Source organism: Xylanimonas protaetiae, from assembly GCF_004135385.1.
Taxonomy (GTDB): Bacteria; Actinomycetota; Actinomycetes; order Actinomycetales; family Cellulomonadaceae; genus Xylanimonas; species Xylanimonas protaetiae.
In genome coordinates this window covers 2,859,501-2,917,031 of the sequence record NZ_CP035493.1, presented here as the reverse complement: position 1 = coordinate 2,917,031, position 57,531 = coordinate 2,859,501, and the positions used below count along the sequence as shown (strand labels likewise).

At 72.8% G+C, this 57,531-nt stretch carries 51 protein-coding genes, 1 tRNA gene and 1 pseudogene (2 of these 53 running past the window's edge); 12 read left to right on the top strand and 41 right to left on the bottom strand.

The window, feature by feature from the left end:
- The 3 genes in view from zwf to pgl are tightly spaced (each overlapping or abutting the next) and all read left to right on the top strand, a layout consistent with a single transcriptional unit that may run on beyond the window.
- Positions 1–241, top strand: the 3' end of a protein-coding gene (zwf, locus tag ET471_RS13495; RefSeq protein ID WP_129189130.1) for a glucose-6-phosphate dehydrogenase. 1,301 nt of this gene lie to the left of the window's left edge; the window shows 241 of its 1,542 coding nt (coding positions 1,302–1,542); the start codon falls outside the window, past its left edge; it ends in the stop codon at positions 239–241.
- Positions 241–1,182 (top strand): glucose-6-phosphate dehydrogenase assembly protein OpcA, encoded by a 942-nt coding sequence (opcA, locus tag ET471_RS13490; RefSeq protein WP_129189128.1) that lies wholly within the window; start codon positions 241–243, stop codon positions 1,180–1,182. The genes zwf and opcA overlap by 1 nt, the downstream gene beginning before the upstream one ends.
- On the top strand, positions 1,179–1,928 hold the full coding sequence (pgl, locus tag ET471_RS13485; RefSeq protein ID WP_129189126.1) for a 6-phosphogluconolactonase: 750 nt from the start codon (positions 1,179–1,181) through the stop codon (positions 1,926–1,928). Before opcA ends, pgl begins: the two co-directional genes overlap by 4 nt.
- A gap of 64 nt (positions 1,929–1,992) precedes the next feature.
- Here the strand turns inward: pgl and ET471_RS13480 are convergent, their stop codons facing one another.
- The 11 genes and pseudogenes from ET471_RS13480 to uvrA form a co-directional block, all read right to left on the bottom strand.
- Complete coding sequence (locus ET471_RS13480; RefSeq protein WP_129189124.1) at positions 1,993–2,349, bottom strand: RNA polymerase-binding protein RbpA; 357 nt, start codon at positions 2,347–2,349, stop codon at positions 1,993–1,995.
- Between the two features lie 70 nt (positions 2,350–2,419).
- The gene (gene secG / locus ET471_RS13475; protein WP_129189122.1) at positions 2,420–2,662 is read right to left on the bottom strand and encodes a preprotein translocase subunit SecG; all 243 of its coding nucleotides are present in this window, start codon (positions 2,660–2,662) and stop codon (positions 2,420–2,422) included.
- 98 nt (positions 2,663–2,760) lie between these two features.
- Complete coding sequence (tpiA, locus tag ET471_RS13470; protein ID WP_129189120.1) at positions 2,761–3,546, bottom strand: triose-phosphate isomerase; 786 nt, start codon at positions 3,544–3,546, stop codon at positions 2,761–2,763.
- Between the two features lie 10 nt (positions 3,547–3,556).
- Positions 3,557–4,783, bottom strand: coding sequence for a phosphoglycerate kinase (locus ET471_RS13465; protein WP_129189118.1), 1,227 nt, complete (start codon positions 4,781–4,783; stop codon positions 3,557–3,559).
- A gap of 145 nt (positions 4,784–4,928) precedes the next feature.
- Positions 4,929–5,933, bottom strand: a complete 1,005-nt coding sequence (gap, locus tag ET471_RS13460) for a type I glyceraldehyde-3-phosphate dehydrogenase (RefSeq protein ID WP_129189116.1) — start codon at positions 5,931–5,933, stop codon at positions 4,929–4,931.
- Between the two features lie 262 nt (positions 5,934–6,195).
- Positions 6,196–7,176 (bottom strand): DNA-binding protein WhiA, encoded by a 981-nt coding sequence (gene whiA, locus ET471_RS13455; RefSeq protein ID WP_129189114.1) that lies wholly within the window; start codon positions 7,174–7,176, stop codon positions 6,196–6,198.
- Between the two features lie 83 nt (positions 7,177–7,259).
- Entirely contained in the window at positions 7,260–8,279 is a 1,020-nt protein-coding gene (locus ET471_RS13450; protein ID WP_165350494.1) for a gluconeogenesis factor YvcK family protein, read from the bottom strand.
- 5 nt (positions 8,280–8,284) lie between these two features.
- Positions 8,285–9,222, bottom strand: a pseudogene (rapZ, locus tag ET471_RS13445) (RNase adapter RapZ).
- Complete coding sequence (uvrC, locus tag ET471_RS13440) at positions 9,219–11,279, bottom strand: excinuclease ABC subunit UvrC (RefSeq protein WP_129189112.1); 2,061 nt, start codon at positions 11,277–11,279, stop codon at positions 9,219–9,221. The pseudogene rapZ and the gene uvrC overlap by 4 nt, the downstream one beginning before the upstream one ends.
- Positions 11,280–11,348: 69 nt before the next feature.
- Positions 11,349–11,834, bottom strand: coding sequence for an OsmC family protein (locus ET471_RS13435; RefSeq protein WP_129189110.1), 486 nt, complete (start codon positions 11,832–11,834; stop codon positions 11,349–11,351).
- Positions 11,835–11,895: 61 nt separating this feature from the next.
- Positions 11,896–14,826, bottom strand: coding sequence for an excinuclease ABC subunit UvrA (gene uvrA / locus ET471_RS13430; protein WP_129189108.1), 2,931 nt, complete (start codon positions 14,824–14,826; stop codon positions 11,896–11,898).
- Between the two features lie 80 nt (positions 14,827–14,906).
- On the opposite strand from uvrA, the gene ET471_RS13425 reads away from it, so the two are divergent.
- Positions 14,907–15,251: a MazG-like family protein gene (locus ET471_RS13425; protein WP_129189106.1), complete on the top strand. Its 345-nt coding sequence runs from the start codon at positions 14,907–14,909 to the stop codon at positions 15,249–15,251.
- Positions 15,252–15,261: 10 nt separating this feature from the next.
- Here the strand turns inward: ET471_RS13425 and ET471_RS13420 are convergent, their stop codons facing one another.
- On the bottom strand, positions 15,262–15,828 hold the full coding sequence (locus ET471_RS13420; protein WP_129189104.1) for a TetR/AcrR family transcriptional regulator: 567 nt from the start codon (positions 15,826–15,828) through the stop codon (positions 15,262–15,264).
- Positions 15,829–15,941: 113 nt separating this feature from the next.
- Between ET471_RS13420 and ET471_RS13415 the strand changes: the two genes are divergently transcribed.
- From ET471_RS13415 to ET471_RS13405, 3 genes are all read left to right on the top strand, one after another.
- Positions 15,942–16,781, top strand: coding sequence for an alpha/beta hydrolase (locus ET471_RS13415; protein ID WP_129189102.1), 840 nt, complete (start codon positions 15,942–15,944; stop codon positions 16,779–16,781).
- Between the two features lie 81 nt (positions 16,782–16,862).
- A complete protein-coding gene (locus ET471_RS13410) occupies positions 16,863–17,153 on the top strand; it encodes a YciI family protein (RefSeq protein ID WP_129189100.1) in 291 nt (96 codons plus the stop codon).
- On the top strand, positions 17,150–17,713 hold the full coding sequence (locus ET471_RS13405; RefSeq protein WP_242496292.1) for a P-loop NTPase family protein: 564 nt from the start codon (positions 17,150–17,152) through the stop codon (positions 17,711–17,713). Before ET471_RS13410 ends, ET471_RS13405 begins: the two co-directional genes overlap by 4 nt.
- Before the next feature lie 28 nt (positions 17,714–17,741).
- Here the strand turns inward: ET471_RS13405 and ET471_RS13400 are convergent, their stop codons facing one another.
- The 6 genes from ET471_RS13400 to ET471_RS13375 all read right to left on the bottom strand — a co-directional run bounded on the left by ET471_RS13400 (position 17,742) and on the right by ET471_RS13375 (position 24,218).
- Positions 17,742–18,722 carry a TerC family protein gene (locus ET471_RS13400; protein WP_129189098.1) on the bottom strand — a complete coding sequence of 327 codons (981 nt, stop codon included), beginning with the start codon at positions 18,720–18,722 and terminating at the stop codon, positions 17,742–17,744.
- A gap of 6 nt (positions 18,723–18,728) precedes the next feature.
- Positions 18,729–19,730 (bottom strand): TerC family protein, encoded by a 1,002-nt coding sequence (locus tag ET471_RS13395; protein WP_129189096.1) that lies wholly within the window; start codon positions 19,728–19,730, stop codon positions 18,729–18,731.
- A gap of 165 nt (positions 19,731–19,895) precedes the next feature.
- Positions 19,896–22,001 (bottom strand): excinuclease ABC subunit UvrB, encoded by a 2,106-nt coding sequence (gene uvrB / locus ET471_RS13390; RefSeq protein WP_129189094.1) that lies wholly within the window; start codon positions 21,999–22,001, stop codon positions 19,896–19,898.
- 452 nt (positions 22,002–22,453) lie between these two features.
- The gene (gene pcp, locus ET471_RS13385; protein WP_129189092.1) at positions 22,454–23,092 is read right to left on the bottom strand and encodes a pyroglutamyl-peptidase I; all 639 of its coding nucleotides are present in this window, start codon (positions 23,090–23,092) and stop codon (positions 22,454–22,456) included.
- Positions 23,093–23,110: 18 nt separating this feature from the next.
- Positions 23,111–23,737, bottom strand: coding sequence for a dephospho-CoA kinase (gene coaE / locus ET471_RS13380; protein ID WP_129189090.1), 627 nt, complete (start codon positions 23,735–23,737; stop codon positions 23,111–23,113).
- A 64-nt stretch (positions 23,738–23,801) separates the two neighbouring features.
- The gene (locus ET471_RS13375) at positions 23,802–24,218 is read right to left on the bottom strand and encodes a MarR family winged helix-turn-helix transcriptional regulator (protein WP_129189088.1); all 417 of its coding nucleotides are present in this window, start codon (positions 24,216–24,218) and stop codon (positions 23,802–23,804) included.
- Between the two features lie 57 nt (positions 24,219–24,275).
- On the opposite strand from ET471_RS13375, the gene ET471_RS13370 reads away from it, so the two are divergent.
- Together ET471_RS13370 and ET471_RS13365 are read left to right on the top strand one after the other, a co-directional pair.
- A complete protein-coding gene (locus tag ET471_RS13370) occupies positions 24,276–26,189 on the top strand; it encodes an ABC transporter ATP-binding protein (RefSeq protein ID WP_129189086.1) in 1,914 nt (637 codons plus the stop codon).
- A gap of 91 nt (positions 26,190–26,280) precedes the next feature.
- Positions 26,281–28,152, top strand: a complete 1,872-nt coding sequence (locus ET471_RS13365; RefSeq protein WP_129189084.1) for an ABC transporter ATP-binding protein — start codon at positions 26,281–26,283, stop codon at positions 28,150–28,152.
- Positions 28,153–28,347: 195 nt separating this feature from the next.
- Here the strand turns inward: ET471_RS13365 and ET471_RS13360 are convergent, their stop codons facing one another.
- The 4 genes from ET471_RS13360 to ET471_RS13345 all read right to left on the bottom strand — a co-directional run bounded on the left by ET471_RS13360 (position 28,348) and on the right by ET471_RS13345 (position 32,544).
- Positions 28,348–29,238, bottom strand: coding sequence for a TIGR01777 family oxidoreductase (locus tag ET471_RS13360; protein ID WP_129189082.1), 891 nt, complete (start codon positions 29,236–29,238; stop codon positions 28,348–28,350).
- A 9-nt stretch (positions 29,239–29,247) separates the two neighbouring features.
- The gene (locus ET471_RS13355) at positions 29,248–29,799 is read right to left on the bottom strand and encodes an NUDIX domain-containing protein (protein WP_129189080.1); all 552 of its coding nucleotides are present in this window, start codon (positions 29,797–29,799) and stop codon (positions 29,248–29,250) included.
- A gap of 112 nt (positions 29,800–29,911) precedes the next feature.
- Entirely contained in the window at positions 29,912–31,381 is a 1,470-nt protein-coding gene (rpsA, locus tag ET471_RS13350) for a 30S ribosomal protein S1 (protein WP_129189078.1), read from the bottom strand.
- Positions 31,382–31,518: 137 nt separating this feature from the next.
- Positions 31,519–32,544 carry a 6-phosphofructokinase gene (locus ET471_RS13345; protein WP_129189076.1) on the bottom strand — a complete coding sequence of 342 codons (1,026 nt, stop codon included), beginning with the start codon at positions 32,542–32,544 and terminating at the stop codon, positions 31,519–31,521.
- A 122-nt stretch (positions 32,545–32,666) separates the two neighbouring features.
- Between ET471_RS13345 and ET471_RS13340 the strand changes: the two genes are divergently transcribed.
- Positions 32,667–33,461 carry a class I SAM-dependent methyltransferase gene (locus ET471_RS13340; protein WP_129189074.1) on the top strand — a complete coding sequence of 265 codons (795 nt, stop codon included), beginning with the start codon at positions 32,667–32,669 and terminating at the stop codon, positions 33,459–33,461.
- A gap of 44 nt (positions 33,462–33,505) precedes the next feature.
- Here ET471_RS13340 and ET471_RS13335 read toward each other — a convergent pair whose 3' ends face one another.
- From ET471_RS13335 to polA, 4 genes are all read right to left on the bottom strand, one after another.
- Positions 33,506–34,600, bottom strand: coding sequence for a DMT family transporter (locus ET471_RS13335; protein ID WP_242496291.1), 1,095 nt, complete (start codon positions 34,598–34,600; stop codon positions 33,506–33,508).
- A gap of 84 nt (positions 34,601–34,684) precedes the next feature.
- Entirely contained in the window at positions 34,685–35,035 is a 351-nt protein-coding gene (locus ET471_RS13330) for a DUF2200 domain-containing protein (RefSeq protein WP_129189072.1), read from the bottom strand.
- Between the two features lies 1 nt (position 35,036).
- Entirely contained in the window at positions 35,037–35,942 is a 906-nt protein-coding gene (locus ET471_RS13325) for a DUF368 domain-containing protein (RefSeq protein ID WP_129189070.1), read from the bottom strand.
- A gap of 74 nt (positions 35,943–36,016) precedes the next feature.
- Positions 36,017–38,737 (bottom strand): DNA polymerase I, encoded by a 2,721-nt coding sequence (gene polA, locus ET471_RS13320; RefSeq protein WP_129189068.1) that lies wholly within the window; start codon positions 38,735–38,737, stop codon positions 36,017–36,019.
- A gap of 19 nt (positions 38,738–38,756) precedes the next feature.
- On the opposite strand from polA, the gene ET471_RS13315 reads away from it, so the two are divergent.
- On the top strand, positions 38,757–39,158 hold the full coding sequence (locus ET471_RS13315) for a PaaI family thioesterase (RefSeq protein ID WP_129189066.1): 402 nt from the start codon (positions 38,757–38,759) through the stop codon (positions 39,156–39,158).
- A 6-nt stretch (positions 39,159–39,164) separates the two neighbouring features.
- Here the strand turns inward: ET471_RS13315 and ET471_RS13310 are convergent, their stop codons facing one another.
- Entirely contained in the window at positions 39,165–39,797 is a 633-nt protein-coding gene (locus ET471_RS13310; protein ID WP_129189064.1) for a GNAT family N-acetyltransferase, read from the bottom strand.
- Positions 39,798–39,801: 4 nt separating this feature from the next.
- On the bottom strand, positions 39,802–40,461 hold the full coding sequence (locus tag ET471_RS13305) for an ANTAR domain-containing response regulator (protein ID WP_129189062.1): 660 nt from the start codon (positions 40,459–40,461) through the stop codon (positions 39,802–39,804).
- Between the two features lie 110 nt (positions 40,462–40,571).
- Here ET471_RS13305 and ET471_RS13300 point away from each other — a divergent pair.
- A tRNA-Leu gene (locus ET471_RS13300) sits at positions 40,572–40,655 on the top strand.
- 78 nt (positions 40,656–40,733) lie between these two features.
- Here ET471_RS13300 and pyk read toward each other — a convergent pair.
- From pyk to ET471_RS13235, 13 genes are all read right to left on the bottom strand, one after another.
- Positions 40,734–42,161, bottom strand: a complete 1,428-nt coding sequence (pyk, locus tag ET471_RS13295) for a pyruvate kinase (RefSeq protein WP_129189060.1) — start codon at positions 42,159–42,161, stop codon at positions 40,734–40,736.
- Positions 42,162–42,365: 204 nt separating this feature from the next.
- Complete coding sequence (locus ET471_RS13290; protein ID WP_129189058.1) at positions 42,366–43,841, bottom strand: glutamate synthase subunit beta; 1,476 nt, start codon at positions 43,839–43,841, stop codon at positions 42,366–42,368.
- The gene (gene gltB, locus ET471_RS13285) at positions 43,834–48,411 is read right to left on the bottom strand and encodes a glutamate synthase large subunit (protein WP_129189056.1); all 4,578 of its coding nucleotides are present in this window, start codon (positions 48,409–48,411) and stop codon (positions 43,834–43,836) included. Before gltB ends, ET471_RS13290 begins: the two co-directional genes overlap by 8 nt.
- A 177-nt stretch (positions 48,412–48,588) precedes the next feature.
- Positions 48,589–49,578, bottom strand: coding sequence for a prolipoprotein diacylglyceryl transferase (lgt, locus tag ET471_RS13280; RefSeq protein ID WP_129189054.1), 990 nt, complete (start codon positions 49,576–49,578; stop codon positions 48,589–48,591).
- The gene (gene trpA / locus ET471_RS13275) at positions 49,578–50,408 is read right to left on the bottom strand and encodes a tryptophan synthase subunit alpha (RefSeq protein WP_129189052.1); all 831 of its coding nucleotides are present in this window, start codon (positions 50,406–50,408) and stop codon (positions 49,578–49,580) included. The genes lgt and trpA overlap by 1 nt, the downstream gene beginning before the upstream one ends.
- The gene (gene trpB / locus ET471_RS13270) at positions 50,405–51,658 is read right to left on the bottom strand and encodes a tryptophan synthase subunit beta (RefSeq protein WP_242496544.1); all 1,254 of its coding nucleotides are present in this window, start codon (positions 51,656–51,658) and stop codon (positions 50,405–50,407) included. The genes trpA and trpB overlap by 4 nt, the downstream gene beginning before the upstream one ends.
- Before the next feature lie 70 nt (positions 51,659–51,728).
- Entirely contained in the window at positions 51,729–52,556 is an 828-nt protein-coding gene (trpC, locus tag ET471_RS13265; protein ID WP_129189048.1) for an indole-3-glycerol phosphate synthase TrpC, read from the bottom strand.
- Complete coding sequence (locus tag ET471_RS13260; protein WP_129189046.1) at positions 52,553–52,825, bottom strand: HGxxPAAW family protein; 273 nt, start codon at positions 52,823–52,825, stop codon at positions 52,553–52,555. Before ET471_RS13260 ends, trpC begins: the two co-directional genes overlap by 4 nt.
- 47 nt (positions 52,826–52,872) lie before the next feature.
- Positions 52,873–53,484, bottom strand: a complete 612-nt coding sequence (locus tag ET471_RS13255; protein WP_129189043.1) for a Trp biosynthesis-associated membrane protein — start codon at positions 53,482–53,484, stop codon at positions 52,873–52,875.
- Positions 53,484–55,019 (bottom strand): anthranilate synthase component I, encoded by a 1,536-nt coding sequence (locus tag ET471_RS13250; protein WP_129189041.1) that lies wholly within the window; start codon positions 55,017–55,019, stop codon positions 53,484–53,486. Before ET471_RS13250 ends, ET471_RS13255 begins: the two co-directional genes overlap by 1 nt.
- A complete protein-coding gene (gene hisI / locus ET471_RS13245; protein ID WP_129189039.1) occupies positions 55,016–55,393 on the bottom strand; it encodes a phosphoribosyl-AMP cyclohydrolase in 378 nt (125 codons plus the stop codon). The genes ET471_RS13250 and hisI overlap by 4 nt, the downstream gene beginning before the upstream one ends.
- Before the next feature lie 42 nt (positions 55,394–55,435).
- On the bottom strand, positions 55,436–57,220 hold the full coding sequence (locus tag ET471_RS13240) for an ABC transporter ATP-binding protein (RefSeq protein ID WP_129189037.1): 1,785 nt from the start codon (positions 57,218–57,220) through the stop codon (positions 55,436–55,438).
- Positions 57,221–57,263: 43 nt separating this feature from the next.
- Positions 57,264–57,531, bottom strand: the 3' end of a protein-coding gene (locus tag ET471_RS13235; protein WP_129190998.1) for an ABC transporter ATP-binding protein. It continues 1,478 nt past the right edge of the window; only the last 268 of its 1,746 coding nucleotides appear in the window; its start codon lies off the right edge, out of view; its stop codon occupies positions 57,264–57,266.

Genomic DNA, 57,531 nt, shown 5'->3' with positions numbered 1-57,531 from the left:
CCACGCCTTCACCGAGTCCTCGCCCGAGGCCTACGAGCGCCTCATCCTCGACGTGCTGCTGGGCGACCCGCCGCTCTTCCCGACGCGCGAGGAGGTCGAGCTCTCCTGGAAGATCCTCGACCCGATCACGGCGTACTGGGCCAAGCAGGGCCGTCCCGAGCAGTACCCCGCCGGCACCTGGGGCCCCGCCTCGGCCGACGCGATGATGGCCCGTGACGGCCGTGCCTGGAGGAGGCCCTGATGATCATCGACATGCCTGAGACCACCACCACCGCGGTCGACAAGCGCCTGGTGCGCCTGCGCGACGAGGGCGGCGCCGTCGCCCTCGGGCGCGTGCTCACCCTGGTGATCATCGCCGACGAGGCCGACGTCGAGACGGCCGTCGAGGCCGCCAACGAGGCCAGCCGCGAGCACCCGAGCCGCGTGCTCGTGCTCGCGTCGGCGGGTCCCCTGGACGCCGCGCCGCGCCTGGACGCGCAGATCCGCGTGGGCGGCGACGCCGGCGCGTCCGAGGTGGTCGTCCTGCGCGCCGCGGGGCCGCTCCAGGAGCAGCCCGACGCCGTCGTGATGCCCCTCCTGCTGCCCGACGCGCCCATCGTCGTCTGGTGGCCGCGCGAGGCGCCGCAGACGCCGTCGGAGCACCCCATCGGGCGGATCGCCCACCGGCGTATCACCGACTCGGTCATGTCGGCCGACCCGGAGACGATGATCCGCTCGCTGGCCGACCAGTACGCCGAGGGCGACACCGACCTCGCGTGGGCGCGTGTCACGCTGTGGCGCGGCCTGCTGGCGGCGGCCGTCGAGCAGCCCCCGTTCGAGCCCGTCACGAGCGTCGTCATCGAGGGCGAGAAGGGCCACACGTCGCTCGACCTGCTGGCGGGCTGGCTGCGCGCCCGCCTCAAGACGCCGACGACGATCGCGCACAAGCCCGGCACGACGGCCATCACGCGCGTCGTGCTCCGGCGCAAGAGCGGCGAGATCGTCCTCGACCGGCCCGACGGGCGCATCGTGACGATCTCGCAGACAGGCTCGCCGGACCGCCGGATCGCGCTGCCGATCCGCAAGCTCAGCGAGGCCATCATCGAGGAGCTGCGTCGTCTCGACCCCGACGAGGTCTACGCGGAGGCCCTCGTCTCGGGCCTGCGGGCCGTCGACGCGGAGGCCGCGGGGGACGCCGCGTGACCGGCCGGCTCGTCGTCGTCCACCCGGACGCCGACGTGCTGGCCCAGGCCGCCGCCGCGCGGCTGCTCACGCGCCTCCTCGACGTGCAGTCCGTGCGCCGGCCGGTGCACGTCGTCCTCACGGGCGGCACGGTCGGGATCAGGACGCTGGCGGCCGCTGCCGCGAGCCCGCTGGTCGGGGCCGTCGACTGGTCCGGCGTGCACCTGTGGTGGGGCGACGAGCGCTACCTGCCCGCCGGCGACCCGGACCGCAACGAGACGCAGGCCCGCGCGGCCCTCCTCGACGCCCTGACGGCGTCCTGGGGGCTGCCGGAGGGCAACGTGCACCCGATGGCCGGCCCGGACGCCGCCGACTCCCCCGAGGCGTCGGCGCAGGCGTACGCGGCGGAGCTCGCGGCGCACGCCGAGGCGGGCGCCGCGGCGCCTGCGTTCGACGTGCTCCTGCTCGGCATGGGCCCGGACGGTCACGTCGCCTCGCTGTTCCCGGGGCACGAGGCCCTGGCGGCCGGCGGCACGACGGTGGGGGTGCACCACTCCCCCAAGCCGCCCGCGGAGCGCGTCTCGCTGACCTTCGAGGCCGTCAACGCGGCCCGCGAGGTGTGGGTCGTGGCGGCCGGCGCCGAGAAGGCCGAGCAGGCCGCCGCGGCCCTCGCGGGCCACACCGTCACGGAGGTCCCGGCGTCGGGCGTGCACGGCACGGACCGGACGCTGTGGCTGCTGGACACCGCGGCCTCGGACGCCCCGTAGGGAGCCTGCCGGGCAAGGCGAAAGCCCTGGTGGTCGGAGTCCGACCACCAGGGCTTCGTCGTTGCTAGACGTACTCGCCGCGGCGGCGCCGCAGCACCGCCAGCGCCTCGTCGAGGAGGGCGGCGCCCTCCTCGTCCGAGCGGCGCTCCTTCACGTACGCGAGGTGCGTCTTGTACGGCTCGTGGTGCACGGCCGGCGGCGGGGCCGCCTGGTCCAGCCCGGCGGGGAAGCCGCACCGCTGGCAGTCCCACTGTGCCGGCGGGGTGAACTCCGCCACGACGGCGAAGACCGTCTGCGTCTCGTGCCCGTTGACGCACCAGTAGGAGATGCGAGCGCGGGGCGCGATGTCGCCGCGCTCCGACTCGCCCATCGGGCCTGCGCCAACGCGCGAACCACGAATCGCATGACCTGCAGAAGCCATGTCCGCCCGTCCTCACCTTCGACTCGCGTCGCCCGCCACGGTGCCGACGACGTGAGGAGAGTACCTGAGGTCAGCCGAGCTTCTGAATGAGTCCCAAAAGGACGATGACGACGGCCCACACGATCGCGAAAGACACCGTGATGCGGTTGAGGTTCCGCTCCGCGACGCCGGAGGACCCGGCGCTCGCCGAGATGCCGCCGCCGAACATGTCGGACAGGCCGCCGCCCTTGCCCTTGTGCAGGAGGATCAGCAGGGTGAGGAACCCGCTGGTGATGACCAGCAGGACCTGGAGGATGATGCGCAGGACGTCCATAGTGCTCCAGCCTAGGTGACGCGCGCCCTCCGAGGGAAACCTCCGGTTGCCCGGGGCCGACCCTCGAAGGGCGCGCGTCGCGTGGTGAGTGGTGAGGGTCAGGCGTGCGACTGGAAGCGCACGATCTTCGCGAACTCCTCGGGGTCGAGGCTCGCGCCACCCACGAGGGCGCCGTCGACGTCCGGCTTCGCCATGATGTCGGCGACGTTGGACGACTTCACCGAGCCGCCGTACAGGACGCGGGTCGCCGCGGCGACCTCCTCGTCGAACTGCTCGGCGAGCAGGGCGCGGATCGCACCGCAGACCTCCTGCGCGTCCTCGGGCGTGGCGACCTCGCCGGTGCCGATGGCCCACACGGGCTCGTAGGCGATGACGATCTGGGCCACCTGCTCCTTGGTCAGGTCGGCCAGGCCGGCCTCGACCTGCGCGAGCGTGTACGAGACCTGGTCGCCCGCCTTGCGGACGTCCAGGCCCTCGCCCACGCACAGGATCGGCGTGATGCCCTTGCCGAACGCGGCGCGGACCTTCGCGTTGACCAGCGCGTCGGACTCGGCGTGGTACTCGCGGCGCTCCGAGTGGCCGATGACGACGTAGGCGCAGCCGAGCTTCGCCAGCATCGTCGCCGAGATCTCGCCCGTGTAGGCGCCGGACTCGTGCTGGGAGACGTCCTGGGCCGCGTACCTGACCTCGAGCTTGTCGCCGTCGACCAGGGTCTGGACGGAGCGCAGGTCGGTGAAGGGCGCGCAGACGACGACCTCGACGGACGCGTAGTCGTGCTTGGCGTCCTTGAGGGTCCACGCGAGCTTCTGGACGGTGGCGATGGCCTCCTGGTGGTCCAGGTTCATCTTCCAGTTGCCCGCCATCAGCGGGGTGCGGTTCGTCATCTGTCAGCCCTCAGTTCTCGTCGGCAAGGACGTCGATGCCCGGCAGCGTCTTGCCCTCGAGCAGCTCGAGGGACGCGCCACCACCGGTGGAGATGTGACCGAAGTCGGCCGTGTCGTAGCCGAGCGTCTTGACGGCCGCAGCCGAGTCGCCGCCGCCGACGATCGTGAAGGCGCCGTTGCGGCCGGCCGCGATGAGGCCGTCCATGACGGCGCGCGTGCCGCCCGCGTAGTCCTCGCGCTCGAACACGCCCATGGGGCCGTTCCAGGCGATGGTCTTCGCGTCGGCCAGCTTCGCGGCGAACAGCTCGCCCGAGGCGGGGCCGATGTCGAGCCCGATCTTGTCGGCGGGGATCGCGTCGGCGGCCACGACGCCGGCCGGGGCCGGGGCGTCGAAGGAGTCGGCGACGACGACGTCGATCGGCAGGACGATCTCGACGCCGCGCTCGGCGGCGCGGGCGAGGTAGCCCTGGACCGTCGGGACCTGGTCCTCCTCGAGCAGCGACGTGCCGACCTCGTGGCCCTGGGCCTTGAGGAAGGTGAACATCATGCCGCCGCCGATGAGCAGGCGGTCGGCCTTCTCGATGAGGTTCGAGATGACGCCGAGCTTGTCCGAGACCTTCGAGCCGCCGAGGACGACGACGTAGGGGCGCTCGGGGTCGGTCGTCGCCTTGGACAGCGAGTCGACCTCCTTGAAGACCAGCGTGCCGGCCGCGGCGGGCAGGATCTGGGCGATGTCGTAGACCGACGCCTGCTTGCGGTGCACGACGCCGAAGCCGTCGGACACGTAGGCGTCGGCGAGCTGCGCGAGCTCGGCGGCCTCGGCCTGACGCTCCGCGTCGACCTTCGACGTCTCGCGCGGGTCCATGCGGACGTTCTCGAGCAGGGCGACCTCGCCCGGCTGGAGCGCGGCGACGGTCTCCTGCGCGGACGGGCCGGTCAGGTCCTTCGCCAGCGGCACGGGCTTGCCGAGCAGCTCCGCGAGGCGCGCGGCGACGGGCGCGAGGGTGAAGCTCTCGTCGAACGTGAACTCACCGACGGGCTTCGGGCGGCCGAGGTGCGCCATGACGACGACGGCCGCGCCGGCGTCGAGCAGGGCGTTGATCGTCGGCAGCGCGGCGACGATGCGGGCGTCGTCCGTGATCGTCTTCGTGCCGTCCTTGGACAGCGGCACGTTGAAGTCGGCGCGGACGAGGACCTTCTTGCCCGTGAGGTCGCCGAGGGAGGCGATGGTCTTCACAAGTACTCCAGATGATCGGAGGAGTGGGTGGTCAAGGGGGCGGGACGACGAAGGCCGCGTGGGGTCTCGACGAGCTCAACCACCGGCGGTTGAGCTTGTCGAAACCACGCACGCGGCCTTCGGTTCACGCTGGGCTACGGGAGAGTCAGAGCTTCTCGCCGACGAGCACGGTGAGGTTGACGAGCGAGTTGGAGTAGCCCCACTCGTTGTCGTACCACGAGACGACCTTGACCAGGTCGCCGCTCACCTTGGTGAGCTTGGCGTCGAAGATCGACTGGTGCGGGTCGGTCACGATGTCCGACGACACGATCTCGTCCTCGACGTAGGACAGGACGCCCTTGAGCGGGCCCTCGGCGGCAGCCTTGACCGCGGCGTTGACCTCCTCGACCGTGACCTCGCGCGAGGCGGTGAAGGTCAGGTCGGTGGCCGAGCCGGTGATCGTCGGCACGCGCATGGCGAAGCCGTCGAGCTTGCCCTTGAGCTCGGGGAGCACGAGGGCGACAGCCTTCGCGGCACCCGTCGAGGTGGGGACGATGTTCTGCGCGGCGGCGCGGGCACGACGAAGGTCGCGGTGCGGGCCGTCCTGCAGGTTCTGGTCACCCGTGTAGGCGTGGATCGTGGTCATGAGGCCACGCTCGATGCCGATGGCGTCGTTGAGCGCCTTCGCCATGGGGGCGAGGCAGTTCGTGGTGCACGACGCGTTCGAGATGATGTGGTGGGCGGCCGGGTCGTACTGGTCGCTGTTCACGCCCATGACGAACGTGGCGTCCTCGTTCTTCGCCGGGGCGGAGATGATGACCTTCTTGGCGCCCGCCTCGATGTGGGCCTTGGCCTTCTCGGCGTCCGTGAAGAAGCCGGTCGACTCGATGACGATGTCGGCACCGAGCTCGGCCCACGGCAGGTTCTTGGGGTCACGCTCGGCGAGGGCGCGGATGGCCTTGCCGTCGACGATGATGTTCTCGTCGTCGAAGTCCACCGTCTGGCCGAGGCGGCCGAGGACCGTGTCGTACTTCAGCAGGTGCGCGAGCGTCTTGTTGTCCGTGAGGTCGTTGACACCGACGATCTCGATGTCAGCACCGGACTCGACGATGGCCCGGTAGAAGTTACGCCCGATGCGGCCGAAGCCGTTGATCCCGACGCGGATGGTCACAATGCCCTCCTCAGGGGCGCGCCGGATCCCCCGACGCACACACGTAGATGCCTTGAACAGCGCGTGCTTGAACGCGCTGGTGAACTGGACGCACATCTCCCCCGCGTGACCCAGGCACGAAGCCAACGTTTCCCGTGGGGAAGGTCACGTCGTCGTCACCTGACGCCATGGAGCCTATACCGCGATCCGGGTTCGCGCGCCGCATGGATCGGCTGGTGGCGCGCGTGGTCCGACCACCCGGCGTCGCGTGTGTCACACCCGGTCACAGGTCGAGGAGGTCCGGGCTCAGTCCCGCCTCGGTGTCCGGGATGCCGAGCTCGAGGGCGCGCTTGTCCGCCGTCGACAGCAGGCGGCGGATGCGGCCCGCGACGGCGTCCTTGGACAGCGGCGGGTCCGCGAGCTGGCCGAGCTCCTCCAGCGACGCCTGCTTGTGCTCGAGCCGCAGCGTGCCGGCCTCGCGCAGGTGGTCGGGCACCTCGTCGCCGAGGATCTCGAACGCGCGCTCCACGCGCGCCCCGGCCGCGACGGCGGCGCGCGCCGAGCGGCGCAGGTTCGCGTCGTCGAAGTTCGCCAGGCGGTTCGCGGTGCCGCGCACCTCGCGCCGCGCGCGCCGCTCCTCCCAGACGTCGAGCGTCGTCGTCGCGCCCATGCGGCGCAGCATCTCGCCGATGGCCTCACCGTCGCGGATCACGACGCGGTCGACGCCGCGCACCTCGCGGGACTTGCCGTGCACGCCGAGGCGGCGCGCCGCGCCGACGAGCGCGAGCGCGGCCTCCGGGCCGGGGCAGGTCACCTCGAGGGCCATGGAGCGGCCCGGCTCGGTGAGGGAGCCGTGGGCCAGGAACGCGCCGCGCCACACCGCCTCGGCCTCCTGGACGCCCGCCGAGACGACCTCCGGGGAGAGCCCGCGCACGGGCCGCCCGCGCTGGTCGAGCAGGCCCGTCTGCCGGGCGAGCGACTCCCCCTCGCGGACCACGCGCACCACGTACCGGTGGTGCTTCCGCAGGCCGCCGGCCTGCACCACGATGAGGTCGCTCTGCTGGCCGTAGAGCTCGGCGATCGCGACGCGCAGCCGCGCCGCCGCGGCCTCGGTGTCGAGCTCCGCCTCGACGACGACGCGGCCCGAGATGATGTGCAGCCCGCCCGAGAACCGCAGCATCGCGGAGACCTCGGCCTTGCGGCACGACGTGCGGGTCACGCGCAGCCGCGCGAGCTCGTTCTTGACCTGTGCGGTGAGCGCCATGGCGGCCATCCTGCCACGGCGTGTCGCACGAAATGCGCGTCGGCGTGTCGGGGTCGCCGACGCGGCGCCCGACGTCGCTGCGCCTACGCCCCGGGCGGCGCGACGTCGCCCAGGACGCGGTCGAACACGTCCCGGTAGGCGGCGGCCAGGCGCAGCGCGTCGTGCCGCGCGGTGCCGTCGCCCAGGGCGACCTGCCGCATGACGAGCTGCGCCCCGAGCCGCGCCGCAGCGGCCTCGGCCGCCACGACGTCCTCGACCGCGGACGGGTCGGCGAGCACGACGTCGATGCGCAGGCCGGGCGCGTGCCGGTGCAGCGCGTCCAGCAGGTCGACGGCCGTCAGGCCCGAGGTCTCGGCGTCGGGCGACAGGTTGAGGGTCACGCAGCGGCGCGCGGACGTCTCGTGCAGCGCCGCCGAGAGCTGCGGCACCAGCAGGTGCACCAGCACCGACGAGTACCAGGAGCCGGGGCCGAGCACGACCCAGTCGGCCTCGCGCACGGCCGCGACGGCCTCGTCGCACGGCGGCGGGTCGGCCGGGTGCAGCCGCAGCTGCTCGATGCGCCCGGCGGCCTTCGCCACGTTGACCTGCCCGACGACGGTGCACGGCCCGTCCTCGCAGCGCACGTCCGCCTCGACGACGAGCGGCACCGACGCCATGGGCAGCACGCGCCCCCGCGCGCCGAGCAGCCTGCCCACCCAGTCCAGGCCCGTGACGGTGTCCCCCAGCAGCTCCCACAGGGCGGTGATGAGCAGGTTCCCGACGGCGTGCTGGTCGAGCGGGCCGTCGGTCACGAACCGGTGCTGGAGCACGGCCGACCAGGTGCGGCCCCAGTCGGAGTCGTCGGTCAGGGCCGCGAGCGCCATGCGCAGGTCGCCGGGCGGGAGCACGCCGAGCTCCTCGCGCAGCCGGCCGGACGACCCGCCGTCGTCGGCGACGGTGACGACGGCGGTGAGCCGGTCGGAGACGTGCCGCAGGGCGCGCAGGCTCGCGGAGAGGCCGTGCCCGCCGCCGAGGGCGACGACCCGGGGACCGCGCGAGTGCCCGGAGCGGAACGAGGACACGCGCGGCGGCGGGACTGCGGGCGGGGTGGGCGGGACTGCCAAAGGTGCTACTCCTTGCCCAGGTCGCGGGCGGTGACGGTGACGCGGAGGCCTTGCGCGCGCAGACGGGTGGCGATCTCCTCCGCGACGGCGACGGAGCGGTGCTTGCCGCCCGTGCAGCCTACGGCGATGGTCGCGTACCGCTTCTCCTCGTGCAGGTACCCGGTCAGCACGGGTTCGAGCGCGGCGACGTACCGGTCGACGAAGAGCGCGGCGCCGGGACGCGAGAGCACGTAGTCGCGCACGGGGGCGTCACGGCCCGTGAGGTGGCGCAGCTCGCCGATCCAGTACGGGTTGGCCAGGAAGCGGACGTCGACGACGTGGTCGGCGTCGAGCGGGAGCCCGTACTTGAAGCCGAACGCGACCACGTTGACGCGCAGCACCTCGGGGCGCCGTCGGCGACGGCGGCCCGCACCTCGCGGGCGAGGTCGTGCACGGACAGGCTGCTGGTGTCGATCACGGTGTCGGCACGCTCGGCGATGGCGGCGAGCGCGCGCCGCTCGTCGGCGATGCCGTCGAGGATGCGGCCGTCGCCCTGGAGCGGGTGCGGGCGGCGCACGGCCTCGAAGCGCCGGACGAGCTCCTCGTCGGTCGCGTCGAGGAACAGGATCCGGTACTGCACGCCCGCGGCGCGCAGGTGCCCGAGCGCCCCGGACAGCTCGGAGAAGTACTGCCGCCCGCGCACGTCGACGACGACGGCGAGCCGCTCGACGGCGGAGCCCGCGCGGGTCATGAGGTCGACGAGCGGCACGATCATCATGGGCGGCAGGTTGTCGACCACGAACCAGTCGAGGTCCTCGAGCACGCTCGCCGCGCGCGTGCGCCCCGCGCCGGACATGCCCGTGATGACGAGGACCTCCGGCTCCTGCCGGTCGGGCGTGTGCGCGGCCGCCTCGACGGCGGGCAGGCCGTGCGGGACGGTGGGCGGGTGCGTCGGCTCCGTCATGGGGTCAGGATGCCAGCCGGATCGCCGTCGGGAGCGGTGGGCGGGACGTCTGGCGCCGGGGGCCGGGCGGCGGGCTCGGGGCCTGGTCCGGCCGTGGGCTCGGTGCCTGGTCCGGCGGCAGGGCGGGCGCCAGGCCCGGCGAGCGCGGCGACGACGGCCTCCGCCGTCGTCGTGCCCATGCCGCGGACGCTGGCGATCTCCTCGACGCTCGCGGCGCGCAGCCGCTTGACGGAGCCGAAGTGCGTCAGCAGGGCCTTCTGCCGGGCGGGGCCGAGGCCGGGGACGTCGTCGAGGACGGACACCGTCATGCCCTTGCTGCGCCGCTTGCGGTGCTGCGTGATGGCGAACCGGTGGGCCTCGTCGCGCACGCGCTGGAGCAGGTAGAGGCCCTCGGAGGAGCGTTCGAGGATGACGGGGTAGTCGTCGTTCGGCACCCACACCTCCTCGAGGCGCTTGGCCAGGCCGCACAGGGCGACGTCGGTGACTCCGAGGTCGTCGAGCGCGCGCTGGGCGGCGGCGACCTGCGGCGGGCCGCCGTCGACGACGACGAGGTGGGGCGGGTACGCGAACCGCTTCTTGTCCTCGGCCGCCTCCACCTCGGCGTCGACCTCCCCCGACTCGAGGTCGAGCTCGAGCTCGCCGGACCGCGCCCGGTCGGCGAGGTACCGGCGGAACCGCCGCGTGATGACCTCGTACATCGCGGCGGTGTCGTCGCGCGCCCCTTCGCCCTCCGGGCCGCGGATGCTGAAGGAGCGGTACTCGCTCTTGCGGGGCAGCCCGTCCTCGAACACCACCATCGACGCGGACTGGTACGTGCCCTGCGTGTGGGAGACGTCGTAGCACTCGATGCGCAGCGGGGCCGTCGCGAGGTCGAGCGCCTCCTGGATCTCGCGCAGCGCCTGGCTCCGCGTGGTCAGGTCGCCCGCGCGGCGGGTGCGGTGCAGCACCAGGGCGTGCTCGGCGTTCTTGCGGACCGTCTCGGCGAGCTCGCGCTTCTCCCCGCGCTGCGGCACGCGGACGTCCACCTTGGAGCCGCGCAGCCCGGCGAGCCACGCCATGACCTGCTGCGGGTCGGGCGGCAGCACGGGCACGAGCACCTCGCGCGGCACGGACGCCTCCCCCTCGCCGCCGTACACCTGCTGGAGCAGGTGCTCGACGAGCTGGGCGTCGGTGACGTCCTCGACCTTCTCCACCACCCAGCCGCGCTGGCCGCGGATGCGCCCGCCGCGCACGTGGAACACCTGGACGGCGGCCTCGAGGTCGTCGCCGACGAGCGCGAAGATGTCGGCGTCCGTGGCGTCGCCGAGCACGACGACGTTCTTCTCCAGGGCGCGCTGGAGGGCCTGGACGTCGTCGCGCAGGCGGGCCGCCTGCTCGTACTCCATGCTGGCGGCGGCCTCCTGCATCTGCCTCTCGATGCGGCGCACGAAGCGGGCGGTGTCGCCGGCCATGAAGTCGCAGAAGTCCTGGGCCAGCGCCTTGTGGTCCTCCGGGCTGATACGGCCCACGCACGGGGCCGAGCACTTGTCGATGTAGCCGAGCAGGCACGGGCGGCCCGACTGCCCGGCACGCCGGAAGACGCCCGCCGAGCAGGTGCGGATCGGGAACACGCGCAGCAGCAGGTCGAGCGTCTCGCGGATGGCCCACGCGTGGCCGTACGGGCCGAAGTACCGCGTGCCGGGGCGCTTGGCCCCGCGCATCACCTGGGCACGGGGGAACTCGTCCGCCATCGTGACGGCCAGGAACGGGTACGACTTGTCGTCGCGGTACTTGACGTTGAAGCGGGGGTCGAACTGCTTGATCCACGAGTACTCGAGGGCCAGCGCCTCGACCTCGGTGCCCACCACGGTCCACTCGACCGACGCGGCCGTGGTGACCATCGTCTGCGTGCGCGAGTGCAGGTTGGACAGGTCCTGGAAGTAGCTCGAAAGGCGCGAGCGCAGGTTCTTCGCCTTGCCGACGTAGATGACGCGCCCGTGCGGGTCGCGGAACCGGTACACCCCCGGCGACGTCGGGATCTCCCCCGGCGCAGGGCGATAGGTGGCGGGATCCGGCATGCCACAACCCTATGCCGCGGCACCGACAGCGTGGCCGGTCCCGCGGCCGAGGCTCGCGGCCGGGTCCCGTCAGGCGTCGTCGAGGACGGTCAGCCGGCCCGGCTCGACGTGGACCTCGACGATGACCGAGCTGCTGAGGATGCTCATCGACTGGGCCCGCTCGTGCAGGCGGGCCACCTCGGCCTCGTTGGCGTGGACGCCCGGCCGCGCGGTGATGCGCGGGCGCAGGGTCACGGCGGCGATGTGGCCGTCCCCGCGGGAGCCGAGCTCTGCCAGGGCGTGCACCTCGTCGTCGTAGGCCACGACCACGAGGCCCACCTGGGACGCGATCTCGAGGAACCGCATCATGTGGCTCGAGGCGAGCGCGGCGAGGAAGAGGTCGCCGGCGCTGTAGCGCGTCCTGTCGCCGCGGAGCCACGGCGGGGCCGACGCGACGAGCGGGGCGACCTTGCCCTCGCCACGGATCTCGTGGTCACGGGTGAACCCGTTGAACTTGTCCGTCCCGGTCTCGTCCGACCAGGCCAGCGTCACTGCGTAGTCGTGTTCGACCGTCATGGAGCAACGCTAGAAGGTGACCGTGCACCCCGGCCATCGGTGGCGCAGGGCGCACGGTCCCTCACGCGACCTTGGACCTCGCCTTGGCCGCCTTGCCGGTCGCCGCGGCGCCCGACCTGGCACGGGTGGCCTTGGGCTGCTCGACGGGCGGGTGCTGCGCGAGCACGTCGGCGAGAAACCGGCCCGTGTGGCTCTCGGGCACGCCCGCCACCTGCTCGGGAGTGCCCTGCGCGACGACCGTGCCGCCGCCGGAGCCGCCCTCCGGGCCCATGTCGATGACCCAGTCCGAGGACTTGATGACGTCGAGGTTGTGCTCGATGACGATGACCGAGTTGCCCTTCTCGACGAGCGACTGGAGCACGCCGAGCAGCTTGCGGATGTCCTCGAAGTGCAGGCCCGTCGTGGGCTCGTCGAGCACGTAGACGGTCCGGCCGGTGGAGCGGCGCTGGAGCTCGGAGGCGAGCTTGACGCGCTGCGCCTCGCCGCCGGACAGCGTCGGCGCGGGCTGGCCGAGCCGGACGTAGCCGAGGCCGACGTCGACGAGCGTCTTCATGTGCCGGGCGATCGCGGGGACGGCGGCGAAGAACTCGGCGGCCTCCTCGATCGGCATGTTCAGCACGTCCGCGACCGTCTTGCCCTTGAAGTGCACCTCGAGGGTCTCGCGGTTGTACCGCGCACCGTGGCAGACCTCGCACGGCACGTAGACGTCCGGCAGGAAGTTCATCTCGATCTTGAGCGTGCCGTCGCCGGAGCACGCCTCGCAGCGGCCGCCCTTGACGTTGAAGGAGAACCGGCCCGGGCCGTAGCCGCGCACCTTCGCCTCCTCGGTCTCGGCGAACAGCTTGCGCACGTGGTCCCACACGCCCGTGTAGGTGGCGGGGTTCGAGCGCGGCGTGCGGCCGATGGGGCCCTGGTCGACGTGCACCACCTTGTCGAGGTGCTCCAGGCCGGTCACGCGCGTGTGCCGTCCGGCGACCTGGCGGGCGCCGTTGAGCTGGTTGGCCATGACCGTGTAGAGGATCGAGTTGACGAGCGTGGACTTGCCCGACCCGCTGACGCCCGTGACGGCCGTCAGCACGCCGAGGGGGAAGTCGACGTCGATGTCGCGCAGGTTGTTCTCGCGCGCGCCGACGACGCGGACCTGCCGCGCCTTGTCGACGGGCCGGCGCACGGCCGGCACGCCGATCTGCCGGCGCCCGGACAGGTACGCGCCCGTCATCGAGGCCTCGCTCGCGAGCAGCCCGGCGTAGTCGCCCGAGTGGACGATGTGCCCGCCGTGCTCCCCCGCGCCGGGGCCGACGTCGACGATCCAGTCGGCGGTGCGGATGGTGTCCTCGTCGTGCTCGACGACGATGAGCGTGTTGCCCAGGTCCCGCAGGCGCGTGAGCGTCTCGATGAGGCGGCGGTTGTCCCGCTGGTGCAGGCCGATCGACGGCTCGTCGAGGACGTACAGCACGCCCACCAGGCCCGACCCGATCTGCGTGGCCAGCCGGATGCGCTGCGCCTCGCCGCCCGACAGGGTGCCCGCGGGCCGCTCCAGGGACAGGTAGTCGAGGCCGACGTCGAGCAGGAAGCCCAGGCGGGCGTTGATCTCCTTGAGCACCTCGGCGGCGATCTGCCGCTCGCGCACACCGAGCTCGAGCTGGCCGAGGAACGTGGCGGCGCCGTCGATCGACATCTTCGTGACGTCCCAGATCGACTTGTCGCCCACCTTGACCGCGAGCACCTCGGGCTTGAGGCGCGCGCCCTGGCACACGGGGCACGGGACCTCGCGCATGTAGGCCTCGTACTTGTCCTTCGACCACTCCGACTCGGTCTCGTGGTGCCGCCGCTCCAGGAACGTCACCGCGCCCTCGAACCCCGTGGAGTACTGGCGCTCGCGCCCCCACCGGTTCTTGTAGCGCACGTGGACCTGGTGGTTGCGGCCGAACAGCACGGCCTGCTGCGCGCGCTCCGGCAGCGCCCGCCAGGGCACGTCCATGGAGAAGCTCAGCTCTTCGGCGAGCGCCGTGAGCACGCGATCGAAGTACTCGGACGACGTCTGCGACCACGGGGCGATCGCGCCCTCGCGCAGCGTCTTGTCGACGTCGGGCACCACGAGGTCGGGGTCCACCTCGAGGCGGAAGCCGATGCCGGTGCACTCGGGGCAGGCGCCGTAGGGGGCGTTGAACGAGAAGGTCCGCGGCTCGATCTCGTCGAGCGTGAGCGGGTGGTCGTTCGGGCAGGCGCGCTTCTCGGAGTACTTGAGGATGCGGCCCAGGTCGTCGATGTCCGCGTCGACGAGCTCGACCATGAGGAGCCCGCCGGCGAGCCGCAGGGCGGTCTCGACGGAGTCGGTCAGGCGGCGCTGCACGCCCTCGCGCGCGACGAGGCGGTCGACGACGACCTCGATGTCGTGCTTGAGCTTCTTCTCCAGCGTGGGCGGGCTCGTGAGCTGGACGACCTCGCCGTCCACGCGGGCGCGCGCGAAGCCCTGCGTCTGGAGCTCCTTGAACAGGTCGGCGTACTCGCCCTTGCGGCCGCGGACGACGGGCGCGAGCACCTGGTAGCGCGTCCCCTCGGGCAGCTCGAGCAGCTTGTCGACGATCTGCTGCGGCGTCTGCGACTGCACCTTCTCGCCGCACACCGGGCAGTGCTGCGTGCCCGCGCGCGCGAAGAGCAGGCGCAGGTAGTCGTAGACCTCGGTGATGGTGCCCACCGTGGACCGTGGGTTGCGGTTGGTCGACTTCTGGTCGATGGACACCGCCGGGGACAGGCCCTCGATGAAGTCGACGTCGGGCTTGTCCATCTGCCCGAGGAACTGGCGCGCGTACGCGGACAGCGACTCGACGTAGCGGCGCTGCCCCTCGGCGAAGATCGTGTCGAACGCGAGCGAGGACTTCCCCGACCCGGACAGGCCCGTGAACACGATGAGCCGGTCGCGCGGCAGATCGAGGCTCACGTTCTTGAGGTTGTGCTCGCGGGCGCCGGAGATGACGAGGCGGTTGCTCACCCGTGCATCCTAGGTCGCCCCACCGACAATCGCACAGATGTTCGACACATCTGACACCGAACGTGCGACATGATCGGCCCATGACCCCCGACGCCGCCCGCGACCTCGTCGCGATCTGCCGCTGGCTCGACGCCCACGACGACGCGCGAGACCCCGAGGCGGTCACGTGGGCCCGCATCGCCAAGGTCTCCGAGGAGCACGGCGAGGCGGTCGCGGCGTTCATCGGCGTCACGGGGCAGAACCCGCGCAAGGGCGTCACGCACACGCTCGACGACGTGGTCGAGGAGCTGCTCGACGTCGCGGTGACCGCGCTGGGCGCGGTCGAGCACCTGCGCGGGACCCGCGGCGACTCCCTGGAGCTCCTGGCGGACAAGCTCGCCCGCATCGCGGAGCGCGCGGGCGTCCGCCCCTCCGCGGCCGGTTGACACCGCGGGGTCACGCGGCGGTCAGGCCCAGCACCTCCCGGGCCGACCGCACGAAGACGTCCTCGACGCGCTCCCAGCCGTCGAGGTAGCCGCCGACGAGCGCCGCGTCGCGCAGCAGCACGAGCTGACCTGCCGCCGCGGCGGGGTCCGGGTGCCCGACGCCTGCCGCGACCTGCTCGAGCGTCGCGCGGAACCACTCGCGGTGCTCGCGCACCGCGACGCGCACCGGCGACGCCGGCTCGGGGTACTCGGCGGCCGCGTTGATGAACGGGCAGCCCCGCGTGTGCCGGTGGGCGACGTCCTCGGCGATGCCCGCGACGAGCGCCTCGGCGAGCTCGCGCGGGTCGTCCGTCGTCGACGCCGCGGCCTCGAACGCGGCACGGATCGCGGCGTCCTCGACCCCGACATACGCTTCGACGAGGTCTTCCTTGCCAGGGAAGTGGCGATAGAACGTGGCGCGCGTGACCTGGCCCTCGGCGACGATCCGGTCGACGCCGACGGTGTGGATGCCCTCGGCGTAGAAGAGGCGGGTCGCGGCCTCGAGGAGCCTGTCGCGGGCGGTGCTCGTGGACTTCACCCCCTCAGGGTAGAACGTTCCGTCTCGTTGTTGGGAATGTCGCTAGAAGAACGATCGTTCTACCAACCAGACGGGAACCACCGAGGCTCCCACCGCCAGACAAGGACCACGTCATGAACACCACCGCCTCGCAGCCCGGCGCGAACGCGCTGCCCCCGATCGTCCTCATCCACGGCCTCTGGATGACCCCGAAGAGCTGGGACACGTGGGCCGCCCGGTTCCGCGCCGCCGGCCACGAGGTCATCGTCCCGGGGTGGCCGGGCATCGACGACCGCTCCCCCGAGGACGTCCGCACCAACCCGTCGGCCCTGGAGGGCATCGGCCTGGCGAAGATCGTCGACCACTACGAGCGCATCATCCGCGCCCTGCCGACGAAGCCGATCATCATGGGCCACTCGTTCGGCGGCCTCATCACCCAGCTCCTGGCCGACCGTGGCCTCGGCGTCGCCTACGTGGGCGTCGCCCCCGGGCAGCCCGCCGGCATCCCGACCCTGCCGCTGAGCACCGCGTGGACGGGTACGCCGATCCTCTCGAACCCGTTCGACCGCCACGGTGCCAAGCCCCTGAGCAAGCGCCACTTCCACTTCACGTTCGGCAACGACCTCACGCACGCCGAGTCGGACCGGCTCTGGAAGGAGCAGGCCGTCAACAGCTACAACCAGGTCTTCTTCGAGGGCGTCTCCGGGGCGATCCGCGGCAAGGGCGTCTCGAAGGTCGACTTCGGCCGCGCCGACCGCGCTCCCCTGCTGGTCATCACGGGCGGCAAGGACCACGTCGTGCCGCCGGCCATCGGCAAGGCCATCGTGAAGAAGTACCGGGCGAGCGGCCCCGCCGTCGTCGAGTACAAGGAGTACGCGGGCCGGACCCACCGGATGGTCTCCCAGGCCGGCTGGGAGGAGATCGCGGACTACGCCCTCAGCTGGGCGACGTCGCACGCGCTGGCCACCGCCTGACACTCACCGGCTGACCCTCACCGTGAGGTGGAGGGTCAGCCTCGACCTCAGGTCGAGGGCGAGTCTGCTTGGATGGCCCGCATGGCCGTCTTCGCCGTGACCTACGTCTACGCCCCCGACCCCGCCCGCCTCGACGCGTTCCGGCCCGAGCACCGCGCCTTCCTGGGCGCGCTCCACGACGCCGGCAGCGTCGTCGTCTCCGGGCCGCTCCCCGCCGCCGACGGCGTGGGCGGCGCGCTGCTGATCGTCGAGGCACCCGACGCCGACGCCGCGGCCGCGCTGCTCGACGACGACCCGTTCCGCCGTGAGGGCCTCGTCGCGGAGCGCGTGGTGCGCGCGTGGGTTCCCGTCATCGGGTCGCTGGGCCGGTGACGACGCCGGTGGGCGGGACGGTCGAGGCCGCCCCGCGCACGGTCCGCGTCGTCGGGAACTCCGGGGCGGGCAAGACGACGTTCGCCCGTGCCGTCGCCGCGCGGCTCGGCGTGCCGCACCTCGAGCTCGACGAGGTCTTCTGGGACGCCGGGTGGCAGTACCGCGACCTGCCCGACGCGCACGAGCGCCTCGCCGCGTTCCTGGCCGGGCCGGGTGCGGGCGGCTGGGCGATCGACGGGAACTGGAACACCAGGCTCGAGGGGATGCTCGACGGCGCCGACGTCGTCGCATGGCTCGACTACCCGCGGCGCGTCGTCATGCCCCGCGTCGTCTGGCGGACCGTGGCGCGCGGCGTGACCCGGCGCCGTCTGTGGCACGGCAACCGGGAGCGTCTGGCGAACCTGGTCAAGCGGGACCCGGAGCAGAACATCGTGCGCTGGGCATGGACGCAGCACGAGGGCTACCGGGCGCGGTACGTCGCGCTCGCCGCGCACGACCCGCGGGTCGTGCGCCTGCGCACGCCACGTGAGGCCCGGCGCTGGCTCGACGCGCTGCGCTGACGCCCGCCGTACGGACCCGCCCTCGGCCTCAGTCGGCCAGCGCCGCGCGCCGCGTGCGCAGCAGGCTCGCGACCGTGGCGACCACCAGCGAGCCCAGGATGACGGAGAGCGACACCCAGATCGGGATCGCGGGCGCCCAGCCGATGTGGTGGCCGTGGTTCACGAACGGCAGCGTGTTCTCGTGCATGGCCTCGAGCACCAGCTTGACGCCGATGAACCCGAGGATGACGGCGAGCGCGTACGGCAGGTACACGAGCCGCTCGAGCAGGCCGCCGAGCAGGAAGTAGAGCTGGCGCAGGCCCATGAGCGCGAACAGGTTCGTGCTGAACACGATGAACGGGTCGCGCGTGAGGCCGAAGATCGCGGGGATGGAGTCGAGAGCGAAGAGCACGTCCGTGGACCCGATCGCGACGAAGACGACGACCATCGGGGTGAACAGCCGCTTGCCGTCCACGGTGGTGCGCAGCGCGCCCCCGTCGTACTCGTGGTGCAGCGGCAGGGCACGGCGGAGCGTCCGGATGAGCCGGTTCTCCTTGTACTCCTCGTCGTCGTCGCCGCGCAGCAGGCTGATCGCGGTGTACACGAGGAACGCACCGAACAGGTAGAACACCCAGGTGAACCGGGTGAGCACGGCGGCACCGGCGAGGATGAACCCGGCGCGCAGCACGAGCGCGACGATGATGCCCACCATGAGGACGCGCTGCTGGTACTGCCGCGGCACCGCGAACCTGGTCATGATCAGCACGAACACGAACAGGTTGTCGACCGACAGCGAGTACTCCGTGACCCATCCGGCCACGAACTCGGCGGCGGGCGCCTGCCCGCCGACCGCCCACAGGATGCCGCCGAAGACGAGCGCGAGGGCCACGTAGAACCCGACCCACAGCGCGGACTCGCGCACGGAGGGCACGTGCGGCCGACGGCCGACGATGACCAGGTCGGCCAGCAGCAGCCCGACCATCGCGACCAGGGAGACGACCTGGAACCAGGTCGGCAGCTCGTGAACCATCGGTGATCAGTGGCCTTCCGGCGTCGGGCGGACGTGGGCGCGGGCGCGCCGGTCGTGGTGCAGCGAGGCGAGCGTCGTGACCGTCAGGACGGCCACGATGACGCCGAGGGACAGCTCGGTGGGGATCTCCGGGATGACCGTGACGTGGCGGCCGCCGTTGAGGAACGGCAGCTCGTTGGTGTGCAGCGCGTGCACCAGGAGCTTGGCGCCGATGAACCCGAGGATCGCGGCCAGGCCGTATCCCAGGTAGACGAGGCGGTCGAGGAGCCCGTCGACGAGGAAGAAGAGCTGGCGCAGGCCCAGCAGCGAGAACGCGTTGGCCGCGAAGACGAGGTAGGTCTCCTCGGTGAGCCCGAAGATCGCCGGGATCGAGTCGACGGCGAAGAGCAGGTCGGCGGAGCCGATCGCGATCATGACCACGAGCATCGGCGTGATGAGACGCTTGCCGTCCACCTTCTTGGTGAGGCGGTCCCCGACGAACTCGTCGGTCGTCGGCAGCACGCGGCGCACGAGCCGCAGCACGCCGTTCTCGGTGAACTCCTCGTCGTGGTCCCTGGCGTGCCGCACCTGGGCGATCGCCGTCCACACCAGGAACAGGCCGAACAGGTAGAACACCCAGGAGAAGCTCGCGATGGCCGCGGCGCCGAGCAGGATGAAGACCGTCCGCAGCACGAGCGCGACGGTGATGCCGACCAGCAGCACCTTCTGCTGGTACTGCCGCGGCACCCGGAAGGTCGACATGATCAGCACGAACACGAACAGGTTGTCGACGCTGAGGGACTTCTCGGTGACGTAGCCGGCGAAGTACTGCTCGCCGAAGTCGCCACCCCAGACGGCCCACACGACGACGCCGAACACGAGGGCGACGCCGACGTACACAGCGGACCACCGGGCGGCCTCCTTGAGGGAGGGCGTGTGCGGGGTGCGGACGTGCCCGACGTAGTCGACCGCCAGCATGCCGAGGATGGCGCCGACGGTCAGGACCCAGGCGAGGACGGGAACAGTCACGGGTTCGTGGCCTTTCGCGGAGTGACGCTTCGGTGGGTACGGCAGAACACCGAAGGTCTTCCAACCCGCGTGGCACGGGCGAGGCAGCCGGGCAGGCTTCGTCGCCTACCGTGTTGTCGACTCCCCCGAATCAGGTACTCCCCTTCAGCCGAGGATCCTAGCGGATCATGACGTCGCGTCGGTCATCTGCCGGAGCTCTTTCTTGAGTCCTGAGATCTCGTCGCGCAGGCGGGCCGCGACCTCGAACTGGAGCTCTCCCGCGGCGGCGTGCATCTGGTCGGACAGCTCCTGGATGAGCGCGGCGAGCTCGCCCGAGGCAGCGCCGGCCAGACGGTTGCCCGTCGTGGCGCCCTCCTTGGGGCTGCCGGGCACGGGCGCCTTCGCCCGGCGCTCGGCCGGCTTGCGGTACCCGCCGGCGAGCAGCTGCTGGGTGTCGATGTCCTCGCGCGCGAGCATGTCGGTGACGTCCGCGATCTTCTTGCGCAGCGGCTGCGGGTCGATGCCGTTCGCGGTGTTGTAGGCGATCTGCTTCTCGCGGCGCCGCGTCGTCTCCTCCAGGGCGGTCGCCATCGCCGGGGTGATCTTGTCGGCGTACATGTGCACCTGGCCCGACACGTTTCGCGCGGCGCGGCCGATGGTCTGGATGAGGGACCGCGCCGAGCGCAGGAAGCCCTCCTTGTCGGCGTCGAGGATCGACACGAGGGAGACCTCGGGCAGGTCGAGGCCCTCGCGCAGCAGGTTGATGCCGACGAGCACGTCGAACTGGCCGAGCCGCAGCTCGCGCAGCAGCTCGACGCGGCGCAGCGTGTCGACGTCGGAGTGCAGGTACTGGACCTTGACGCCCTTCTCGAGGAAGTAGTCGGTGAGGTCCTCGGCCATCTTCTTCGTCAGCGTGGTGACCAGGACGCGCTCGTCGCGCTCGACGCGCTCGCGGATCTCGTGCAGCAGGTCGTCGATCTGGCCGGTGGTCGGCTTGACGATGACCTCGGGGTCGACCAGGCCGGTGGGGCGGATGATCTGCTCGACGACGCCGTCGGACAGCGACGTCTCGTACTCCCCCGGCGTCGCGGACAGGTACACGGTCTGCCCGATCCTCTCGACGAACTCCTCCCAGCGCAGCGGCCGGTTGTCCATCGCGGACGGCAGGCGGAAGCCGTGCTCGACGAGCGACCGCTTGCGGGACATGTCGCCCTCGAACATCGCGCCGATCTGCGGCACGGTCACGTGCGACTCGTCGATGACCAGCAGGAAGTCCTCGGGGAAGTAGTCGAGGAGCGTGTTCGGCGGCGTGCCGGGCTCGCGGCCGTCGATGTGCAGCGAGTAGTTCTCGATGCCGCTGCACGAGCCGATCTGCCGCATCATCTCGATGTCGTAGGTGGTGCGCATGCGCAGGCGCTGCGCCTCGAGGAGCTTGTTCTGCTTCTCCAGGACGGCGAGGCGGTCCTCGAGCTCCTTCTCGATGCCGGTGATCGCGCGCTCCATGCGCTCCGGGCCGGCGACGTAGTGCGTCGCCGGGAACAGGTACACCGACCGCTCGTCGCGGACGACGTCGCCCGTGAGCGGGTGCAGCGTCTGGATCGACTCGATCTCGTCGCCGAAGAACTCGATGCGCACCGCGAGCTCCTCGTACACCGGGATGATCTCCACGGTGTCGCCGCGCACGCGGAAGGTGCCGCGCGTGAACGCGACGTCGTTGCGCGCGTACTGCATCTGCACGAAGCGCCGCAGGAGCTGGTCGCGGTCCACCTCGTCGCCGACGTCGAGCCGCACCATGCGGTCCACGTACTCCTGCGGGGTGCCGAGGCCGTAGATGCAGGACACCGAGGCGACGACGACGACGTCGCGCCGCGTGAGGAGGCTCGACGTCGCCGAGTGGCGCAGGCGCTCGACCTCGTCGTTGATCGACGAGTCCTTCTCGATGTAGGTGTCCGTCTGCGCGATGTACGCCTCGGGCTGGTAGTAGTCGTAGTAGCTCACGAAGTACTCGACCGCGTTGTTCGGGAGCAGCTCGCGGAACTCCGTGGCGAGCTGCGCGGCGAGCGTCTTGTTCGGCGCCATGACGAGCGTCGGGCGCTGGAGCTGCTCGATGAGCCAGGCCGTCGTCGCCGACTTGCCCGTGCCGGTCGCGCCGAGCAGGACGACGTCCTTCTCGCCCGCCTGGATGCGCTGGGTCAGGTCGGCGATCGCGGAGGGCTGGTCGCCCGACGGCGTGTACTCGCTGATGACCTCGAACGGGGCCACCGTGCGCTGCAGGTCGGTCACGGGTCGCATGGGTCCACCGTAGGACGAGGGGACGACACGCGGGCCCCGTCGCGCGCCCCGGTCGTCCGGCCTGGTCGCTCCTCTCCCGCACCGCGCCTCCCCGGCCCGGCGGGCGCACCGCTCAGCGGGCGCCACCGCCGTACTCCTTCGCGCCACGTCCCCTGCTCAGCGTGCCCCGGCGCACCCCCATCGGGCCAGGTCACGGGCTGATCGTCGAGGAACGCACGGCCGTCCGGCCGGGCGACGCCCCCGCCGGAAGAGGACCCCATGGCCGAGCAGACCGTCGTCATCGAGCGCAAGACCTTCGCTGCCAGCCTGCGCCGCCCCCTGCTGCTGGGTGCGCTGCTCGGCATCGTGCTCTGCCTGCCGATCGTGACCGTCTGAGGTCCCGCCGGCGCGCGGCGGCGATGCCGCGACGCCGCGACGCGCGGGGCGTGCCCGCCGTCGACCATCCCCCGCCGTCAGTGCTCCGCGCCCGCCGCGACGACCGGCTCCTCCGCCTCCCCGCGTGCGGCCGCGAGCGCCGTCCGCACGACGACCCGGAGCGCGTCGGCGAGCGCCGCGGCGTCGGACCGGTCGGCCGCGAGGTCCCCGAGCGCGGGCACGTGGACGAACCCGGCCCGGGCGCCCGTCCCCTCGGTCGCGTGACGGAGCGCGTAGAACGCGGCGTTGCAGACGTAGGTGCCCGCGGTGTTGGACACGACGGCGGGCACGCCCGCGGCGCCCAGCGCGGCGAGCGCCCCCTTGAGCGGCAGCGTGGACAGGTAGGCGGTGGGTCCGCCGTCGACGACGGGGACGTCGACGGGCTGCGCCCCGGCGTTGTCGGGGATGCGGGCGTCGACGACGTTGACCGCGACGCGCTCCAGGCGCACGGCCGTGGTCCCGCTCGCGAGGCCGACGGCGACGACGACGTCGGGGCGGTGGTCGGCGACGGCCCGGGTGAGCGCGGCGGCGGCACCGTCGAACGTGACGGGGAGCAGCAGCGGGACGAGCGCGGCGTCGTCGTCCCACGTGGCCGTGAGCGAGCGCACCGCCTCCCAGGAGGCGTTGACGGCGTCGCCGCCGAAGGGCTCGAAGCCGGTCACCAGCGCGGTCGTCATGCCGGGACGGTACCGGGGTCAGTCGCCCACGAGCTCCTCGTCGGCGGCCTCTGCGGTGACCCGTGTCCACAGCGTGTCGACCTGGGCGCGCAGGTCGTCGTCGGTGCGAGTGCCGTCGAGGACGACGTCGGCGACGGCGCGCCGCTGGTCGTCGGTCGCCTGGGCGGCGACGCGGGCGCGGGCGTCGGCCTCGGCCATCCCCCGCCGCTCGACGAGCCGCCGCACGCGCAGCGCGGCAGGTGCGTCCACGACGACGACGAGCCCGAAGTGCTCGACGCGCTCGCCCTCGACGAGCAGGGGGATGTCGTGCACGACGACGGCGCGGTGGTCGCGGGCGACGGCGCGGGCCTCGATCTCGGCGGCGAGCCGCCGCACCTCGGGGTGGACGATCGCCTCGAGCGTGCGGCGGGCGTCGTCGTCGGCGAAGACGCGGCGGCCGAGCGCGGGCCGGTCGAGCGACCCGTCGGGCGCGAGGACGTCCGGGCCGAACGCCGCGACCACCTCGTCGAGGCCGACGGAGCCGGGCGCGACGGCGTCGCGCGCGAGGAGGTCGTAGTCGACGACGACGGCGCCGAGCTCGGCGAACCGCCGTTCGACGACGGACTTGCCGGCGGCGATGCCGCCCGTGAGGCCGATGCGCAGCATGCGGACCATCTTCCCCTGCCGCCCGAGGCGGGCTCAACCGTCAGGGACGGGCGCGACGTCGTGCTCAGTCGGTCGTGATCGCGCCCAGCAGGCGGAGCAGCTCCGCCCGCTCGCCCGGGGCCAGCCGGGCGAGCCGGGCCGCGGCGCCCGGCTGGCGGACCAGCCACTGCTCGTGGAGCACGGCCCGGCCGGCGTCGGTGAGCTCGATGAGGCGGGCGCGGCGGTCGTGCGGGTCGGGCAGGCGGCGCACGTGCCCGTCGGCCTCGGCCTGGTCCACCTTGGTGGTCACGGAGCGCGGGGCGATCTCGAGCGCGTTCGCGAGGTCGACGGCGCGCAGCGGTCCCCCGGCGCGGTGCAGCACGCGCAGCAGGCGGGCCTGCCCGGGGGTGAGGCTCCCGGCACCGGCCTCGCGCCGCAGCGCGCGCGTGAGCGCGTGCACCTGTTCGACGAGGGCGGCGGCGTCGTCACGGAGGTCGGTCACGCACGTCACCCTACCCGACTACTGAGCAGTACACATGGTGACGTATGCTCACTACTTATGACGATGCACACCCCGGGCGCCGGGCTCGGCATGGGCGGGGGCCGCGGGCTGCGGTCGTACATGCAGGACTCCTCGGTCACCGACCACCGGCTGACGCGGGACACGCTCAGGCGGGTGCTGCACTTCGCCCGCCCCTACCGGCGGCGGCTGGCCGTCTTCCTGGGCCTCCTAGTGATCGACGCCGCCGCCGGCGCGGCCACCCCGATGCTCTTCCGCTACCTCATCGACCACGGCATCGCCGAGGGCGACACGCCCCTGGTCGTCGGGCTCGCCGCGGCCGCCGCGATCCTCGCGCTCGTGTCCGCCGGGCTCTCCGTCGCGGAGCGGTTCCTCTCCGCGACGGTCGGCGAGGGCCTCATCCTCGACCTGCGCACCGCGGTGTTCGACCACGTCCAGCGCATGCCGCTCGCGTTCTTCAGCCGCACGCGCACGGGCGCCCTCGTGCAGCGCCTCAACGGCGACGTGCTCGGCGCCCAGCAGGCCTTCACCTCCACGCTCCAGAACGTCGTCTCGAACGGGCTCACGGTCGTCTTCACGCTCGGCGCGATGTTCGCGATGTCGTGGCGGCTCACGCTGGTGGCGCTCGTGCTCGTGCCCGCGTTCGTGCTGCCCGCCCGGTTCGTCGGACGACGCCTGGCGGACCTCGCCCGCCGCGGGTACGAGCTCAACGCCGACGCCGGCCAGCTCATGAACGAGCGCTTCAACGTCACGGGCGCGCACCTGGCGAAGGTCTTCGGCGACCCCGAGCGCGAGTCCGCCCTCTACACGGACGCCGCCGCCAAGCTCCGCGACGTCGGCGTGCGCCAGGCCCTGTACGCGACGTGGTTCCGCGTCGGGCTCGTCACGGTCGCCTCCGTCGCCATCGCGCTCGTCTACGGCCTGGGCGGCGTGCAGGCCGTCCGCGGCGAGCTCACGGTGGGCATCGTCGTCGCCATGGCGTCGTACCTGGGCCGGCTCTACGGGCCGCTGACGGCGATGAGCAACGTGCAGGTGGACGTCATGACGGCGCTCGTGTCGTTCGAGCGCGTGCTCGAGGTGCTGGACCTGGAGCCGTCGGTCGCCGACCGCCCCGACGCCGTCTCGCTGCGCACCGCCGTCGCCGCCCGTGGGGCGTCCGTCGCCCTGGAGTGCGTCACGTTCCGCTACCCGCGCGCCGACGAGGTCTCCCTCGCGTCGCTCGAGTCCGTCGCCACGCTCCGTACCGACCCGACGTCCGAGACGCTGCGATCCGTGTCGTTCGCCGTGCCCGCCGGGGCCATGGTCGCGCTCGTAGGGCCGTCCGGCGCGGGCAAGACGACGATCTCGCAGCTCGTCTCGCGCATGTACGACCCGACGGAGGGCACCGTCCGGATCGCCGGGCTGGACCTGCGGTCCGTGACGCTCGCCTCGCTCCGGGCGACGGTCGGCGTCGTCTCGCAGGAGGCACACCTGTTCCACGACACGATCGCCGGCAACCTGCGCTACGCCCGGCCGTCGGCGACGGACCCGGAGCTCGAGGGCGCGCTGCGCGGCGCCCACATCTGGGACCTCGTGGCCTCGCTCCCCGAGGGCCTCGACACGGTCGTCGGCGACCGCGGCTACCGCCTCTCCGGCGGCGAGCGCCAGCGACTCGCCATCGCCCGCCTCCTGCTCAAGGCCCCCGACGTCGTCGTCCTCGACGAGGCCACCGCCCACCTCGACTCCGAGTCCGAGGCCGCCGTCCAGGCCGCCCTCGACACCGCACTGCACGGACGCACCTCGCTGGTCATCGCCCACCGCCTGTCCACGGTGCGCGACGCGGACCTCATCGTCGTGCTCGACGAAGGCCGCGTCGTCGAGCAGGGCACGCACCTCGAGCTGCTCGCCGCGGGTGGGCTGTACGCGGAGCTCTACGGGACGCAGTTCGCGAACCCGGCCCCCGCGGGCAGCTGAGTCCGGTCGGGAATAGACGGCGGGTTTCCTGAGTTGTGCTCATCGTGAGTATCACTCAGCACTCTCGTTCCCCGACACCCCAGGAGGCCCGATGCCCCGCGGCATGCGCACCTTCACCCAGGACCCGTCCGTCAAGGACCACAAGCTCGCCCGTGGGACGCTCCCGCGCGCTCTCACCTTCGCCCGCCCCTACCGGGGCCGGCTCGCCGTCTTCCTGCTCATCCTCACCGTCAGCGCGGCCGCCGGCGCGGCCGGCCCGCTGATCTTCCGCCGGCTGATCGACGACGGCATCGCCGGCGGCGACCGCGGCGTCGTCGTGACGATGGCGACCACCGCCGCCCTGCTCGCGGTCGCATCCGCCGGGCTGACGCTCGCCCAGCGCTACGTCTCCACCGCGATCTCCGAGGGCATCGTCCTCGACCTGCGCACCGCCGTGTTCGACCACGTGCAGCGCATGCCGCTCGCCTTCTTCGCCCGCACGCGCACCGGCGCGCTGGTGCAGCGGCTCAACGGCGACGTCAACGGCGCCCAGTCGGCCTTCACGTCGACGCTCCAGACCGTCGTCTCCAACGCCCTGACCATCACCTTCACGCTCGCCGCGATGATCGCGATGTCGTGGCGGCTCACGCTGCTCTCGCTCGTGCTGCTCCCCGTGTTCGTGCTGCCCGCCCGGTTCATGGGACGCCGCCTGGCGGCCATGCAGCGGCAGGGCTACGACCTGTCCGCCGACACCTCCCAGCTCATGAACGAGCGGTTCAACGTGGCGGGCGCGCACCTCGCCAAGATCTTCGGCGACCCGGAGCGCGAGTCCGCCCAGTTCCGCGAGACCGTCGCCGCACAGCGCGCCCTCTCGGTCCGGCGGGCCATGTTCTCCACCTGGTTCCGCCTCGGGCTGTCCACCGTCGCGTCCGTCGCGGTCGCCGTCGTCTACGGGGTCGGCGGGCTCCAGGCCATCCGCGGCGAGCTGACCGTCGGCGTCGTCATCGCCCTGACGTCGCTCCTCGGACGCCTGTACGGGCCCATCACCTCGATGAGCAACGTCCAGGTGGACGTCATGACGGCGCTCGTGTCGTTCGAGCGCGTGCTCGAGGTGCTGGACCTTGAGCCGTCGGTCGCGGAGCGCCCTGCCGCTCGCGACCTGCGCCTCGACGTCGCCGCGCGCGGCGCGTCGCTCAGCCTCGACGGCGTGCGGTTCCGGTACCCGAGCGCGTCCGAGGTGTCGCTGGCCTCGCTCGAGGCCGTCGCCGCCCCGCGGCGCGACGCCACCGACGACACCCTCCGGTCCGTCTCGTTCTCGGTCCCCGCGGGCGCGATGGTCGCGCTGGTCGGCCCCTCGGGCGCCGGCAAGACGACGGTCTCGCAGCTCGTGACCCGCATGTACGACCCCACGGACGGGTCGGTCCGCATCGCCGGGCAGGACCTGCGCGGCGTGACGCTGTCCTCGCTGCGCGACACGGTGGGCGTCGTCTCCCAGGAGGCGCACCTCTTCCACGACACCATCGCGGCGAACCTCCGCTACGCCCGGCCGACCGCCACGGACCGCGAGCTGGAGGACGCGCTGCGCGGCGCCCACGTCTGGGACCTCGTGACCTCGCTCCCCGAGGGCCTCGACACGGTCGTCGGCGACCGCGGCTACCGCCTCTCCGGCGGCGAGCGCCAGCGACTCGCCATCGCCCGCCTCCTGCTCAAGGCCCCCGACGTCGTCGTCCTCGACGAGGCCACCGCCCACCTCGACTCCGAGTCCGAGGCCGTCGTCCAGGCCGCCCTCGACACCGCACTGCACGGACGCACGTCCCTGGTGATCGCCCACCGGCTCTCGACCGTCCGTGCCGCGGACCTCATCGTCGTGCTCGACGACGGCCGCGCCGTCGAACAGGGCACGCACGAGGAGCTGCTCGCCGCGGGCGGCCTCTACGCGACGCTCCATGCGACGCAGTTCGCAGACGCGCTGACGGCGGCCTGACGCCGCTGGGCGGCACCGGGCACTGGGCACCGGGCACTGGGCACCGATCGGAGCGTGGCATTCGGATCGGAACGTGCAATGAACCGCACGCTTCGATCCGAACCGCACGTTCCGATCGTCGGCGGCCCGGCCAGCCCGCCAACCACGGTCCGCCGCCCCGGAGCCGCCGCCCCGAAGCCGCCCGGCGTCGGGCCGTCACACGTGCGCGAGCGCCTCGCCCAGCTCCGGGTGGCGGAACGCGTACCCGGACCGCTCCAGCACCTCCGGCACCACACGCTGGCTCGCGAACAGCAGCGAGTCCACCAGCGGCCCGACGCCGAACGGCAGCGCGGTCGCCACGCGCGGGATCGTGAGCCGCGCCCGCCGCCCGAACGAGGCGGCGAACGCGCGCGCGAACGCGGCGTTGGTCACCGGCCCCGGGGCCGTCAGGTTCACGGGCCCGGCGACGTCGTCGTGCTCGATCGCATGCCGGATGGCGCCGACCTCGTCGTCGAGGTGGATCCAGGACACCCACTGCGTCCCGCGCCCCGCCTTGGCGCCCAGCCCGGCCCGGAACAGGGCCCGCTGCGGGCCCAGCGCTCCCCCGCGCGGGGCGAGCACCATGCCGGTGCGCGCCCGCACCGTCCGGATCCCCGCCGCCTCGGCCGCGGCCGTCGCCGCCTCCCAGGCGACGCACACCCCGGCGAGGAAGTCGTGCCCGGCCCGCGACCGCTCCGTGAGCAGCTCGTCGCCGCGCGTGCCGTAGTACCCGATCGCGGACCCCGAGACGAGCACGCGTGGCGGCCGGTCGAGGCCCGCGAGCGCCGTCGCGAGCAGCGTGGTCCCGTCGACGCGGCTGCGCAGCACCGCCTCGCGGTGCCGGGCGGTCCACGGCCCCGAGGCCACGCCTTCGCCCGCCAGGTGCACGACGGCGTCCAGCCCGTCGAGCGCGCGGGCGTCGATGGTGCCGCGGGCAGGGTCCCACGCGATGCCCCGCCCGGGCCGCCCGGGCCGCAGCAGCGGCAGCACCCGGTGCCCGTCGGCCTCGAGCGACGCGCGCAGCGCCGACCCGACGAGGCCGCTCGCGCCGGAGACGGCGACGTCCATCGTGCCTCCCTACCGGAACCGTCCGAGGCGGACGCCCGCGAGCGCGAGCGCCGCCATCGTCTCGCCGTCGCGGATCTCCCCGCGCGCGACCATGCCCAGCACCTCGGGGAACGGCACCCACCGGGTCGCGGCGATGCCCTCCTCCGCGTGCGTGGCCGCGAGCTCCTCGGCCGACACGGCCGGACGCAGCCCGCGGGCCAGGAACACGACCTCGGGCGCGACGCACACGCCGTTGAGGGCGTCCATCGCCCCGATCCTCACCCACGTGGCGGCCTCCAGGCCCGCCTCCTCGCGCAGCTCGCGCTGCGCCGCGACGAGCGGGTCGTCGCCGTCGGACCCGCCGGCCACCACCTCGAGCGACCGTCCCACGGTGTACCGGTCGACGTCGACCAGCAGCACGCGGTCCTCGTCGTCGAGCGCGACGACGAATACCGCCTCGTTCCGCAGCTCGACGACGCCGTAGACGCCGTCGTGCCCGTCCGGCATGACCACCTCGTCCTCCCGGACGCGGATCCAGCGGTTCTCGTACGCCGTGCGGGAGGTGCGGGTGGTCCAGGCCATGCGCCCACCCTAGGCCGGGCGCGGACCCGGGCACGACGGAGGCCCGCCACCCCGAGGGGTGACGGGCCTCCGTGCGATCAGGCGATCTTCCGAGCCGTTGTCTGCGCGGTGATCAGTTGCCCGTGAGCTTCTCGCGAAGCGCGGCGAGCGCCTCGTCCGAAGCGAGCGTGCCCGTGGCCTCGGCGGCCGGGGCGGCCGAGGAGTAGGACGACGCGCCGGCCGGAGCCGCACCCGTGTCGGCAGCCGCGTCGGCGTCGGCGGCGTAGGCCGCACGCACCTGCTCGCGGTGAGCCGTCCAACGCTCGTGCGCCTTGGCGTACTCGGCCTCCCAGGCCTCGCGCTGCGCCTCGAAGCCCTCGAGCCACTCGTTGGTCTCCGGGTCGAAGCCCTCGGGGTACTTGTACTCGCCGTTCTCGTCGTACTCGGCGGCCATGCCGTAGAGCGCGGGGTCGAAGTCCTCGGACTCCGGGTCCACACCCTCGTTGGCCTGCTTGAGCGACAGCGAGATGCGGCGGCGCTCCAGGTCGATGTCGATGACCTTGACGAACACCTCCTGGCCCACCGTGACGACCTGCTCCGGCAGCTCGACGTGGCGCACGGCCAGCTCCGAGATGTGCACGAGGCCCTCGATGCCGTCCTCGACGCGCACGAACGCACCGAACGGGACGAGCTTGGTGACCTTGCCCGGCACGACCTGGCCGATGGCGTGGGTGCGGGCGAAGGTCTGCCACGGGTCCTCCTGCGTCGCCTTCAGCGACAGGGAGACACGCTCGCGGTCGAAGTCGACGTCGAGAACCTCGACGGTGACCTCCTGGCCGACCTCGACGACCTCGGACGGGTGGTCGATGTGCTTCCACGACAGCTCGGAGACGTGGACGAGGCCGTCGACGCCGCCGAGGTCCACGAACGCACCGAAGTTGACGATCGACGAGACCACACCGGGGCGGACCTGGCCCTTCTGCAGGGTCTGCAGGAAGGTCGAGCGCACCTCGGACTGCGTCTGCTCGAGCCAGGCACGGCGCGAGAGGACGACGTTGTTGCGGTTCTTGTCGAGCTCGATGATCTTGGCCTCGATCTCCTTGCCGACGTACGGCAGGAGGTCGCGGACACGACGCATCTCCACGAGCGAGGCGGGGAGGAAGCCGCGAAGACCGATGTCGAGGATGAGGCCGCCCTTGACGACCTCGATGACGGTGCCGGTGACGACGCCGTCCTCCTCCTTGATCTTCTCGATCGTGCCCCAGGCGCGCTCGTACTGGGCGCGCTTCTTGGACAGGATCAGGCGACCCTCCTTGTCCTCCTTCTGGAGGACCAGGGCCTCGACGACGTCACCGAGGTTGACGACCTCGGACGGGTCGACGTCGTGCTTGATGGACAGCTCGCGCGAGGGGATCACACCCTCGGTCTTGTAGCCGATGTCGAGGAGGACCTCGTCGCGGTCGACCTTGACGATCGTGCCCTCGACGATGTCACCATCGTTGAAGTTCTTGATGGTGGCGTCGATGGCGGCAAGAAGGTCTTCCGCGGTGCCGATGTCGTTGACGGCGACCTGCGGGACGGACCTCGTGGTGGAGATGGTCATGAAGTGGATGCTCCGATGTGGACAAGGAGTCGTGCGGACAGGGACTTGGTGGGCGGCACTCGCCGGCCTGGGTCAGACCTGAGGGCAGGCGCACGGCACCGCCGTCCATCCTAGCCATGGACGGCGGTCGGGTCGAATCAGGCGAGCGCCTGCGCCACGTCGAGCAGCTCGGTGGGCACGTGCTTGACCTTGCCGGCGATCTCGGCGAGCGGCACCAGGACGATGTCCTCGCCCCGCAGCGCCGTCATCACGCCCGTCTCGCCGCGGGTGATGGCGTCGATCGCCGCCACGCCGAAGCGGGAGCCGAGGATGCGGTCGGTCGGCGTCGGGGTGCCGCCGCGCTGGATGTGGCCGAGCACGGTCACGCGTGTGTCGAACCCGGTGCGCTCGGCGATCTCGACCTTGAGGCGCTCGGAGATGGACCCGGCGATGATCTCGCCGAAGCGGCCGAGCTGCGTCTCGTACTGCATGGCCGTGCCCTCGGCCGGAGCCGCGCCCTCGGCGACCACGATGATGGAGAAGCTCGCGTGCGCGCGGTGGCGGTGCTTGAGGAACTTGACGATCTTGTCGATGTCGAACGGCTGCTCGGGGGCCAGCACCAGCTCGGCGCCGCCCGCGATGCCCGACGTCGCCGCGATCCAGCCGGCGTGCCGGCCCATGACCTCGATGATCATGACGCGGTTGTGCGACTCGGCCGTGGTGTGGATGCGGTCGACAGCCTCGGTCGCGATGGTCACCGCGGTGTCGAAGCCGATCGAGCGGTCGGTGCCCCAGACGTCGTTGTCGATCGTCTTGGGGATCGCGACGATGTTGATGCCGGCCTCGGCCACCTTGCTCGCCGCGTGCAGCGTGCCGTCGCCACCGATGACGATGAGAGCCTCGATGCGCTCCGCCTCGAGCGTGGTGAGCACGGCGTCCATGCCGCCGTCGGCGGAGTGCGGGTGGAACCGGGCCGTGCCGAGCAGCGTCCCGCCGATGGGCAGCACGTTGCGGATCTGCTGACGGCCCAGCGGCATGACGTCACCCTCGGCCAGGCCGCGCCAGCCGTTGCGGAAGCCGACGATCGAGTGGCCGTGCTCGCCCTCGCCGCGCTTGACCACCGCCCGGATCGCCGCGTTGAGGCCGGGGACGTCCCCGCCACCGGTCAGGAGTCCGACTCGCACGTGCTTCCCCCAGGTGTTCTCGGAAGGCACGCGGCCCGCGTGCCGCTGTGATCCTAACCATGTGGCCTGTCCACGTCGTGCCGGGTGACGTGTCCCGGCGCACGTCACGGCAGGATGTTCACGTGAGCGACATCGAGAGCGTCGGCTACCGCCATGTGCCGGACACCGAGGGCGGGTCCGCCGGTCGCGCGTGGTGGGACGCCAACGCCGCCGAGTACCTCGACGAGCACGGCGAGTTCCTCGGCGACGCGGGCTTCCGCTGGGGGCCGGAGGGCCTGACGGAGGCCGAGGCGCGGCTGCTGGGCGACGTCGCCGGGCGGCGCGTCCTCGAGGTGGGCGCCGGGGCGGCGCAGTGCTCGCGCTGGCTCGCCCGCCAGGGCGCCGACGTCGTCGCCACCGACGTCTCGCACGGCATGCTGCGCGGCGGCGCCCCCCTCGACGCCGCGACCGGCGTGCGCGTGCCGGTCGTCCAGGCCGACGCCCGCGCGCTCCCGTTCGCCGACGCGAGCTTCGACGTCGTCTTCACGTCGTTCGGCGCGATCCCGTTCGTGCCCGACGCCGTCCGCGTCCACGCGGAGGCCGCCCGCGTGCTGCGCCCCGGCGGGCGGTGGGTGTTCTCGGTGACGCACCCGCTGCGCTGGGCGTTCCCGGACGACCCGACGACGCACGGGCTGACGGCGAACCGGTCCTACTTCGACCGCCGCCCGTACGTCGAGGAGGCGGGCGGCCGCGTCGTCTACGCCGAGTACCACCGCACCGTGGGCGACCACGTGCGCGACGTCGTCGCCGCCGGGCTCACGCTGCTCGACGTCGTCGAGCCGGAGTGGCCCGCCTGGAACGACCAGGTGTGGGGCGGCTGGGGGCCCGAGCGCGGCGCGTACCTGCCCGGCACGGCCGTCTTCGTGACGAGGCGCTAGCCCGGTGCGGTGCCGCCCGTGCGGGCGGCACCGCGACGGCGGGGTCAGCGGGCCTCGGCAGGGGTGCGCGAGGTGATCGCCGGGACGGCGATCGCGCAGAAGGTCAGCGCCACCGCGACCAGCGCGCTGGTGCTCAGCGGCAGGTCGCGCACGGTGACGTCGAGCACGATCGCGCCCGTGATCTGGCCGGCGATGAGCGACAGCGCCAGCAGCAGCGCGCCGATGCGGTGCACGACGGCGGCGGCCGTGCCGATGAAGACCACGCCGAGCGCGCCGCCCGTGTACATCCACCACTCGCTCGGGAGCTCGCCCGTGGGCCAGCCCTGGATCGCGAGCGCGACCGAGACCACGACCAGCAGCGCGACCGTGCCGACGAGGAAGTTGACGAAGGTGGCGGCCAGGGCGCCGGGCAGGCGGTCGACCTGCGGGCCGAAGGGCGCGGTCGCCGCCGTCGTCTCGACGCGGCCGTTGACGGCGTGCTGCGCGGCGACGAACACGCCGGCGACCATGGGCAGGGCCACCAGGTAGAGCTGGCTGGCGGCGCCGAGCCGGGCCCACTGCGCGACCAGCACGGCGGCGATGGCGAGGGCCGGGCCGACGGCGCGGCCGAACGTGATGCCGCGCTTGCCGCCGGGCGCGAACCCGAGCATGTCGCAGAACAGCGACGACACCGACTGGCCGGCGGTGACGGCGACCACGAACATCGCGACGCCGAGGGACCCCACGGTGATGCCCTGGGCGGTGACGAAGAGGCCGCCGGCGGCGCCGCCGATGACCTGGAACCAGCGCAGGCGGCCGATGCCCGGCACGCCGCGGTGGATGGCGCGCACGGCGTCCGAGGTGTTCTTGCGGCCGGCGCGCAGGGAGGCGACGACACGTCCGACGCCGTGGCGGGCCTTCGGGACGAGGAGCAGCAGCAGGGTCAGGATCAGGGTCGCGGAGCCGAAGCTGATGGTCGCGACGACGATGCCGTTCCCGAGGGCGGCGGTGAAGGAGCCGTTGACGTGGCTCTGGACGGCGGAGACGAGGCCCGCGGCGAAGGCGGCGGCGACTCCCGCGGCCTTGAGCCGGTCGAGGCGTCGGCCCGGCGCGACGGTGTCGGTCGTGATGGCGGCAGCGCGCTCAGAGGTGGTGCTCACGAACCCTCAAGGTAGGAGCCCGTGGCCCCCGGATCGGGCGCGGGGCGGGCTGCGCGCGGTATCTCGTCGCCCGGGGGCAACGCCTCAGGCGCGCAGGATGCTCGCCATCTTCTTGCCGCGGGCCAGCTCGTCGACGAGCTTGTCGAGCCAGCGCACCTTCTGGTGCAGCGGGTCCTCGATGTCCTCGACGCGGTACCCGCAGATGACCCCCCGGATGAGGGCGGCGTTCGGGTTCATCGCGGGCGCCTTCTCGAAGAACTGCTCGAAGGTGCGCCCGTCGGCGACGCACCCGGCGATGCCCGCGTCGTCGTAGCCGGTGAGCCACCCGATGACGGTGTGCAGCTCGTCGACCGTGTGGTCCTTGCGCTCGACCTTCTGCACGTACATCGGGTAGATGCTCGCGAAGGTCAGGTTCGCGAGGCGGTCGGTGGCCATGTCACACCCCTGCGTCGACGGTCTTGTGCTTCTTCTCCAGCATGGCCATCCACAGGCCCAGCGCAACACCCGCGAGGAACAGCACCGCGGCCACCACGATCGTCGTGGCCGTCACGCCCTCGTACGTCATCGCGTCCTCGGTGCCGTGGAGCACCGAGCCCGACGGCGTCGGCACGAGGATGAGCACGGTCGAGGCCAGGACGAAGCCGATGATGAAGTGGTAGACGCGTGAGTGGAACCGGTCCAGCACGCGCTCCATGAGCTTCGAGAACGCCGCCAGCACGACGATCGCGCCGAGCGCGACCGCCACGAGCGTCGTCAGGGCGTCGGTCAGGCCGAAGTCCCCCTCGCGGCCGAAGCGCTGCAGCATCGGCTGGAGCAGACCCAGGATGATGAGCAGGTTGGACGGCGACAGGCCGGGCACGAGCACGCCGAGCGCGATGAGACCGCCCGCGAGCAGGAAGCCTCCGAAGTTCGCCGGGACCGTGCCCGTGGCGAACGGCAGCAGGTACAGGCCCACGATCGCGACGACGAACGTGCCGACGAGCCAGGCCCAGTCCGTGCCGTCGCGGCCCGCACGGCCGTCGAGGCGCTCGGCCGCCGTGCGCCACAGGGCGGGCACGGTTCCGAGGATCGCGCCGGCGAACGCCCACATGACGGGCACGCGCCAGTGCTCGATGGCGTACGCCAGCGGGCTCGACAGCAGTCCGAGGCCCACCACGCCACCGATGCCGACCGGGACGAAGTACGGGAAGTCGACCCGGAACCGGCGTCGGAAGTTGGCGAGGAAGCGCAGCAGGCGCTCGTAGAGACCGAGGATGGCCGCGAGGACCCCGCCCGAGACGCCCGGGAGGATGAAGCCCAGCGAGATGACGACGCCCTTGACGACGCGGATGATCCAGTCCATAGGACCGGGGACCCTAGCCGAGGCGGCGTGCCGTGGTGGGGCTCCCGTCTCGTCCCCCACCCCTGGGCTGTCCGTCAGTGACCGGCGTCGTGCCATGTCTCCCCCGTCCCCACCGACACGTCGAGGGGGACGTCCAGCGTGTACGCCGCCCCCATCTGCGAGCGCAGCACGTCCTCCGCGGCCGCGCGCTCCCCCGGGGCGACCTCGACGACGAGCTCGTCGTGCACCTGGAGCAGCAGCCGCGAGCGCAGCCCGCGAGCGTCCAGCTCGCGCTGCACGCCCAGCATGGCGAGCTTGATGATGTCGGCCGCGCTGCCCTGGATGGGCGCGTTGAGGGCCATGCGCTCGGCCATCTGCCGGCGCTGACGGTTGTCGCTCGTGAGGTCGGGCAGGTACCGGCGCCGGCCCAGCACGGTGGCGGTGTAGCCGGTGGCCCGGGCCTCCTCGACCACGCCGTCGAGGTACTCGCGCACCCCGCCGAACCGGGCGAAGTAGTCGTCCATGAGGCCTTGCGCCTCGCCCGTGGAGATGCCGAGCTGCTGGCTGAGCCCGAACGCGGAGAGCCCGTACGCCAGGCCGTAGGACATCGCCTTGACCTTGGAGCGCATCTCGGCGGTCACGCCTGCGGGCTCGACGCCGAAGACGCGCGAGCCCACGTACCGGTGCAGGTCCTCCCCCGACCGGAACGCCTCGATGAGCCCGGCGTCGCCCGACAGGTGCGCCATGATGCGCATCTCGATCTGCGAGTAGTCGGCCGTCAGGAGCGTCTCGTAGCCGTCGCCCACGCGGAACGCGCGGCGGATCTGCCGCCCCGCCTCGGTGCGGATGGGGATGTTCTGGAGGTTCGGCTCCGTGGACGAGAGGCGGCCCGTCGCGGCGATCGTCTGCTGGAAGGTGGTGTGGATGCGCCCGTCCGGGTGCACCGACTTGATGAGCCCCTCGACCGTGACGCGCAGCCGCGTGGCGTCGCGGTGCGCGAGCAGGTGCTCCAGGAACGGGTGCCCCGTCTTGGCGTACAGCTCGGCGAGCGCGGCCGCGTCGGTCGTGTAGCCCGTCTTGGTCTTCTTGGTCTTGGGCATGTCGAGCTCGCCGAACAGCACCTCCTGGAGCTGCTTGGGCGAGCCGAGGTTCACCTCGTGCCCGATGGCGTCGTACGCCTCGCCCGCGGCCTGGGCGACCTGGTCGGCGAAGCCTCGCTCGAGCGTCGTCAGGAAGTCCGTGTCGGCGGCGATGCCGTTGGCCTCGACGCGCGCGAGCACGCGCGACAGCGGCAGCTCGACGTCGGTGAGCAGCGACGTCGCGCCGCGGTCGGCCAGCTGGCCCGTGAGCGCCTGGGCCAGGTCGGCGACGGCGGCGGCGCGCGTGGCCTCGCCCACGCCCCGGGCGCCTGTGCCGCCCAGGTCGAGGTCGAGCGCCCCCTGGGCACCGTCGTCCTCGACCTTGAGCTCGCGGCCCAGGTGCCGTGCGACGAGGTCGCCCAGGTCGTAGCCGCGCTGGTCGGGGTAGCACAGGTAGGCGGCCAGCTCCGTGTCGAAGACGACGCCGTCGAGGGCGATCCCCCGCGCAGCCAGGGAGTGCCAGGCCGTCTTGGCGCCGTGCAGCACCTTGGGCGCGGCGGGGTCGGCGAGCCAGGCGGTCAGCGCGGCCTCGTCGTCGGCGGTGATGTCGGCGAGGTCGTACGCGACGCCCTCGCCGCCCTCGGCGAGCGCGACGCCCCACGCGTCGCCCTGGTTGGGCGTGCCGCGCCCGCTGACGTCGACGCCGACGGTGCGGCCGGCGCGCGCGGCGAGCCAGGCGGCGAGCCCGCCCGCGGGCAGCTCGACGACGTCGAGCTCGAACCCCGCGTCGACGGCGCCGTCAGCGGCCTCGTCGTGGCCCGCAGGGTCGACCGCCAGGAGCCGGTCGCGCAGCGTGCCGAACTGGAGCGTGTCGGAGATGCGGTGCACGGCCTCGCGGTCGAAGCCGCGCAGCAGCAGGTCGTCGGGCGCGTACTCGAGCTCGACGTCGCGCAGGAGCGCGTTGAGCTCACGGTTGAGCCGCACCTGGTCGACGGCGGCGCGCAGGTTCTCGGCGGCCTTGCCCTTGAGCTGGTCGACGTTCGCGAGCAGCGGCTCGAGGCCGCCGAACTGCGCCACCCACTTGGCGGCCGTCTTCGGGCCCACCCCGGCCACGCCGGGCAGGTTGTCGCTCGTCTCGCCCACCAGGGCGGCCAGGTCGGGGTACTGCTCGGGCGGCACGCCGTACTTCTCGGCGACGGAGTCGGGCGTGAACCGCGCCATCTCGGACACGCCGCGCACGGGGTACAGCAGCGTCACGTCCTCGCTGACGAGCTGGAGGGAGTCGCGGTCGCCGGAGCAGACGAGCACCTCCATGCCCGCCGCCGACGCCTGCCCGGACAGGGTGGCGATGATGTCGTCGGCCTCGATGCCCTCGCGCTCGAGCGTGGGGACGCGCAGCGCCTGGAGGACGTCCTTGATGAGCGGCACCTGGCCCTTGAAGGGCGCCGGCGTCTCGGACCGCGTGCCCTTGTACTCGGGGAACCGTTCGGTGCGGAACGACCGCCGGGACACGTCGAACGCCACGGCGAGGTGCGTGGGCTGCTCGTCGCCCAGCAGCTTGGTGAGCATCGAGGTGAACCCGTAGACCGCGTTCGTCACCTGGCCGGACGTGGTGGCCATGGTGTCGGGCAGCGCGAAGAACGCGCGGTACGCCATCGAGTGCCCGTCGATGAGGAGCAGGCGGGGCCGGTGGCTCGTGGCGGTCACGGGGTGCCCTGCTGGCGCGGTCGTCGTCACGGATGCCAACCTACCGTCCATGACTGACACGCTTCCCGGGCTGGCGGGCACGCTGATCGAGCGCATGGGCATCGAGGTGCTCGAGGTCTCCGCCGACCGCACCACCGGCACGATGCCCGTCGCGGGCAACACCCAGCCCTACGGCCTGCTGCACGGGGGTGCCTCGGCCGTGCTCGCCGAGACGCTCGGGTCGATCGCCGCGATGCAGCACGCGGGCCCGGGCCGGGCAGCGGTGGGGATCGAGCTCAACGTCACGCACCACCGCTCGGCGCGCCAGGGCGTGGTGCGCGGCGAGGCGGTGGCGATCAGCCGGGGCCGGACGCTCGCGTCCTACGCGGTCACGATCACCGACGACAAGGGGCGCCGGATCTGCACGGGCCGGCTCACGTGCATGGTGGTCGACGCGCCGCCCGGGGCGTAGCGCGGCTCAGGAGACGCGGCGGTGGCTCAGCCCGATCGGGGCGGTGTGCGTCCCCGCCTCCCGCGCCCGGCGGCGGCGGGCGATGATGTCATCGAGCGCCGCCCTCGTCGCGTCGCGCTTCGCCCGGGGCCGCGACACGGTCGGCGCACCCTCCTGGGCGAGCCGGCGCAGCAGCGTCGCCGTCGGCACGACGCGGTGACCCGCGGCCGGGGCGAACCCCAGGCGGGCCAGGAAGCGCTGCATGTTGCGGTCCCCCGCCGTCGCGCCCGCGTACACGTACGTGGCACCCGACTCCCCCGCCAGGGCGGCGACGCCCGCGACGAGCGCGTGCCCGACGCCGCGGCGCCGGGCGTCCGGGGTGACGTAGAGGGAGTCGACGACCCAGGCGACGACCTCCGCGAACAGGTAGGGGCCCGCGGTGCGCGTCAGGACGAACCCGACGATGTGCCCGTCGAGCTCGGCCACCAGCACCTGGCCGCTCGTGGCGAGGTAGATCGACAGGTGGGCGCGGATCGCGTCCTCGCCCGCGGTGTCGACCGGCACGCCCACGGTCGTCGTCGGGCGTGCCGCGGCGGTCAGCGCAGCGACGACGACGAGGTCGTCGCGCTCCGCCGGCCGTACCTCGGGCTGCGAGCGCATGGGATCAGGCCCCGCCGACCTGCTCGATGACGGCGTCGGCGACCTCGCGCATGGTCAGGCGGCGGTCCATCGACGTCTTCTGGATCCAGCGGAAGGCCTCGGGCTCGGAGAGGCCCATCTTGGTCTGCAGCAGGCCCTTGGCTCGGTCGACGCGCTTGCGGGTCTCGAAGCGCTCGGTGAGGTCGGCGACCTCCGCCTCGAGGGCACCGATCTGCTGGTAGCGCGAGATCGCGATCTCGACGGCGGGCAGCAGGTCGGCCGGGGTGAACGGCTTGACGACGTAGGCCATCGCGCCGGCGTCGCGAGCACGCTCGACCAGCTCGGTCTGCGAGAACGCGGTGAGCAGGACGACGGGCGCGGCGTGCGCCTTGCCGATCTTCTCGGCCGCGGTGATGCCGTCCATCTCGGGCATCTTCACGTCGCAGACGACGACGTCCGGCTTGAGCTCCAGGGCGAGCTCCACGGCGGTCGCGCCGTCACCGGCCTCGCCGACGACCTCGAACCCTGCCTCGCGGAGCGTCTCGACGACGTCCATGCGGATCAGGGCCTCGTCCTCCGCGACGACGGCGCGGCGCGCGGGGCGCGCAGGCGCGGTGGGGACGGGAGCCTCCGGCTCGAGCAGGGGCGGAAGATCCAGCGGCAGCTTCTCGGTCACGACCGCCATCCTAGTCCGCTGCGGCGTCCTCACCAGCCACGGGAGGCATCGTGGTGACGGACTCGCTGGCTCAAACCGTCATCGTCGGACTCCGGCTCCGGGTAGCCTTGGGTCCCAGCGCCGGGTTGCTGGAACAGGCAGACAGGGCGAGCTCAAACCTCGCTGTCCGAGAGGGCGTGCGGGTTCGAGTCCCGCACCCGGCACCGCAGCACGAAAGCCCGCGGGGATCGATCCCCGCGGGCTTTCGTCGTGCGCGACGGCCTCAGTGGCGCATCGCCAGGTCAGCGACCCGTGTCGGTCGAGCCGACCTTGTGCACCAGGATCGAGTTCGTCGTGCCCGGGACGCCGACCGGCGCACCCGAGACGATGACGACGCGGTCGCCCGGCTCGGCGAGGCCGTTGGCCTGCAGGGTCGAGTCGACCTGCGCGACCATCGCGTCGACGGAGTCGACGGACGGGACCTCGTAGGCCTCGGTGCCCCAGCTCAGCGCCAGCTCCTTGCGGACCGACGACTCCGGCGTGAAGGCCAGGAGCTGGATCTGCGAACGCAGGCGCGACATGCGGCGCGCCGAGTCGCCCGACTGCGTGAAGGTCACGAAGTACTTGGCGCCGAGCTGCTCGCCGACCTCCTTCGCGGCCTGCGTGATGACACCCGAGCGGGTGTGCGGGCGCGAGCCGAGCGGCGCGATGCGCTCCGCGCCGAGCTTCTCCGTCGACTCGATGATCTTCGCCATCGTCTGCACGGTGATGATCGGGTAGTCACCGACCGAGGTCTCGCCCGAGAGCATGACCGCGTCGGCGCCGTCGAGGACGGCGTTGGCGCAGTCGGAGGCCTCGGCGCGCGTCGGCACCGGGTTGTTGGTCATGGACTCGAGCACCTGGGTGGCGACGATGACCGGCTTCGCGTTGCGGCGGGCGAGCTCGATGATGCGCTTCTGGATGAGCGGCACCTCCTCGAGCGGCATCTCGACGGCGAGGTCGCCACGGGCGACCATGAACGCGTCGAACGCGGCGACGACCTCTTCGAGGTTCTCGATCGCCTGCGGCTTCTCGAGCTTGGCGATGACCGGGACGACCCGGCCCTCCTCCTCCATGATGGCGCGGACGTCGTCGTAGTCCTTGGCGTTGCGCACGAAGGACAGGGCGATGAAGTCGGTGCCCATCTTGAGGCCCCAGCGCAGGTCCTCGATGTCCTTCTCCGACAGCGCGGGGACGGACACCGCGGCGGAGGGGAGGTTGATGCCCTTGTTGTTCGACACCGGGCCGGGGATCTCGGTCACGGCGTTGACGCGCGGGCCCTCGACCGACTCGACGCGCAGGCGCACCTTGCCGTCGTCGATCAGCAGGACGTCGCCCGGCTTGGCGTCGCCGGCCAGGCCCTTGTGGGTCGTCGAGACGATCTGCTGGTTGCCGACGATGTCCTCGGTCGTGATGGTGAACTTGTCACCGACCTCGAGGTAGTACTTCTTCTCCTCCTCGAACTTGCCGAGGCGGATCTTGGGGCCCTGGAGGTCGACCAGGATGGCCACGTTGCGACCGGTGGCCTTGGCGGCCTCGCGGACGTTGTTGTAGACGGCCTCGTGCTCCTCGAACGAGCCGTGGCTCCGGTTGATTCGGGCCACGTCCATACCGGCCTCGATGAGCTTGCGGAGGTTCTCCGGCGAGCTCGTGGCGGGTCCGATGGTGCAAACGATCTTGGCTCTGCGCATGTCTCCAGCCTCGTCATCTTGGTGCCCCGGTTTGGTCACCCGGGGCCTGCGCGGACGCTCTAGCGCCCGTGGTCTTACCCGGCGGCGCGTCTAGGCCCTACGAAGGCAGCCCGTGGGGCGCACGCACACCACCGACTATCTAAGACTCACCTGCCGCAATCTTGCTCGTTCGAGGCGCGTAGCGCGCCCCGAACGGGCATCGGCTCATCCTCGCAGGGCGACGGTCCGCGGTCCGACCGGGGCCGGGAGCTCCGTCGTGCCCCGCAGGTGCGCGTCGACGGCCGCCGCGACGGCCCTGCCCTCGGCGATCGCCCACACGACGAGCGACTGGCCGCGGCCGGCGTCGCCGGCCACGAACACGCCCGGGAGGCTCGTCGCGAAGTCGTCGCCGCGGCGCAGCAGGCCGCGCTCCGTGAGCTCGACGCCGGTCTGCGCGGTCAGCGCCGCGGTCTCCGGCCCGGTGAATCCCATGGCGACGAGCACGAGGTCCGCACGGATCACGTGCTCGGTGCCCGCCTTGGGCTCGCGGCGGCCGTCGGGCAGGTACTCGGTCTCCGCGACGCGCAGGCCGACGACGCCGCCCGTCGTGTCGTCGAGGAACTCCACGGTGGAGGCCAGGTAGGTCCGCTCGCCGCCCTCCTCGTGCGAGGTCGAGACCTCGAAGAGGATCGGGTCGGTGGGCCACGGCTGGTTCGCCGGGCGGGTCAGCGGGGGCTTCTTGCCGATCGCGAGCGTGGTCACGCTCGCCGCGCCCTGGCGCAGCGCCGTGCCGACGCAGTCCGAGCCGGTGTCGCCGCCGCCGATGACGACGACGTGCTTGCCTTCCGCGCTCGGGACGCCGGCCGGGACGTCCTCGCCGTTGGCGACCTGGTTGGCCGGGACGAGGAAGTCCATCGCGTAGTGCACGCCGCGCAGCTCGCGGCCGGGCAGCCGGAGGTCGCGCGGCACGGTGGCACCCGTGGCGACGACGACCGCGTCGAAACGGCGGCGCAGCGCGTCCCAGGTGATGTCCTTGCCGATCTCGACGCCGTGGCGGAACCGGGTGCCCTCGGCCTCCATCTGGGCCAGGCGCTGGTCGATGATGTGCTTCTCGAGCTTGAAGTCCGGGATGCCGTAGCGCAGCAGGCCGCCGATGCGGGCGTCACGCTCGTACACGACGACCGTGTGGCCCGCCCGCGTGAGCTGCTGGGCGGCGGCCAGGCCGGCCGGCCCCGAGCCCACGACGGCGACCGTCGTGCCCGTCAGGCGCGCGGGCACCTGCGGGGTCAGGCCACGCTCGAACGCGGCGTCGGCGATCGACACCTCGACGTTCTTGATCGTCACGGGCGGCTGGCTGATGCCGAGCACGCAGGACGACTCGCACGGCGCCGGGCAGATGCGCCCGGTGAGCTCGGGGAAGTTGTTCGTCGCGTGCAGGCGGTCGACGGCGTCGGCCCACTGGTCGCGCCACACCAGGTCGTTCCACTCGGGGATGAGGTTCCCCAGCGGGCAGCCCTGGTGGCAGAACGGCACGCCGCAGTCCATGCAGCGGCCCGCCTGGTCGTGCAAGTTGACGAGGTACGGCTCCCCAGCCTTCCGGTGCGCGTGCGTGTCCTTCCAGTCGCGCAGGCGCACCTCGACGGGACGGTTCGGCGGGAGCTCGCGGTCCCGGACCTTCAGAAAGCCACGAGGGTCAGCCACGAGCCACCTCCACGATGTTGTTCCAGAGCTTCTCGTCCCACTCGCCCGACTTCTCCATCGCGGCCAGGTCGTGGCCGTCGGCCTCCGCCTGGGCGAGGGCGAGGCGCACGCGCGCCCAGCCGCGCGGCAGCACGCGGGAGAACCGCGCGCGGGCGCCGTCGTCGGACAGCAGGACCTGGGCGACGTTCGAGCCGGTCTCCTCGGCGTGCCGGCGCAGCAGGTCCTGGACGACGTCCCAGTCGGCGTCGTCCAGCGGGGCGACCTCGAGCTCGCCCGCCGTGACCGCGGCGGTGTTCATCGCCGAGGCGCGCAGGTCGAGCACGTACGCCGTGCCGCCCGACATGCCCGCGCCCAGGTTGCGGCCCGTGGGGCCGAGCACCAGCACGGTGCCGCCCGTCATGTACTCGCAGGCGTGGTCGCCCACGCCCTCGACGACGAGCGTCGCGCCCGAGTTGCGCACGCCGAAGCGCTCGCCCGCCCGCCCGCGCAGGTAGATCTCGCCCGACGTCGCGCCGTAGCCGATGACGTTGCCGGCGATGACGTTGGCGAGGCCCTCCAGGACCGACGCCTTGTCGGGGCGCACCACGATGCGGCCGCCCGACAGGCCCTTGCCGACGTAGTCGTTCGCGTCGCCGAACAGGCGCAGCGTGATGCCGCGCGGCACGAACGCGCCGAACGACTGGCCGGCCGAGCCGGTCAGCGTCACGTCGATCGTGCCGTCCGGCAGGCCGGCGCCGCGGTACCGCTTGGTGACCTCGTGGCCGAGCATCGTGCCGACCGTGCGGTTCACGTTGCGGACCGGCACGGCGATCGTCACGGGCGTGCCGTGCTCGAGCGCGGGCTGGGCCGCGGCGACGAGCTGGTTGTCCAGGGCCTTGGCCAGGCCGTGGTCCTGCTCCTTGGTCTTGAAGAGCGTCGAGCCCGGCGCGGCCACCTGCTGGTCCAGCACGGGGGCCAGGTCCAGGCCGGAGGCCTTCCAGTGGTCGACGACCTTGCGGGTGTCGAGCACCTGCACCTGGCCGACGGCCTCCTCGATCGAGCGGTAGCCGAGCGACGCGAGGTGCTCGCGCACCTCCTGGGCGATGAACTCGAAGAAGTTCACGACGAACTCGGGCTTGCCCGTGAACCGGGCGCGCAGCTCCGGGTTCTGCGTCGCGACGCCCACCGGGCACGTGTCGAGGTGGCAGACACGCATCATGATGCAGCCCGACACAACCATCGGCGCCGTCGCGAAGCCGAACTCCTCGGCGCCGAGCAGCGCCGCGACGATGACGTCGCGGCCCGTCTTGAGCTGGCCGTCCACCTGCACCGTGATGCGGTCGCGCAGGTTGTTGAGCACGAGCGTCTGCTGGGTCTCGGCCAGGCCGATCTCCCAGGGCGTGCCCGCGTGCTTGAGCGACGTGAGCGGCGAGGCGCCCGTGCCACCGTCGTGCCCCGAGATGAGGACGACGTCGGCGTGCGCCTTGGAGACGCCCGCCGCGACCGTGCCGACGCCGAACTCGGAGACGAGCTTGACGTGGATGCGCGCGACCGGGTTGGCGTTCTTCGCGTCGTGGATGAGCTGCGCGAGGTCCTCGATCGAGTAGATGTCGTGGTGCGGCGGCGGCGAGATGAGCCCGACGCCCGGCGTCGAGTGCCGCACCTGAGCCACCCACGGGTACACCTTGGCGCCCGGCAGCTGACCGCCCTCGCCGGGCTTGGCGCCCTGGGCGAGCTTGATCTGGATGTCGTCGGCCTGCGTGAGGTACTCCGACGTCACGCCGAAGCGGCCCGAGGCGATCTGCTTGACCTTCGAGCGGCGCTCGGGGTCGTACAGGCGCTCGGGGTGCTCGCCGCCCTCGCCCGTGTTGGAGCGCCCGCCGAGGCGGTTCATCGCGATCGCGAGCGTCTCGTGCGTCTCGGCGGAGATCGAGCCGTACGACATCGCGCCCGTGTTGAAGCGCTTGACGATCTCGGAGACCGGCTCGACCTCGTCGACCGGGATCGGCTCGCGGTCCGGCGCGAACCGCAGCAGGCCGCGCAGCGTCATGAGGCGGCGCGACTGCTCGTCCACGCGGCGCGTGTACTGGCGGAAGACGTCCATCCGGCCGGTGCGCGTGGCGTGCTGCAGCTTGAACACGGTCTCCGGGTCGAAGAGGTGCTCCTCGCCGTCGCGGCGCCACTGGTACTCGCCGCCCGTGGTCAGGCGCTTGTGCGGGTCGCGGTTGCCGGACGGCGGGTACGCCTCGGCGTGCCGCGCGGCCACCTCGGCCGCGACGACGTCGAGCCCGACGCCGCCCAGGCGGGACGTGGTGCCCGTGAAGTAGTCGTCCACGAGCTCCTGGCTCAGGCCGACGGCCTCGAAGATCTGCGCCCCGCGGTAGGACATGATCGTCGAGATGCCCATCTTGGACATCACCTTGAGCACGCCCTTGCCGAGCGCCTTGATGAGGTTCGCGACGGCCTTCGCGGGCGAGACCTCGAGGTAGCCGCGCACGGCCAGGTCCTCGACGGTCTCCATGGCCAGATACGGGTTGACGCACGCGGCGCCGTAGCTGACGAGCAGCGCGACGTGGTGCACCTCGCGCACGTCACCGGCCTCGACGACGAGCGAGATGCGGGTGCGGGTGCGCTGGCGCAGCAGGTGGTGGTGCACGGCCGACGTCAGCAGCAGCGACGGGATCGGCGCGAGCTCCGCGTTCGACTCACGGTCGGACAGGACGATGTGCGTCGCGCCGTCGGCGATCGCGGCGTCGACCTCGGCGAAGATCGCCTCGAGCCGGTCGTAGAGCGCGGCGCCGCCGCCGGCCACGGAGTACAGGCCGCGCACGGTGTACGAGCGGAAGAGGCCCTCGAGGCGCTCGTCCTTGGCGACGTTGACGATCTTCGCGAGCTGGTCGTTGTCGACCACCGGGAAGTCGAGCGCGAGCTTGCGGGCATGCTCCGGCGTCGCCGTCAGCAGGTTCGGCTCGGGGCCGATGGCGCTGCCGAGCGACGTGACGAGCTCCTCGCGGATGGCGTCCAGCGGCGGGTTCGTGACCTGCGCGAACATCTGCGTGAAGTAGTCGAAGAGCAGGCGCGGGCGGCTCGAGAGCACCGCGATCGGCGTGTCCGTGCCCATCGCGCCCAGCGGCTCGGCGCCGGAGTTCGCGATCGGGGTCAGGATGACCTTGAGCTCCTCCTCGGTGTACCCGAAGGTGCGCTGGCGGCGCTGCACCGAGGCGGGGCTGTGCGCGACGTGCTCGCGCTCGGGCAGGGACTCGAGCGTGATGCGGTGGTCGTCGAGCCAGCGCTGGTACGGCTGCTGGGCGGCGAGCTGGCCCTTGATCTCGTCGTCCTCGACGATGCGTCCGGCGCCCGTGTCCACGAGGAACATGCGGCCCGGCTCGAGGCGGCCCTTGCTGACCACGGTCGCGGGGTCGAGGTCGAGGACGCCCGACTCGGAGGCGAGCACGACGAGGCCGTCCTGGGTGACCCAGTAGCGCCCCGGGCGCAGGCCGTTGCGGTCGAGCACGGCGCCGATGAGCGTGCCGTCGGTGAACGTCAGGGCGGCGGGGCCGTCCCACGGCTCCATGAGGTGCGCGTGGTACTGGTAGAACGCCCGGCGCGCAGGGTCCATCTCCGCGTGGTTCTGCCACGCCTCCGGGACCATCATCATCACGGCGTGCGGCAGGGAGCGGCCGCCCAGGTGCAGCAGCTCGAGCACCTCGTCGAAGCTCGCCGAGTCGGACGCGCCGTCGGTGCAGACCGGCAGCAGCGGGGCGAGGTCGCCCAGCGCCTCGCTCGCCAGCGTGCCCTCGCGGGCCGCCATCCAGTTGCGGTTGCCGCGCACCGTGTTGATCTCGCCGTTGTGCGCGATCTGGCGGAACGGCTGCGCCAGCGGCCACGACGGGAACGTGTTCGTCGAGAAGCGCGAGTGGACCAGCGCGAGCTCGGACGCGTAGCGCGGGTCGCTGAGGTCGGGGAAGAACGGCTCGAGCTGCGCCGTCGTCAGCATGCCCTTGTACGTGATGGTGCGCGCCGACAGCGACGCCAGGTACAGGTCCAGCTCGTTCTGCGCGCGCTTGCGCACGCGGTACGCGCGGCGGTCCAGGTCGATGCCGGACAGCTCGCGCGACGGGTCGGCGACGACCACCTGGCGGAACAGCGGCATCGAGGCGCGCGCCATGGGGCCGACCAGGTCGGCCGTGACCGGCACGTCACGCCACGCGAGGACGTCGAGCTTCTCCTCCGCGGCGATCTCGTCGAAGCGCCGCGCGACGCCGTCCGCCTCGGCCGGGTCCTGCGGGAGGAACGCGATGCCGATGGCGTAGTGACCCGCCGGGGGCAGCTCCGCCGCGATCACGTCGCGCAGGAACGCGTCCGGGATCTGCGTGAGGATGCCCGCGCCGTCGCCCGAGTTCTCCTCCGCGCCCACCGCACCGCGGTGGTCGAGGTTGAGCAGGGCGGTCAGGCCCGCGTCGACGATGTCCCGTCCGGGCGTGCCGCGGAGGGTAGCGACAAAGGCAACACCACAGGCGTCGTGCTCGGCCGCGGGGTCGTAGAGGCCCTGCCGACCCGGGACAAGGCCCCCGTGCAGCGGCGTGGTCATCAACACCGTCCTTCTGACGCGCCCTTGCCAGGCGCGTCGTCCGTACTGCTTGCGGGACGCCGTCGGCCCGAGTGGTCAGAGCTCCCCTGGGTGGGGGTGCCAGTGGGTCGGCGGACGCGCTGGGTGCGGCGCGCACCGCTCCCCCGGATGTGTTGCGGAGTGGAGCAGAAGTGTAGGTCAGGAATGTTTCGGATCAGTTACTGGATCGTCCGCCGAAACGTGCCCGTCATCAAGAGGGCCGTCTGCGGAGGGTGCGTCGCCGTCCTCCGCGCCGTCCGGCAGGTCCTCTGCCGGCTCCTCCGCGGGGACGACGAGGCGGGCGTCCGCCTCGCGCTCCGGGTGCCGGCGCCCGAGGACGACGAACATGACGACCGCGACGACGAACATCACGACCGAGGTGATGACGTTGAGCCGCAGGGTGAGCCCGAAGAGCGGGATGTGCTCGGCCGTGTCGACGCGCAGCGCCTCGATCCAGACGCGGCCCAGCGTGTAGAGGCCGACGTACGCCCACAGGACGCGGCCGTGGCCGAGCCGGTAGCGGCGGTCGAGCCACACGAGCACCGCGGCCGCGGCGAGGCACCACAGCAGCTCGTACAGGAACGTCGGGTGGAACAGCGTGCCCTCGGGGAACCGGCGGCCCGTGGCGGGGTCGGTCACCAGGTGGGCGGGGTCGATCGCCAGGCCCCACGGCAGCGTCGTCGGCGCCCCGTAGAGCTCCTGGTTGAACCAGTTGCCCAGGCGGCCGATGGCCTGCGCGACGAGCAGGCCGGGGGCGACCGCGTCGGCGAACACCGGGAACCGGATGTTCTGGCGTCGGGCGCCGATCCACGCGCCGAGCGCACCCAGGGCGATCGCGCCCCAGATGCCCAGGCCGCCCTCCCAGATGAACAGCGCTCGGATCGGGTCGCCGTCCGGGCCGAAGTACGGCTGCGGCGTCGTGATGACGTGGTAGAGCCGCCCGCCGACGATGCCGAACGGCACCGCCCAGAACGTGATCTCCAGGACGTCGTCGAACGTGCCGCCCCGGGTGCGGGTCGTGAAGCGCTTCGCCGCGATCCACACGGCCGCGACGATGCCCAGGAGGATCGCGATCGCGTAGGCGCGGATGGGCAGCGCGCCGAGGTGCCACACGCCCTGCGACGGGCTCGGGATCTGCATCGGGAGCATCAGACGTCCTTCCGGGCGCGGGCGACGCCCGCGGCGAGCTCGGCCGTGACGGCCTGGAGGTCATCGAGGCGGGCGGCCCAGGGGCGGTCCGTCTGAAGTGTCTTGAGGAGCGCCGAGCCGACGATGACGCCGTCGGCGTAGCGGCCCACCTCGGCCGCCTGGGCGCCCGTCGAGACGCCGAGACCGACGCACACGTGGTCCGCGCCCGCGGCGCGCGTGTCGGCGACGAGCTGCTCGGCGGCCTCGCCGACCTGCGTGCGCGTCCCCGTGACGCCCATGACGGAGGCCGCGTAGACGAAGCCGCGCGAGGCGCTCGCCGTGATGCGCAGCCGCTCGGGCGTCGAGCTCGGGGCGGCGAGGAAGACGCGGTCGAGGCCGTGGGCGTCGGAGGCGGCGAGCCAGTCGCTGGCCTCGTCGGGGATGAGGTCGGGCGTGATGATGCCCGCGCCCCCGGCGCCGGCCAGGTCGCGTGCAAACGCGTCGACGCCGTAGCGCAGCACCGGGTTCCAGTAGCTCATCACGAGCACGGGGGCCGCGGGCGCGTGCGCCTTGACGGCCTCGACGACGCGGACGACGTCGCGCACGCGCGTGCCCGCCGCGAGCGCCGCCTCGCCGGCGCGCTGGACGACGGGGCCGTCCACGCCGGGGTCGGTGTACGGGATGCCGAGCTCGACGGCGTCGGCCCCGGCGTCGAGCATCGCGGTGACGGCCTCGATCGCGCGGTCGGGCGTCGGCATGCCCAGCGGGATGTACCCGAACAGGGCGGGGCGGCCGGCGGCCAGGGTCGCGTCGAGCAGCGCGCCCGACTGCGAGGTCACGGTGGCGCTCACTGGTCTCCCTCCGCACCCTGCGGGGCGGCGTCGTCGAGCAGGCCGAACCACCGGGCGGCGGTGGCCACGTCCTTGTCGCCGCGCCCGGACAGGTTGACCAGGATGACCTGGTCGCGCTTGCCCGCCGCGGCGAGCTCCTGGCCCACCTGGATGGCGCCGGCGAGCGCGTGCGACGACTCGATCGCCGGGATGATGCCCTCGGTGTGGCACAGGATGCGGAAGGCGTCCATGGCCTCGGTGTCGAGGATCGGGCGGTACGTCGCCCGGCCGATGTCGTTGAGCCACGCGTGGGCGGGGCCGACGCTCGGGTAGTCGAGACCCGCCGAGATGGAGCGGGTCGGCATCGTCTGGCCGTCGTCGTCCTGCAGGACGTACGAGCGGGTGCCGTGCAGCACGCCCGGCGAGCCGCCGGAGAAGCGGGCCGCGTGCAGGCCGGGGCGGATGCCCTCGCCGCCGGCCTCGAAGCCGTAGATCGCCACGTCCGTGTCGTCGAGGAACGCGTTGAACAGGCCGATGGCGTTGGAGCCGCCGCCCACGCACGCGGCGAGCGCGTCGGGCAGGCGGCCGATCCGCTCCTGGATCTGCTCGCGCGCCTCCTCGCCGATGATGCGGTGGAACTCGCGCACCATCTCGGGGAACGGGTGCGGCCCGGTCACGGTGCCGAGCAGGTAGTGCGTCGTCTCGACGTTGGCGACCCAGTCGCGGAACGCCTCGTTGATCGCGTCCTTGAGGGTGCGCGCGCCGATCTCCACGGGGACGACGGTGGCGCCGAGCAGGCGCATGCGGGCCACGTTGAGCGCCTGGCGCCGCGTGTCCTCCTCGCCCATGTAGACGACGCACTCCAGGCCGAGCAGCGCGGCGGCCGTGGCGGTGGCGACGCCGTGCTGGCCGGCGCCCGTCTCGGCGATCACGCGCGTCTTGCCCATGCGCTTGACGAGCAGCGCCTGGCCGAGCACGTTGTTGATCTTGTGCGAGCCGGTGTGGTTGAGGTCCTCGCGCTTGAGGAACACCCGGTTGCCGGCCTCGCCGCCGCAGTGCTGCGCGAACCGCGTCACCTCGGTCAGCGGCGACGGGCGGCCCACGTACTCGCGGTGCAGGCGGGCGAGCTCGTCGCGGAACCCTGGGTCGTCCAGCGCCTTGCGGTACTCGGCCTCGAGCTCGTCGAGCGCCGCGACGAGCGCCTCGGGCACGAAGCGCCCGCCGAACTCGCCGTAGTACGGACCGGGCTGCTCGGACAGCTTGCCGAGCACCTGGTGGGCGAGGGTGCTCGTCAGGGCATCACTGACAGGGTGTTCCTGGTTCACGTCAGCCTTTCGGTGTTCAGGACTGCGCGGCCGGGCGCACCGACCACAGCGACGGGTGCTGACCCGCGGCCACGAGGTCGGCGACGGAGCGACGGGGGGCCTCGCCGGTGACCAGGGCCTCGCCCACGAGCACGGCGTGGGCGCCGGCCCGGGCGTAGTCCATGACGTCGTGGGGCCCGCGGACGCCCGACTCGGCGACGCGCACGACGTCGTCGGGGATGAGCGGGGCCAGGGCCGTGAAGGTGTCGCGGTCGACCTCGAGGGTCTTGAGGTTGCGGGCGTTGACGCCCACGACGCGGGCGCCGGCGTCGAGCGCCCGCCGGACCTCGTCGGCGGTGTGCGCCTCGACCAGGGCCGTCATGCCGAGCGAGTGCACGCGCTCGACGAGCGAGGTGAGCACGGTCTGCTCGAGCGCCGCGACGATGAGGAGGACGACGTCGGCGCCGTGCGCCCGCGCCTCCCACACCTGGTAGGGCGTGACGACGAAGTCCTTGCGGAGCACGGGGACGTCGACGCGGGCGCGCACGGCGTCCAGGTCGGCGAGCGAGCCGCCGAACCGGCGCTCCTCCGTGAGCACGGAGATGACGGAGGCGCCGCCCGCGGCGTAGTCGGCGGCGAGCGCGGCGGGGTCGGCGATCGCGGCGAGCGCGCCCTTGGACGGGCTGGAGCGCTTGACCTCGGCGATCACGGCGACGGCGTCCTGCTTGCGCAGGCGCGAGACGACCTCGAGCGCGCCCGGGGCGCGCGCGGCGCGCTCCTTGAGCACGTCCAGGCTCGTCGCGGCCTGGCGGACCGCCAGGTCCTCCAGGACGCCCGCGACGATCCCCTCGAGGACGGTCGTCATGCGCGGAGCTCCCGGTCGGACGGCGTCGCGGGACGCGGCTGGCCGTGGCCCATGCCGCGCAGCACGCCGCCGGCGACGAGCGACCCGACGACGACGACGGCGCCCACGACGATGAGCCAGACCGTCGGCGAGACGAAGCCCGCGGCGGCGATGATCGCGCCGACCGTCACACCGATCATCGCGACCCACGCGGCGAGCGTCTTGCCCTCGTTGTGGAACGGGGCGGCGTCGGGCAGGTACGCGTTCTCGGTGCTGGTGTTCTCGGCCATGGCGGTGGTGATGCCTCTCACTCTGTGGCTGGTCGGCAGGGGCCAGCCTATCGGTCCTGCGGAGCGGTCGGATCCGATCCTCGGGTCAGTGCGTCCCAGGCGTCGTGGCTGTCCACGGTGCGGTCGGGACCGGGTGCGGCGGGCGTGCGCTCGTGCCGCGACGACGTCGCCGTCCATCGTCGCGCGAGCACGCCGGTCGCGACGGCGGCGACGACGACGAGCACGCCCACGACGGCGGCCAGCCAGGGCCACGCCGTCACGGTCGCGGGAGCCGTGAGGTCGGTGACCCCGACGCTCTCCCCCGCCCCGGCGGCGGCGACGTCGTCGGGGTGCAGCGCGACGCCGACGGACGACGCCGCGACCAGGACGCCCGAGGCCGCGACGACGGCGAGCACGACCCAGCGGGCGCGGCGGCCCACGAGGGCGAGCGCGAGCCCGGCGGCGACGACCACGAACGCGGCGGCGTTGACGGCGGGCGCGGCGGCGCCGCCGGTGACGGCCACAGCGACGGACGGGTCGAGCGCCGTCGCCGTGCGGGCGTGCACCCAGGCGGGCCCGGCCGTCGCGAGCACGAGCGCGCCCAGGACGACGAGCAGCAGCGCGGCCCGGCCCCGGGTGAGCGGGCCGGTCCGCGGTGCGCCCTGCGGCTCCTGCGGCATCACAACGCCCTGAAGCGCGCTGCGAGCTGGACGGCGCGGACCGCGGCGGCGGCCTTGTTGCGCGACTCGGCGTACTCGAGCGCGGGGACGGAGTCGGCGACGATGCCGCCGCCCGCCTGGACGCTCGCGCGGCCGTCGCGCAGGAACGCCGTGCGGATCGCGATGGCCATGTCCATGTTGCCGCCGAAGTCGAAGTACCCCACGGTGCCACCGTAGATCCCGCGCGAGGCGGGCTCGAGCTCGTCGATCAGGGCGATGGCGCGCGGCTTGGGCGCCCCGGAGAGCGTGCCCGCCGGGAACGTCGCCTTGAACGTCTCCAGGGCCGTGCGGCCCGGGCGCAGCCGCCCGACGACGGTGGAGCACAGGTGCATGATGTGGCTGAACCGGCGCAGCTTCATGAACTCGACGACCTCGACCGACGTCGGCTCGCACACCTTGACCAGGTCGTTGCGGGAGAGGTCGACGAGCATGACGTGCTCGGAGCGCTCCTTCGGGTCCTCGAACAGGCCCTCGCCGAGCGCGACGTCCTCCTCGACCGTGGCGCCGCGGGGGCGCGACCCGGCGATCGGGTAGGTGGTCACGTGCCCGCCGTCGACCTTGACGAGCGTCTCCGGGCTGGAGCCGACGACGTGGAACCCGCGGCCCTGCGCGTCGGCGAGCCGGAAGAAGTACATGTACGGCGACGGGTTGATGGTGCGCAGCGCCCGGTAGACGTCCAGCGGGTCGGCCGGGCAGTCCAGGTCGAGGCGCTGGGAGACGACCACCTGGAAGACCTCGCCGTCGCGGATCGCGACCTTGCCCGCCTCGACGGCGGCCTCGAAGTCCTCGCGCGCGGTGCGGAACTCGAGCTCCGGCTCGGCCGCCCCGGGGTCGAGCACCGTCGTGACGCGGGGGCCGCCCGCGGCGAGGCGCGCCTCGAGGGCGTCCAGGCGGGCGACGGCGTCGGCGTGCGCCCAGTCGACGCGCGCGTCGGTGTCGTCCATGTTGATGGCGTTGGCGATGAGCCACACCGAGCCGGTGTGGTGGTCGATCGCGACGAGGTCCGTGGCCAGGCACAGGGCCAGCTCGGGGGCGCCGAGCTCGTCGGGGGCGGTCGCCGGCAGGGTCGGCTCCCAGTGCCGCACGACGTCCCAGCCGAGCACGCCGGCCATGCCGCCCGTGAAGGGCGGCAGGCCCTCGACGGGCTCGGTCCGCAGCGCCTCGAGCGTCGCCTCGAGGACGTCGACGACGTCGCCCTCCTGCGGGATGCCCGCCGGGACGTCGCCGCTCCACGACGCCTGCCCGCCTCGCGAGACGAGCTGGGCGCGCGAGGCGACGCCCACGAACGACCAGCGCGCCCAGGCGCCGGACGAGTCGGCGGACTCGAGGATGAACGACCCGGGCACGCCGTGCGCGAGGGTCCGGTACAGGCCCACCGGGGTGGTGTCGTCGGCCAGGACGCGGCGCACGACGGGGATGACGCGGCGGCCCGCCGCGGCCAGCGCACGGAAGCCCTCGACGGTGGGCGAGGTCTCGCCCCAGGGCAGCGCGGTCACGGGGCGACCTCCGGGCGCGAGCCGACGACGGCGGGCAGGTCGCCGCCCGCGAGGAAGCACGTGCGCTCCCCGGTGTGGCACGCGGCGCCCACCTGGTCCACGCGCACGAGCAGCGCGTCGCCGTCGCAGTCGATCGCCACGGACTTCACGTACTGCTGGTGCCCGGACGTGTCCCCCTTGCGCCAGTACTCCCCCCGGGACCGGGACCAGAAGGTCACGCGGCCCGTGGTGAGGGTGCGACGCAGCGCCTCGTCGTCCATCCAGCCGAGCATGAGCACCTCGCCGGTGTCGTGCTGCTGGACGATCGCTGCGACGAGCCCGTGGTCGTCCCGCTTGAGGCGGGACGCGATCTCGGGGTCGAGGGTGTCAGGCACGAGGTCATCCTTCCATGCGCCGCCGCCCTGCTCGGACCGCTCTCAGCGGGTCTGGGCCACCCACGCCGCGTGCATCCGCGCGTACACGCCGTCGGCGGCGGCGAGCTCGGCGTGCGAGCCCACCTCGGCCACGTGCCCGGCGTCGACGACGACGACGAGGTCGCTCGCCTCTGCGGTCGAGAGGCGGTGCGCGATCGTGATGGTCGAGCGACCGGACGTCAGCGAGTCGAGCGCGCGGGCGATCCGCACCTCGGTGGCCGGGTCGACGGCCGAGGTGGCCTCGTCGAGCACGAGCAGGTCGGGTGCCGCGAGGTAGGCGCGCGCGATCGCGACGAGCTGCCGCTCCCCCGCGCTCAGCGCCTCGCCGCGCTGCCCGACGGGCGTGTCGACGCCCTGCGGCAGGTCCGCGAGCCAGTCCGTGAGGCCGAGCGCCTCGAAGGCGGCGAGCACGCGCTCGCGCGCGTCGGGCACCGCCTCCCGCAGCCCGTACGCCGCGTTCGCGAGCACCGTGCCGTCGAACAGGAAGCCCTCCTGCGGCACGAGCACGACGCGCTCGCCCAGCGAGGCCAGCGTGAGCGCGCGCAGGTCGACGCCGTCGAGCAGCACCTGGCCCGCGGTGGGGTCCATGAGGCGCGTGACGAGCTTGGCGATCGTCGTCTTGCCCGAGCCGGTCTGCCCGACGACGGCGACCTTGGCCCGCGCGGGCAGGTCGACGTCCACGCCGTGCAGCACCTCGGGCCCGCCGGGGTAGGCGAACCGGACGCCGCGCAGGGACACCTGGGCGGGTCCGCGCGGGGAGCCGACCGCGTCGGGCGCCTCCGCGACCTCGACCGTCGTCTCGATGACGGCGAGCACGCGCCGCCAGCCGGCGACGGCGTTCTGGAGCTCGTTGAGGATCTCGGTGGCCTGCTGCACGGGCCCGGTGAACAGCTGCACGAGGAACAGGAACGCGACCACCTGGCCGGCGGTCATCTCCCCCGCGACGCCCAGCCGCGCGCCCATCACCACGACGGCGGCGAGCGCGAGGTTGGCGAGCAGCGTGCCGCTGGAGAACGTCGAGGCGACGAGCACCTGGGCCCTGCCCTGGGCCAGGCGCGTGTCCTCGACCGACCTCTCGATGCGGGCGCCGGTGCGGGCCGCGACGCCGTAGGCGCGCACGGTCTCGGCGCCGACGACGGCCTCGGAGATCGCGCCGAGCATCGCCCCGACCCGCTCGCGGACCTGCGTGTAGCGGGCGGCGACCCAGCGCTGGCCGTACCGCATGACCAGGAAGAGCGGCACGAAGCAGGCCCAGACCACGAGCGTGAGCTGCCACGAGTAGGTGGCCATGAGCACCGTGGCGACGAGCACCTGGAGCGTCGAGACGACGAGCATGATGCCGCCCCACTGGACGAACATCGAGATGGTGTCGACATCGTTGGTGACGCGTGAGACGAGCGAGCCGCGCCGCTCGGTGGACTGCGTGAGCGTCGCCAGGTCGTGCACGTGCCGGAACGCCCGCACGCGCAGGGACGCGAGGCCCGCCTCGGTGCGGGACACCAGGCGCAGGTTCACGAGCGAGGCGCACGTGCCCGCCACGAGCAGGGCGGCGGCGGCGAGCCCGACCATGAGCACCACGCGGCGGGCGTCGGGCCCACCCGTGGCGAGGATGCCGTCGTCGATCGTGCCCTGGACAGCGAGCGGCACGACGACGCGGCCGCCCGCGGCGAGCACCGCGAGCAGCAGGGTCCAGCCGATGCCCTGGACGATCTGCGGGCTGATCTGGGCGCCGCGGCGCAGCGTCGCGAGGACGCCGAGGTCGGACACGGAGCCGATCGAGGCGCTCATCGCGAGGCCCCCGCACGGTCGCGGGCGAGGTCACGGGGCGCGGTCATGCGGCCTCCTCGCGGCGACGGGTCTCGTTCTCGTAGGCCGTGGCGATCGCGCGGTAGCCCTCGTCGCGCGCGAGGAGCTCGTCGTGCGTGCCCACGTCGACGACCCGCCCGCCCTCGAGGTGCACCACGGCGTCCGCGAGCGCCACCGACGACATGCGGTAGGCGACCATGACGACGGTGGTGCCGGTCGCGCCGAAGCCGCGCAGGATCTCCTGCTCGATGCGCGGGTCGACGGCGGAGGTGGCGTCGTCGAGCACCAGGAGG

Coding starts and splice junctions, on each gene's coding strand:
- ET471_RS13310 (WP_129189064.1), bottom strand. CDS start 39,797: ATGCGCTCGCAGCCCGAGGTACGGCCGGCGGAGCGCGACGACCTCGTC.
- uvrC (WP_129189112.1), bottom strand. CDS start 11,279: ATGCCGGATCCCGCCACCTATCGCCCTGCGCCGGGGGAGATCCCGACG.
- ET471_RS13360 (WP_129189082.1), bottom strand. CDS start 29,238: ATGGACGTCGCCGTCTCCGGCGCGAGCGGCCTCGTCGGGTCGGCGCTG.
- rpsA (WP_129189078.1), bottom strand. CDS start 31,381: ATGACCATCTCCACCACGAGGTCCGTCCCGCAGGTCGCCGTCAACGAC.
- pyk (WP_129189060.1), bottom strand. CDS start 42,161: ATGCGCAGAGCCAAGATCGTTTGCACCATCGGACCCGCCACGAGCTCG.
- coaE (WP_129189090.1), bottom strand. CDS start 23,737: ATGCTGCGCATCGGCCTCACGGGCGGCATCGCCGCCGGCAAGTCCGTC.
- tpiA (WP_129189120.1), bottom strand. CDS start 3,546: ATGACGAACCGCACCCCGCTGATGGCGGGCAACTGGAAGATGAACCTG.
- ET471_RS13365 (WP_129189084.1), top strand. CDS start 26,281: ATGCCCCGCGGCATGCGCACCTTCACCCAGGACCCGTCCGTCAAGGAC.
- ET471_RS13480 (WP_129189124.1), bottom strand. CDS start 2,349: ATGGCTTCTGCAGGTCATGCGATTCGTGGTTCGCGCGTTGGCGCAGGC.
- ET471_RS13330 (WP_129189072.1), bottom strand. CDS start 35,035: ATGGCCACCGACCGCCTCGCGAACCTGACCTTCGCGAGCATCTACCCG.
- secG (WP_129189122.1), bottom strand. CDS start 2,662: ATGGACGTCCTGCGCATCATCCTCCAGGTCCTGCTGGTCATCACCAGC.
- ET471_RS13370 (WP_129189086.1), top strand. CDS start 24,276: ATGACGATGCACACCCCGGGCGCCGGGCTCGGCATGGGCGGGGGCCGC.
- lgt (WP_129189054.1), bottom strand. CDS start 49,578: ATGCTCCCGATGCAGATCCCGAGCCCGTCGCAGGGCGTGTGGCACCTC.
- ET471_RS13240 (WP_129189037.1), bottom strand. CDS start 57,220: ATGAGCGCCTCGATCGGCTCCGTGTCCGACCTCGGCGTCCTCGCGACG.
- ET471_RS13255 (WP_129189043.1), bottom strand. CDS start 53,484: ATGCCGCAGGAGCCGCAGGGCGCACCGCGGACCGGCCCGCTCACCCGG.
- ET471_RS13415 (WP_129189102.1), top strand. CDS start 15,942: ATGAACACCACCGCCTCGCAGCCCGGCGCGAACGCGCTGCCCCCGATC.
- ET471_RS13315 (WP_129189066.1), top strand. CDS start 38,757: ATGACTGACACGCTTCCCGGGCTGGCGGGCACGCTGATCGAGCGCATG.
- ET471_RS13305 (WP_129189062.1), bottom strand. CDS start 40,461: ATGGCGGTCGTGACCGAGAAGCTGCCGCTGGATCTTCCGCCCCTGCTC.
- ET471_RS13355 (WP_129189080.1), bottom strand. CDS start 29,799: ATGGCCTGGACCACCCGCACCTCCCGCACGGCGTACGAGAACCGCTGG.
- ET471_RS13425 (WP_129189106.1), top strand. CDS start 14,907: ATGACCCCCGACGCCGCCCGCGACCTCGTCGCGATCTGCCGCTGGCTC.
- ET471_RS13435 (WP_129189110.1), bottom strand. CDS start 11,834: ATGACGGTCGAACACGACTACGCAGTGACGCTGGCCTGGTCGGACGAG.
- opcA (WP_129189128.1), top strand. CDS start 241: ATGATCATCGACATGCCTGAGACCACCACCACCGCGGTCGACAAGCGC.
- ET471_RS13400 (WP_129189098.1), bottom strand. CDS start 18,722: ATGGTTCACGAGCTGCCGACCTGGTTCCAGGTCGTCTCCCTGGTCGCG.
- pcp (WP_129189092.1), bottom strand. CDS start 23,092: ATGACGACCGCGCTGGTGACCGGCTTCGAGCCCTTCGGCGGCGACGCC.
- ET471_RS13325 (WP_129189070.1), bottom strand. CDS start 35,942: ATGGACTGGATCATCCGCGTCGTCAAGGGCGTCGTCATCTCGCTGGGC.
- ET471_RS13260 (WP_129189046.1), bottom strand. CDS start 52,825: ATGGCCGAGAACACCAGCACCGAGAACGCGTACCTGCCCGACGCCGCC.
- trpC (WP_129189048.1), bottom strand. CDS start 52,556: ATGACGACCGTCCTCGAGGGGATCGTCGCGGGCGTCCTGGAGGACCTG.
- gltB (WP_129189056.1), bottom strand. CDS start 48,411: ATGACCACGCCGCTGCACGGGGGCCTTGTCCCGGGTCGGCAGGGCCTC.
- whiA (WP_129189114.1), bottom strand. CDS start 7,176: ATGGCGCTCACCGCACAGGTCAAGAACGAGCTCGCGCGGCTGCGCGTG.
- ET471_RS13410 (WP_129189100.1), top strand. CDS start 16,863: ATGGCCGTCTTCGCCGTGACCTACGTCTACGCCCCCGACCCCGCCCGC.
- uvrB (WP_129189094.1), bottom strand. CDS start 22,001: ATGCGACCCGTGACCGACCTGCAGCGCACGGTGGCCCCGTTCGAGGTC.